Source organism: Polymorphospora sp. NPDC051019 (genome assembly GCF_040683055.1).
GTDB lineage: Bacteria > Actinomycetota > Actinomycetes > Mycobacteriales > Micromonosporaceae > Polymorphospora > Polymorphospora lycopeni.
In genome coordinates, this window is record NZ_JBFBCH010000010.1 from 1 (window position 1) to 56,269 (window position 56,269).

A 56,269-nucleotide genomic window follows, 5' to 3' on the forward strand; every position below is an offset into this window, starting at 1 on the left:
CGGCGTCTTTTACCGATCTCCGTCGTCAACGCAAGCAACACTACCCAACCCGACCGACAATGTCTAGCCGCCGGAGACCAGATTTTCTCGGCGGAGCAGCCGAGGCTCCCTCAGGAGCGCATCGACGGCCGGACGGTGCAGCGGCGGTGGTGGGGGCGGACGTCGATGCGCACCCGGCGCGGCGAGTTCAGGCGGCGGCCGGTAGCTCGACGGTGGCGGTGACGCCGTCACCGCGCTGGTCGATCAGCAACGCTCCGGTCAGCTGGCGGGCCAGGTAGAGGCCGCGGCCTCCGGGCCGGTCGTTTGGCGGCGGCCCGGCGGGCAGGCCGCTCACACCGGAACCGTGGTCGCTGATCGAGCAGATCAGGGTGCGGTCCTGCAGGCTCAGTTCGAGCCGGCCGTGGCCACCGCCGTGGTGGAGTACCGCGTTGGTGACCAGTTCGTGTACGGCCACGACGAAATCGAACGCGGCGTCACGGTCAACCCGGCTGCGGCCAGACGGGCGGTCAAAGCGTGGCGCAGGGGGACGACGGTGGCCGCGGTGACGGTTGCCGCAGCAGCAGCCGGCCGGGCAGGCGCACCCAGCCCACCTGCACCTGATCGTCTCCCCCAACCTCCGGCGGTTCGGGCGGCACCTGCGGGGCGGGAACGGGCCTCGGCTTCGGGCGACGGGGCTCGGCAGGGTCGGCGCCCACATCAGCGCGGAAACCGTCACCGCTCACCGGCTCACCGGCTCACCGGCCAGCGCCGCACACCGCACGCACCGGAACGCGGGACCGGGGCTTGCTCGACGATCGTGGCACGTATCCCGTGCTCGTGTAGCCAGTAGGCGAGTGCGGGTCCGGCGATGCCAGCGCCAGAAATGAGGACCTCACGCACGGCGGTCATTGGTTGTCCCTTCTTCGCGGACACCAGTTGGAGAGTCGCAGGCGCCGGCGCTGAGCACGAGATCTCCACGTGTCAGGTGTTGCGCTTGTAGGCACGGACGGACAGCGGCGCGAAGACGATGACGATGGCCATGGCGGCGAGGATCGACAGTACGAAGTCGGTGCCGATCACGCCGGTGTTGAGGAGTTCTCGGGCGGCGCTGACGAGGTAGGTGAGGGGATTGAGGTGGGCGGCTGTCTGGAGCCAGTCGGGCATGGTGTCGATGGGCACGAAGGCGCCAGACAGGAGGGTGAGGGGGTAGAGGACGAAGGTGGCGATGCCCTGAAGGGCTTCGGGGGTGCGCGAGATGATGCCGAGGAAGGCGAATACCCAGCTCAGCGCCCAGGCGCATCCGATCACCAGGAGGGCTGCACCGACCATCGCACTGAGACCGCCGTCGGGCCGGTAACCGAGGGCGAGTCCGGCCAGGAAGGTGGTGATTGCGGTGATGGTGTAGCGCAGCGTGTCGATGAGTAGTGCTCCGGCGAGCGGAGCGATGCGTGCGATGGGAAGTGTGTGGAAGCGGTCGAACACGCCGGAGTTCATGTCCTCGCGCAGACCGGCGCCGGTGGCCACGGCGGCGGTGATGATGCTCTGGACGAGGATGCCGGGGATCAGGAAGGTCAGGTAGCTGGTGGTGTCGCCGGCGATGGCTCCGCCGAACAGGAACGTGAACAGGATGGTGAACAGGATCGGTTGGGCGACGACGTCGAGGAACTGCTCTGGGGTGCGTTTGATGGTGAGCAGCCCGCGGTAGGCCATAGTTAGGGTGTTCCGGAGAGTCTGTGCGGGGCTGGGGGTTCGCCGCAGACCCGGGGTGATGGTGGTGGTCATGGGGTGCTGTCCTGTGTCGTGGTGTGCGCGGTCCGGTCGTGGGGTTCGGCGGCGTGGCCGGTCAGGGTGAGGAAGACCTCGTCGAGGGTTGGCTTCTGCACGCTCAGCTCGGATAGTCGTAGCCCGTTGCGGCGCAGGTCGTTGAGCAGGTCGGTGACGGTGCCGGGGTCGGCCAAGGGCACGCTGACTCGTCCTGCTTCGGGTGAGATGGTGGCCCGAGTGCCGAGCAGGGCCTCGGCTCGCTGGCGGACGCCGTCGAGGGCGGCACGGTCCTGGGGCCGCAGGATGAGGACCGAGCGTCCGACGGAGGCTTTGAGCTGGTCGGGGGTGTCGTCGGCGATGGCTCGGCCCTGTTCGATGACCATGATGCGGTCGGCGAGCTGGTCGGCCTCCTCGAGGTATTGGGTGGTGAGCAGGACGGTGGAGCCCTGCTCGACGAGTCGGCGGATGATCGCCCACATCCGGGTGCGGTTGCGAGGATCGAGGCCGGTGGTGGGCTCGTCGAGGAAGATCAGCGGCGGGCGGACGATGAGGCTGGCGGCCAGGTCGAGGCGGCGGCGCATCCCGCCGGAGAACGTGCTCAGCGCACGCCCGGCGGCCTCGGTCAGGTCGAACTCCTCCAGCAGTTCCGCGGCGCGACGGCGCGCGGCGGCGCGGGTGAGTCCGAGCAGCCGGGCGAAGATGACGAGGTTCTCGGTGGCGCTGAGCCTCTCGTCGACCGAGGCGTACTGTCCGGTCACGGCGATGAGCTGGCGGACCAGATGCGCGTCGGCGACCACGTCGTGGCCGAAGATCCGGGCGCTGCCGCTGTCGGGTGCCGACAGCGTCGCGAGCATCCGGACGGTGGTGGTCTTGCCCGATCCGTTGGGTCCGAGCAGTCCGTAGATGGAGCCGGCGCGGATGTCCAGGTCGAGTCCGTCGACGGCGCGATGGTCGCCGAAGGTCTTGGTCAGCTGGTGTGCTTGCACCGCCCACTCAGTGCGGGAGGTAGGTGGTGCAGGCGCGAGTGCGTCAGTCACGAGGTTCCTCTTTCGGATCAGGCGCGTCTGACGCGGTCGAGAAGGTCACCACGGTCGACGCCGGCCAGGGCGAGAGCGCGTGGCACCGTTCCGAGATCGGCGGTTAGGATGCCGAGTAGCAGTTCGGTCTCGGCTGGTCGGCGGCGACCGTCTTGGCCGCCGGTTGCCCGACCGCGGTGGATCGCCTCCTTCGTGGACGTGCCCCAGGTGGGCCGGTTCTGCCGCGGTGTCGCCGCGAACAGCTCCTCGTCCAAAGGGCCGATCCCGATCGCGGACAGGCTCTCGGCTCGCTCGCGGTCGAGCGCGGCCGCCACGCTCTCGCGATCCAGACCTGTCTCGATCAGCACCCGACTCGCCGCGAGGGTCTCGTCCGACGCCAAGGCGAGGAGCAGGTGCTCGGCCTCGACCGCCGGCGCGCGGCGGGCGCTCGCCTCACCGATCGCGCGCTCGAGCACGCGGCTCAGCGACTTGTTCAGCTTCTGCTCAGCCATATCTCCTCCTCAACTGGATGCCCGCGGCGGCCAGGCGCCGTAGGTGCTTCTTGTTCACGGCCTGCCTGGTCACGCCCAGCGCTTCGGCGACCTGCCCCCAGGACCATCCCTGTCTCATCGCTCGCTCCACCGCCGCGTCCTCTAGTCGGTCGGCGAGCTCGCGCAGGGCCAGCACGGCGGCCAGCTCGTCTGCTACTCCCCCGGTCGGGGATGTCTGCTGTACAGCCATATAAGAAACCTAGGTTGCTTCTCGACGGTTGTCAACTCACGTTTCTTATGGGCGGGCGTCCCTCCCAAGTTCGGCATGGCACCTTGCACCAGTCGACCCAGCCAGTCCCCGCTGGGTTCGGTTTCGCGTCGGCCAACGCGAGCCGCTGCGCGTCGGGTGGCATAGTCGCGAGCCGGGCGGCCACAACGCCTGCGGTGGTCCCGACGAGCACCGCTCGCGGCCGTCGGATGGGCGCGGCGGCGGGTTGCGTCCAGGGACGTGGTGTACGACATGCCTGGTCACGGGCGTGTCGGAGGCGACGGCGCCGGCCGCCGCGTGGTGATCGTGTCGGGCGACATAGGCGCCGGGCACGACGCCGCTGCCGCCGAACTCGCGGGACGATTGACGGCGCAAGGCGTCCCCGTCGACCGGCTGAACTTCCTGGCGATGCTTTCCAGACCGGTGCACGGCGCGGTGCGGGAGGCCTACCGGACGATGCTGCGGTGGGCGTCCTGGAGTTACCAGGCACTGTTCGCCGCGACCGGCCGGTCGGCGTCGTCGGTCAGGTTGATCCGCACCGCGCTGCGACCGGCGTGGCCACGGGTCCGGTTACCGGACGACACCGGGGTCGTCGTGACGACCTTCCCGCTGGTGAACCAACTGTTCGGCCCGCTGCGCCTGCAAGAAAGCATCGCCGCGCCGGTGGTCACCTACGTGACGGACTTCGTGGCCCACCCGACCTGGCGTTGCCCGGGCGTGGATACCTACTGCGTCGTCAACGACCAGGTCCTCAGCCACTACAGCGCGGCCGGGATCGACGACGTCCGGATCGTACGTCCACTCATCTCCCAACGGTTCGGCGCACCGTCGCACCTCAGCCGCGAGCGTGCCCGACAACGGTTCGGGCTACCGGAACACGGCCGGCTCGCGTTGATCGTCGCCGGCGCCTGGGGCGTCGGCGACGTACGACGTACCGACGCGGACATAATTGCCACCGGCTGCGCGCTGCCGGTCGTGCTGTGCGACCGCAACGAATCCCTCCACCGCCGCCCGCTCGGCTTCCCCGGGCATGTCCTCGGCTGGGTCGACGACATGCCCACGTTGATGCGCGCGGTGGACATCGTCATCGAAAACGCCGACGGACTGACCTGCCTGGAGTCGATCGCGGCCGGCCTGCCCACCGTCACCTACCGGCCGCTGCCCGGCCACGGCAGAGCGAACGCGGCAGCACTACGCAAGTCCGGGCTCACCACGTACGTCGACCCGGCGAAGCGCCTCGGACCTGTGTTGACGGCGATCTTCGAGCACGGTGCTGCCGCCACCCAAGAGGTACGGATGCCCGACACCGACATGACCGCAGTGATCGCGGAAGCGATCCGGTCCGGTAGAGGCGTATCAACCCGAAAACGGTGACGATGTCGGATGGGAACCCGCCTAGGTTCCATCTCGCGGATCTTCGGTTTGGCGCGTTGGACCCGGCACTGCGATGGGTGCGACCTGACGAATCATGAGCGGGCCACACAGCCCGTGCGGGATGAACCGCTGTGAGATCACCGGCAGATCGTCAACGGGATCTGCTGGGCCAAGCCCGGTTCCCGCTGGCATGCTCTGCCCAGCACGACCAGCATCTTCCAGACATCCGGCAGGCTCTCCGGGTGGGCGTGGGAGAACCACGGGGGTGAGGACGCGCTGGCGATGGCGAGGCCGACCCGGACGCCACCGGCGTGCAGTCCGTCCACGATCCGGTCAAGCTTGTCAAAGGCGTAACCGGCCAAGCGCGGGTTCCGGCCAGGCTCAGCCGAAGACGGCGACGGTGACGGTGACCGGGTTGACCCCGGCCTCGCGCATCAGCGTCACGTCCTGCGCCCAGACCTACTCGGGGTTGTAGTCCCGCCGTAGCTCAGACCATCGACCCAGGGCACGAGCCGTCCCATGCCTCCGCGCACATCGTCGCACTAATCCGAAGATTCGTAGATCGGCGGAGGTGGGGAGCGAGGGAAGGCCCGTGCCTGCGGGCGACGTACGGTCCTCCGGCATCGTGGTCAACCGGCTACGGGCGCCGGTGGCCGGCCCTGGATGTGCCCGGAAAGGAAGCGGAACGCGTACTCGCCGACCCGGGCGCCGAGCGCGGCGCCCTCGGTCACGGCATCCTGGAAGTGCACCCCACCCCAGACCCGGCTCAGCCCACAATCCCGTGCCCACTGGGTCCAGGTGGGCCACGGGCCAAGGGTGGTGTCGGAACGCGGGGTGACGTCGGGCTCCACAACGGACGCGCCGCTCGCGACGGTGACCGACTGGCCGAGCGCGTCCGTGCCCGTGAACCTCCGGCTGGCCTCTGCATGGGCCGCACAGAACGCGGCCGATCCGGACGGGTACTCCGGATGGTCGGCGGTGTCGAGGTAACTGCGCCATTCGGCGCCGCGGATGTCATTGACGGTACCCCGTCCCGGCCCACCCCACGCTCTCACGTACCGGTCGCCGTAGAGGTAGTGGATCGCACTGAACGGCCGGACCGCGTCGTAGCGGCGCTTGAAGTGCCAGACGACGATCCCCGCGTCGAAGGCGGCGAGATTCGTCAGGAACTCGTGGAAGATAAATTCGTCCAATGTGTACTGCCGGGTCTCGGCCAGATGGATCACGGTGGTGGGCAGCGACTGGAGCTTGTTGTTGAAGTGCTCGGCGGAGAGCTTCTGCACGTCGGTGAGATTGGCCGACGCCCGCAGCACCTCCTCAGCCTGGCGCCGGTAGCCGCTGGGATTCCGGGCCGCGTCGCTGTTGCGGGGCGCAGGCACGTGGAACTGCGACGGGCTACGGAAGGAGTACGGCCGTGTGACGCCGTACTGCGGGGTGACGAACTTCTGAGCCCGGAAGACCCCGTTGCCGCTGGTGACGAGGTCCGGCTGCCAGCGCGACGGGTCGCGCAGCACCTCGGCGGTGTTGACGGGCCGGTAGCCGAGATAATCCGCGTACGGCTGCCGATGGTACCGCCGGCCGCCCTCGTCGCCGAGTTGGTTCATCCCGTCGTGGATCCGGCTGGCGATGACCGCCTCCGCCGCCCTGGTGCCGATCCCGACCGGGCTGGCCAGATCCCGGTTGCGGTCGTCCGGGTCCAGGCCCGCCGACCGGAGCATGGCCCGCCACTCCTCCCGAAACTGCGGCAGCAGGTTCATGAACATGTGGAAGCTCGCGTAGAGGATCGCGATGTTGCGTTGCCGGTTCGTCGCGCGTTCGGCGGCCGGCCGGCGGCCGAGTCGCGACGAGACACCGACCGCCATCGGGTGGTAGGGGGCGATCGCATCGAACCACGCGTTGTTGGTCAGTGTCGTGATCCGCAGGATGAGGGACGCGTCGCCCGGGTTCAGCGTCGAGAGCAACGGGCCGGTCGCCGCCGGAATGACTATCTCGATGGCCGCGTTCCCGTTGTCAAGATCGAATGCACTGGTCTGCGGTTCTCGCGCCGCGCCGGACGTCGGAAGCAAGAACAGGATGGTTACGGCGGCGAGGACCCGGGTGGTGGCACTTCGTACACTCATGTCTTTTCCTTCCTCGCGACTGGCGGCTTCTCCGGGCGCGCCGCTGGCGCTTCGCCCTGGTGATCGCCCGGATCCAGCAGGGTCTCTGCGTTGTCGTGGGCGATGCCGCGACTCTGGTCGCGGGTAAGCAACCCGGAGGTGGCGAACCCGTCGACGACGTCAGCGACGACGCGTTCGGGCGCGAACGGGAAGTCGCTGCCGAAGACGATCCGTCGGTGGTCGACAAGGGCCAGCAACGGGGACAGAGCCTGGTCGTTGCCGCTCAACGCGACATCGAAGTAGAGGCTGCGTAGCTGGCTGACGACCGCATCTGGGGTGATCGTCCCGGACCGTCCTGGCATCGGCAGGTCAGCGGCGAACCTCGCAATCCGCCAGGAAAGGGCGGGCAGCGCCGCTCCGGCGTGTGGCACCACGATCCGTAGGCGTGGATGGCGTAGCAACACCCCGGCATAGATCATGTCGACGACCGTGCGGGTCGTGTCCAACGGGAACTCGATGACGGGAGACGGCCGGCCGAGCCGCGTACGGTCGGCGGCGACCGGTGAGGTGGGGTGGAGCAGGACCAGGACGTCCCGCTCGTTCAGGACGGCCAGCAGCGGCTCGAAGAACGGATCACCAAGGTAGCGGCCGGCGTAGTTGGTGAAGAGGGTGACGCCGACGAAGCCAAGCACATCAACGGCGTGCTGGACCTCCTCTACCGCGGCACGCAGATCGGGCAGGGGAAGCGCCGCGACGGCGCGGAACCGGCCCGGCCGAGTCGCGACGAGACCGGCGACCGCCTCGTTGACCCGGCGGGCGAGGCGAGCCGCGCCACGGGTTCCGACCAGCAGGTGAACCGGTGGGGACGACACCGACAGCACCTGCACGGCGATGTTCCGCCTGTCCATGAACTCCACGGCGAGGCCCAGATTCCAGCGCGGAATCGGCATTCCCCCGTCGAAGGTTCTCATTCCGGCCCGCCCGGCGGCCCGTAGGTACTCCGCCGGTAGGCAGTGCCCGTGCATGTCGATCAATCGCGGGTCGCGCAAGGCTGCTCCTCCTTACCGGTCCTTCCGGCGGTTCGGGTCCTCACCGCGCCGCAGGTCCTCTCCCGACCGCACCGGATGCGGCTACGACGGCGCGCTCCCGCAGACCACGATCGCCGAATTGTTGCCGCCCATCCCGACGCTGGTGGAGATCGCCGCGGACACCAGGGTCCGCTCGCCCACCCCGATGACGTGGTGCAGCACGCAGTCCGGATCCACATCGCGCAAGCCGTGACTGGGCGGGACCTCGTCGCGACAGCTCGCGAGCAGCGCGGTGATCAGCTCCACCGCCCCGGACCCGCCGAGCATGTGGCCGGTGCTGCCCTTGATGCCGCTGACCCGCACCTGGTCGACATGGGTACCGAACACCTTCCGCAGCGCGGTGGCCTCAGCCGGGTCGTTCCCCCTGGTCGCCGTCCCATGGACGTTGACATAGCCGATGTCGGTGGGCGCGACGCCGGCATCCGCGAGGGCCTCGATCAGACAGGCGCTCATCCCGGGGGCGTCGCCGGGCGGGATGTCGCTCATGTCGAAGGCGTCCCCCCGCTGGCCGTGGCCGAGCACCTCTCCGTAGACCCGCGCACCCCGGCGGATCGCGTGGTCCCGCTCCTCAAGGATCAGCACGCCGGCGCCCTCGCCCAGGACTGTCCCGTCCCGGTTGCGGTCGAACGGCCGGCATGTCCCGGTGCGCGAGCCGGTGCGGTTCTGGGCGAATCCGGCGACCACCAACTCCGTGACCGGGGACTCCGCTCCCCCGGCCAGCATCACCAGCGCCCGGCCGTACCGGATCCGCTCGTACGCCATGATGATGGACTCCGCTCCCGAGGCGGACGCGCCGCTGACCGTCATCAACGGACCGCGCAGCCCGTGCCGGATGGAGAGCAGGGAGGTCGCCGAATTCGGCAGGGTCATGTTGAACAGTCGGGGGGACACGCCCCGGGACCCCTGCTCGGCCAGGCCGCGGAACTGTTGCTCCAGCACCTCGGCGCTGGAGAACGCGACCCCGATGCCGGCTCCAAACTGCTCGAACCGGCGGCCGGACTTCCGCCGCGAGACGATCTCGTTCCTGGGTAGATCGAGCGACGCGTCCCGTACCGCCATCTCGGCGGCGGCCAGGACGTACCGCTGGTACCGGTCCAGCACCCGGATGTCACGCGTCGAGATCCCGTACGCCTGCGGGTCGAAGTCGGTGATCTCCGCCGACGTCTTCACCGGGCAGCGCGAGGTGTCGAACCGCGTGGTCGGCCCGACCCCGCTGCGGCCGGCCATCAGATTGGCCCAGAAATCGTCAACGGTGCTTCCCACCGGGGTCACCAAACCTAGTCCGGTCACCACCACGCGCCTGCGAACCATCTGCCACTCTTTTCCGTCCCCGGCGGCGGACACGGCCTTCCGGCGTCAGGTCCTGTCGCCTGCCGCGTGGCCCATGTCCGGGCCAACTATTCGAAAAGATCGATAGTCAGAGTAGGAAAAGCAGGCGTCCAGCGGAATGTGGCGTTCCGTCCCACGGAACGACAGGAATTCGGTCGGCCGTCCGGCGCCTAGGCTCGAGAGCCAGGTATTCCTCGAGGAGTTGGGCCATGACGGAGACGGAAAACGAAGATGTGGCCTTCATCATCGATGAGGCGCTCGGTTACGTGTACCCGGCCGCGTTACGCACGGCCGCCCTCGTCGGGGTCGCCGACCACCTGCGCGACGGCCCGCGGTCGGTCGACGAACTCGCGTCCCTGACACGAACTCCGCCAGACCGCCTTCACCGTGTGCTCCGACTGCTGGCCACAAAGGGCGTATTCGCCGAGGACGAGGCGGGCCTGTTCAAATTGACCGGCCGGGCCTCTGCACTATGTGTATCGGCGCCGAACTCGGTACGCGCGGCAGTCCTCATGTTGACCGATCCGGCGTTGTGGCGGTCCGTCGGGGAATTGACTGAAAGCGTACGCTCGGGCACCTCCTCGTTCGACCGCATCTTCGGTATGCCGTTGTTCGAGTACTACGCTCGTGACCCTGATGCCATCGCCGGATTCCATGTGGGCATGGCCGCCTTCTCCGCTGTCGAAGAGCGTCCGGCCGCGCTCGCCTGTGCCGTTCCACCGCACGCCACCGTCGTGGACGTGGCAGGTGGCCACGGCGGCTTACTGAGGGAGGTCCTGCGCGCCAACCCGAGCACACGAGGCGTGCTCTTCGACCAGGAACACGTCCTCGCCGGCCACCGTCTGGGCGAGGACGAAACCCTCGCCGGCCGCTGGCGGCTCGCTGCCGGAGACTTTCTCGATGAGGTCCCGAGCGGCGACGTGCACCTGCTCAAACGGATCATCCACGACTGGGACGACACGACCTGTGTACGGATCCTGACGAACTGCCGCCGGGCGATGACCACCGGAGGCCGGATCCTGATCATCGATTCAGTCGTACCGGCGGGAAATCAGCCCCACCAGGCGAAGGCGCTGGACCTGGTGATGATGGCCGCACTGCCTGGCCGCGAACGCACGGAAGAACAGTTCGCGGAGTTGCTGGAGACGGCCGGCCTGCACCTCTCCGGCATCGTCGACGTGCCGGGGATTCCTGTCTCCGTCGTCGAAGCGGCGGCCTCCGCCCGACGGTGAGCGCCAGCCCAACCGAGCAGCGGCCGGCCTTAGCTGGTTCTTGAACCTGCGCGTTGTTTACGGGCAGTGATGTTCAGGTTGCGGATGGCGGCGCCAAACGTCGTCAGCCCCTTCCGGGGGGTACGGCTTGTCCGGGCCGGAGACGCGTACCATCTGCTCCCCGTCCTGGCTCTTCTCGGCCTCCGTAATCCGCCGGGCGCTCGCCCGCAGAGGGATACGGCTGGTGCGGGCGGGACGGCGTCAGGTGGTACCACTCGGCCCGCGCCACCCGACCTCAGCCCTTCTCCTGCTGGAGGCGCTGCATAAGCATTTTCTTGCCCTGCTCGCCCGCCTTGCGGTTGTTGTCCTGGATCCGCCGGAACCAGTCGGCGAGTTCCGTGTCGCCGTCGCCGTCGGCGTCGGCGATGTACGTCTCGAGCTGCCAAATGTGCTGCAGTGACATCTGCAGTGCGTGGATCAAGTCGTAGTTCTTGTCCTTCACCGGGCTCGTCAGTTCCCGAACCATCGTGGCCACGGCACACCTCCCTGTCGCTGATCCGTCGAACCAGCGCTTACCCCTCGCCACCGCCTTCACGCCTCCCACCCACCGGGGCGGAGGGTAGGAGGCGCGCAGGCGCAACTGGCGGCGTTGCGAACCGTGGGGTACGGCGAACGTTCAGAGCTCGTCCCAGATGGTGAGGTGCGGACCTGGCTTGCCATCCGATCAGCCGTACCCGTGCACACCCTTCCGCCGATTCGGCCGCTGCGGCCCGCGTTGCGGCGCAAGGATGGGTAGCAAGCGGTCGTCCCAGCGCGATCGGCGTTGCAGTACGGGTAGCGGAGGTGAACGTGCAGGGCGGCACTGTCGCATCGATGGACCTTGAAACGGTGACGCCGGGCCTGGCGGAGCGGGTGTGGATCAATGCCGTGGAGGCTCCGTCAGCCGTGCAGTTCGTACGGCCCGCCCCGGTGTCGCGGGCGTGGCCGGCGCGGCAGCAGGTACGGGACGGCGGCGACCTGTCGGTGACGTGCGAGCAGTTCCGCGACGACGTCCTCAGCATCGCTCGCGGGTTCCTAGCCGCGGGGGTGCGGCACGGTGACCGGGTCGCACTGCTGAGCCGCACCCGGTACGAGTGGACCCTGGTCGACTACGCCCTGTGGGCGATCGGGGCGGTGACCGTACCGATCTACGACACCGCCAGTTCTGATCAGGTGGCGTGGATCCTCTCGGACTCCGCGGCTGTGGGCTGCGTCGTGGAGACACCCGCGCACGCCGAGGTGGTCGCAGGGCTGCGGCCGGACCTACCAGCCCTGCGTGAGGTGTGGCAGATCGAATCGGGTGACCTGATCGCCCTGGCCAGGCAGGGTCGTACGGTCGACGATGCGCAGGTCGACGACCGTCGTGCGCGGGTGACCGGCGGTGACGTGGCCACGATCGTGTACACCAGCGGCACGACCGGCCGCCCCAAGGGTTGCGTGCTGACCCACCGCAACATCCACTGCGACGTGACCAGCGCCGTCGCGGTGCTGCCGGAGCTGCTGCACCCGCGGGCGTCGACGGTGCTGTTCCTACCGCTGGCGCATGCGTTCGCCCGGCTGATCCAGGTAGGGATCGTGCAGACCCGGGCCACGATGGTGCACAGCGCCGACACGTCCGGGGTGATGGAGCAACTACGCAAGTACCGGCCCACCTTCATCCTGGCGGTGCCGCGGGTCTTCGAGAAGCTGCACGCCCAGGCCCGCCAGAAGGCCAACGACAGCCGCCGCGGGCGGCTGTTCGCCGCCGCCGACCGGGTGGCGGTGCGCTACAGCCGCGCCCTCGACAAGCCGGGCGGGCCGGGCGGACCGGGCGGGCTGCTGCGGCTCGCCCGGGCCGGATGCGACCTGCTGGCGTACCGGAAGCTGCGGGCGGCACTGGGTGGGCGGTGCCGCATGGCGATCGTCGGCGGAGCGCCGCTCGGCGAGCGGCTGGGACACTTCTTCCGCGGCGCCGGGATCGTGGTGCTGGAGGGGTACGGCCTGACCGAGACCTCGCCCGCGTTGACGGCGAACCTTCCCTCAGCGCAGCGGATCGGCACGGTCGGCCGCCCCCTGCCCGGGGTGGACATCCGCATCGCCGACGACGGCGAGATCCTCGCCCACGGCGACGTCATCTTCCCCGGCTACTGGAACAACCCGGACGCCAACCAGGCAACCTTCACTACGGACGGGTGGCTGCACACCGGTGATCTCGGCGATCTCGACCGCGACGGGTTCCTGCGGCTCACCGGCCGGAAGAAGGAGATCATCGTCACCGCGGCCGGCAAGAACATCGCCCCCGCGCCGATCGAGGACGCCGTCCGCGCTCATCCGCTGATCAGCCAGTGCATGCTCGTCGGCACCGGCCGCCCCCACGTGGCCGCACTGGTCACCATCGACCCACACGCATGGCTACGCTGGCGCTCCGCGCACGGCCGACCGGACGCCTCCGTCGCCACGATGCGCGACGATCCACGGCTGCGCAGCGAAGTCCAGTCCGCCATCGACCAAGCCAACGAAACGCTATCGAGGGCGGAGCAGGTCAAGACCTTCCGGACCCTGCCCCGGGACTTCACCGAGACCGACGGGGAGATCACCGCCACCCTGAAGATCAAACGTGATGTGATCGAAGCGCACCACAGCACCGACATCGACGCCCTCTACCACGGCCACTGACCGTCGGTGGGGTGACCGAGAGGAGACACGGGTGATCAGGTTTGTTCCTGCCCGGTCATCGCCGGCTACGTACCGATATTTCGCGGGTCCCGGGACACGCTCCGGTGGCGCCGGGTCGGCACACCTTCCGGGGCGGATAAGCACCGCTCCCGGTTCATGATGCGCATTGAGCATCGATTCCTCAATGGCCGAGGGCGGATCCCAGACACCGGCCGGAGGACTGCTGGCATACCGTGTCCGGGACCGGCGAGGGTGGCGCCGGCTGATCGGTGCCGGGTTGTTCGATCGGTCCCCGGCGTGGTTTGAGGATGGGATCGGCCGAGCCGCGCGAATCGCCGGGCAGTCCGCACCATGAGATGTCCGCTCATGAGGTTGTGCTCCTGCTGGAGACGGATCCGGATCGTGGACTGAGCGGCGCGGAGGCCGCCCGCAGGCTCAAGCGGTTCGGCCCAAATGTCTTGCCGGCCGCTGCCCGAACCGGTTTCCTGCGGCGGGTCCTGCGCCAGTTCCATCATCCGTTGATCTACGTGTTGATCGCCGCTGGCGTCGTCACCGCGATCCTGGGCGAGTACGTCGATTCCGTGGTGATCTTCGCTGTCGTTCTCGTCAACGCGGCAATTGGTTTCGTGCAGGAATCGAAGGCCGAGGCCGCGCTGGAGAGCCTTCGGTCGATGGTGCGTACTCGGGCGCGGGTGAGGCGCGATGGTCGGGAGCGGTTCGTGCCCTCGGCGGAACTCGTGCCCGGTGATCTGATCCTGCTCGAAGCGGGTGACAAGGTCGCGGCCGACGTACGGCTGGTCTGGGTGGCCGGGTTGCGGGTGGACGAGTCGGCGCTGACGGGTGAGTCCGTCCCTGTCGCCAAGGATCAGGTGGCGTTGCCGGCGGCGCTACCCGTGGCGGACCGGCGCAACATGGCGTATTCGGGGACGCTGGCAACGGCTGGCAGCGGAGCCGGTATCACAGTGGCAACAGGCGCCGAAACCGAGCTTGGACAGATCCATCGGCTGGTCGGGGCCGCCGGGACGCTGGCGACGCCGTTGACCCGGAAGCTTGCCCGGTTCAGCAAGTTGCTGACGGTGGTCATCCTTGCCCTCGCGGCGATGACCTTCGGTGTCGGGCTAGGGCGCGGGCAGGAGCCGGTCGAGACGTTTACCGCGGCGGTTGCCCTCGCGGTGGGGGCGATTCCGGAAGGGTTGCCGGCGGCGGTCTCGATTACCTTGGCGATCGGGGTGAGGCGGATGGCGCGGCGGCGGGCGGTGATCCGCCGGCTACCCGCGATCGAGACGTTGGGAAGCACGACGGTCGTCTGCTCGGACAAGACCGGTACGTTGACCGAGAATCAGATGACGGTGCGGGTGGTGTGGACGGTCGAGGGTGAATACGCCGTCACCGGTTCTGGTTACGGCGCGGAGGGGAAGCTCAGCGACCGTCACGGTGCCGTTGTGACTGAGGCTGCGAGCCGTGCGTTGCGGTGGTGCCTCCTCGCGGGGGTCGGATGCAACGATGCCCGACTCCGCCAGGAACGAAACGAGTGGGTTCTGGTTGGTGATCCCACCGAGGCAGCGATGCTGGCCGTCGCGGGCAAGGGAGGCCTCGGCCGCGATGAGGTTGAGGCGGCGTATCCCCGTGTTGTCACGATTCCCTTCAGCTCGGAGCGCCAGTACATGGCCACTCTCCATCAGCAGCGTGACAGCGGCGGCACGGTGGTGTTGGTCAAGGGCGGTACCGAGCGGGTCGTCTCCATGTGCCGTGCCGAGATGGGCGCTGACGGGGCTGTCCGGCCGCTGGACAGGAACGTGGTCCTGAGTGCTGCCGCGAACCTGGCCGACAGGGGGTTGCGAGTCCTGGCCACCGCCATGCGCCCCGAAGGAAGGCCGGAGGAGTTCGGCGAGCAGGAACTGGGCGGCAGCCTGGTGCTGACCGGGTTGCAGGCGATGCTCGATCCGCCGCGTTCTGCCGCCGCTCCTGCGGTACGCGCGTGCCGTACCGCGGGTATCGCCGTCAAGATGATCACCGGCGACCATGCCGCGACGGCTCGGGCCATCGCCAGGCAACTCGCAGTCCTCGGCGACGACCGCGACGGGCAGGTGCTGTCCGGCGCGGACCTGGACGCGTTGCCGGCCGACCGGTTCGCGGAGGCCGTCGAGCGGGCACAGGTGTTCGCCCGGGTCTCCCCCGAGCAGAAGCTTCGGCTGGTCGAGACGCTTCAGGATCGCGGCCACGTGGTGGCCGTGACCGGAGACGGCGTCAACGACGCGCCGGCCCTGCGACAGGCCGACATCGGTGTCGCGATGGCCCGCAGCGGAACCGAGGTCGCTAAGGAGGCGGCCGACATGGTGCTCACCGACGACAACTTCGCCACCATCGAAGCGGCTGTCGAGGAGGGCCGCGGTGTCTTCGACAACCTCACCAAGTTCATCGTCTGGACCCTGCCGACCAACCTCGCCGAAGGACTGGTCGTGCTGGTTGCCATCCTGCTCGGTACCACATTGCCTCTCCTGCCCACCCAGATCCTGTGGATCAACATGACCAGCGCGGTCCTGCTCGGCCTCATGCTCGCCTTCGAACCCAAAGAGGCCGACATCATGCGGCGGCCACCCCGCGCTCCGGCCCGGCCACTGCTCACAGCCGCCCTCGCGGTGCGGATCCTGCTGGTGGCCGCCCTGCTCGTCGGCGGCACCTGGTGGCTGTTCCAGTGGGAACTGGCGGGCGGCGCCAGCACCGCCGAGGCACGGACAGCGGCTCTGAACCTGTTCGTCGTCGTCGAGGCGTTCTACCTGTTCAGCTGTCGATCGATCACCCGATCCGCCTGGCGCATCGGCTTCTTCTCCAACCGGTGGATCCTGGTCGGCGTGGCCGTGCAGGCCCTCGGCCAGCTCGCCATCACCTACGTACCCGCCATGAACATCGTCTTCGGGACCGCCCCCGTCGGCGTCGACGTGTGGCTACGCATCCTGGTCATGGGCGTCGCGGCCTCGGCCGTGGTCGCCGTCGACAAGCGATTCCGTAAGCGGCTCCTGTGACCCCGGACGGTCCCGAGCAGATGGCGTCCGTACGACAGAGCGGACGCTGTCGGCTGTGCGCCGTACCCTCCGACGACGAATGGCTGCTCGGCTACGTGGGCTTCGACCCCACCGAGGAGGGAACCCGTGAGGCGCTGTTGACCCTGGGCAACGGCTACCTGATGACCCGCGGCGCCGCCGCCGAGGCCACCGCCGACGGCGTGCACTACCCCGCAACCTACGTGGCCGGGGTTTACAACCGCCTCGTTTCACTCGTCGGCGGACACAGCCGTGCCGACGAGAGCATCGTCAACCTGCCGAACTGGTTGCCCATGACGTTCCGGCCGGAGGACGGGCCCTGGTTCGCCCCTGGGGCATACGACGTCGTCCACCACCACGTCATGATCAACCTCCGTCAGGGCCTGTATCAGCGGGAACTCGTGGTGCTGGACCCGCGGCAACGCCGTACCCACATCACCCAGGAACGTCTGATCTCGATGGACCGTCCGCACCTGGCCTGCCAGCGTACGACCATCACCCCGCAGGACTGGTCGGGAGCCATCCAGGTCCGCAGTCTGATCGACGGACGCGTCACGAACGGCAACGTCGCCGCGCACGGCCCACTGAACAGGCAGCACCTGGTCCCGCCCGTAACCGGTCACCACAGCGACACCCACTGGCTCACCACCCAGACGAGCCAGTCCGGCATCCGCATCGCCGTGGCCGCGCGTACGACACTTCATCACGACGGCGGCCCGGTTGTCGCCGACCGACTCGTGGTGGGCGGGGGCGGGCGTGTGGGCCACATCTTCCGACTGGCGGCGCAGGCCGGCACCCCGGTCACAATCGACAAGACCGTCGCCATCTACACCTCCGATGACCGCGCCATCTCCGAACCACTCGACGCCGCTCGCGCCGAGATCGCAGACGCCCCCGGGTTCGCAGCTTTGCGCGATGCTCACACCCTCGCCTGGGAACACATCTGGCGACGCTTCCACCTGTCCATAGACGGCCGCGAAATGACCGACGAACGCCGAGCCGTCAACGCGCACCTCTTCCACGTCGCACAGACCCTGTCACGACACACCGCAGACCTCGACACAGGTGTCCCCGCGCGGGGCCTACACGGCGAGGGCTACCGTGGCCACATCTTCTGGGACGAACTGTTCGTCTTCCCGCTACTCAACCTCCGCACTCCCGAACTGACCCGGGCACTGCTGCTGTACCGGTACCGACGCCTGCCACAGGCGCGCCGACTCGCGCGAAGCATAGGAGCCTCCGGCGCTCTCTTCCCCTGGCAAAGCGGCAGCGACGGCCGCGAAGAGACGCCCGAGAGGTTCCACAACCCGCTCTCGCAGCGGTGGATGGTCGACAATTCAGAACGTCAGTACCATGTCAACCTCGCCATCGGCTACAACATCTGGCAGTACTACCAGGTCACCGCAGACGTTGATTTCCTGACTGCCTACGGCGCCGAACTCCTGATCGACATCGCCCGCTTCTGGGCCTCCCTCGTCGCACACGACTCGGTGCGCGACCGCTACCACATCCGCGGGGTAATGGGACCTGACGAGTTCCACGATGGCTATCCCGATCATCCCGGCACCGGCCTGAACGACAACGCCTACGTCAACGTCATGACCGCCTGGACACTCAGCAGAACACGTGACGTGTGCGAGATCCTCGGCGGGCACCATACCGACGAACTCTGGGAGCGGCTGGGGGTCACCGACGACGAACTCGACCGGTGGGACCACATCAGCCGACGACTACACGTCCCGTTCCTGCCCAACGGGCTGCTCAGCCAGTTCGACGGCTACGCTGCCCTCGAGGAACTGGATCAGGATGCCTACCGCGCCCGTTATGGCGACATAGGTCGGATCGACCTGATCCTCGAAGCCGAGGGCGACACCGCCAACCGGTATCAGGTGTCCAAACAGGCCGACGTGCTCATGCTGTTCTACCTGCTCAGTGCCGAGGAGATCACCGCCGTCCTACACCGGCTCGGCTACCCCTTCGACCCGGCAACCATTCCCCCGACCGTGCACCACTACCTCGCCCGAACCACCCACGGATCGACGCTGAGCCGGGTCGTCCACTCCTGGCTCCTCGCCCGCACCAACCGACACGCCTCATGGCACCTACTACGCGAAGCGCTCGACGCCGACCTGTCCGACACCCAGTCCGGCACCACCCGCCAAGGCATCCATCTCGGAGCCATGGCCGGCACGGTAGACATCCTCCAACGGTGCTACACCGGCCTCGAAACCCGCGGCGACGCCCTCCGACTCCACCCACGACTCCCGCAAAGCCTCACCCACCTCGACTTCGACCTGCGCTACCGCGGTCACTGGCTCCGCTTCCACTGCCGCCAAGACCACACATCCGTACACGCGCTCCCCAGCGCAGCACCCCCAGTCACGGTAATCATCGACAAACAGACGTACACGCTGTCCGGCGGTACCGGCATAGACGTGCCGCTCACCACAGACACCCGACGCCAACCTCCAACCACCGGCACCGGCCACGGCCGACTCCGGCCTTGACTGGGACTACCGACCTGCTGCTGAGAGAAGAACGTGTGACAGCCTCCATGAGTTGATCTGCGCACCAGACCGGTACACAGCGCCGGGCCCCGGAGGATCATTGCCGCGCTCACGTTGTCGCTCGCACCGCGTCGAGTGGCCGGATCCGGTTGGCACCTCGCGGTCGAGATCAACCCTCGCTTCGCCCCGCGACTCGCTGTACTCACCCCGCTGTCGACGTCGCGGTCGCGGACGCCGTCGCCCTCCGCGAGGTGCTCGCCCAACGGGGCGTCGACCGGGTCGATGTCGTGGTCAGTGCCTCCCGTGGGCGGCTTTCGACGAGAACTGCAACCGGAAAGCCCGGGGAGGCCACAAGTCGTGGTACGAGATCGGCGCATGGCCGGTTTGAGAACACCGTCTCGGTAGACACGTCCGGCAGCCAAACGGCCCGGTGAAGGTCAGCGGCCTACTCCCGCGCGTACCCCAGACGGAGGCGTCCTGGCTACGGCGACGGTATGAGAACGCTGCTGCCACCGCGGCTGTCTGGAGCGCATCGCCGGGAGGTTCAGCCGGTCGATGGAGACACCTTGCGCCGTCAATCGTCCCACGAGTTCGGCGGCAGCGGCGTCATACTCCGACGGTCATAATCTACCTCTTGGTGTTCAGGTCTATCTGGGCGACCTCGTCCCAGGTGTACGCGCTTTCTCGCCGCTCCATCAATACCAGTTCTACGGTCTCTATGGAAACGCTGACACGGTGCAACTTATTCACTGCCTCAGCGGCAGCAATCGCTCGAACTGCGGAAACGTGCGCATTACTGTAGGCAATCGTAACGTGCGGATTGAAGCTGAGCCTCTTCACGGGAGCGTCAGGTAACACTGAGAGCGTGGCCTCTCGGAGTGCGTTCCTCAGTTGCCGTAGCGGTTCAACAGGATGCATGCTGAATCCGATAGCGCCCGGCGTGCCTCCTATTGATCCCAGATTCAACTCGAAGGCCGGCACCGCACGACAGGCGTGCCTCGCGGCCGCCTCAACCTCGGTCAGTTCCCTGTCGTCAACGTAGCCCTCGTAGGCGATCCGATCGATCGTCAGGTGCAAGTCATGGTTTTCAACGAGATCATAGAAAGGGAAGTTGATGAGGACCTGACAGCGCGCAACGAAAGCCTGCAATTGAGGAGATCGACGAAAAGTCAAGTACCAGTAGTAGGAGCGAGGCCCCCGAGGTCGATCCCAATGATTGGCCAGCATGAGCATTCGCTGAAACCGGCGAAATTTTTTAGCGTCGACCGCCCTGCCGCACGCTCACCCAACTCGGTAGCCCTTCACGTAGTCGGCAAGAGCCTCATAGCGGGACGGCGCGACCCGCCGCCTGGATGTGCGACTCTCTCAGCGATGTAGGCAACCTACCGGGGATCCTGGAGAGGGATCCGGTGCAGCGTCGTCCACGCGTATCGCCGTCCCTCGCGGCGCAACTCGACGAGATCGATCGTGTCGATCAGCGTGGTCACCGCAGGCTCGGACCGCAGGCCACGTACCTGCAGCGGATCCTGTGTCACACCTACGGACGAGGCAAGGATCAGACCATCATGATCCCGGGCTGGCCGTACTCAATGGTCGTGGCCCTGGAATCGGGCCGAAGCTCGTGGACAGCGCCCCTGGACGCGGTGCGGCTGGCTGCTGATGCGGCCACGGTCACCGCCGGGCAACCTGCGCGGCTCCGTCCTCGGCTTCCGCAACCTCACCCACTACATCGCCCGATCACTCCTGGAAGCCGGAGGCTTCAGGCCCCGACTACACCCGCGAATGTGATGAGCCGGATACCCGTGGTCGGGCGACACTGGCCCAGTGGGTCGGCTGGGCGTGCCAGTCGACCCCCGGGTCTGGCAATGGCCTGAAGGCAGTCCCGCATACGGGAGTCCTGCCGTGTATCGGGCGGGCCAGTTGAATCCGAAGGCCGATGTGTGCTGGTCGGCGAGGGTCAGCCGCGATCCGTTACCGCAGGATGATCGCTGCTACGGAGACGAGGGCTGCCGCAGTCAGGAGAGCAAGCACGATGTGTTCGTAGCGCGCGTGCCCGAAACGGTGGAACGCCTGTGTGCCGAGGTGCTGTCCTAGTAGCGCGGCGACGATGAGTACGGGCCAGTACGCGTAGGTCTCCCAGACGCCCGCGACAAGGAGTGAGATGACGCTCAGCGGGAGTCGGACCAGGGAGAGAGTGACCAGGGTGTCGCGCATCGTGTGGGGTTTCAAGCCGCGGTGGACGAGGTAGTAGACGGTAGGCGGGCCACCCAGGGATGTGGAGGTGCTGAATGCGCCCGACAGGAGTCCCGCCGGGATCGCCCACCGCCCGCTGACGATGCCCTGACGCGCTCGTGCGCGGAGGCGCAGCACCACCGCGGCGATCACCGTGGCCGCGACGAAGACCTGGAGGCCGACCGCGGGCAGCGCCGCCAGGAGCCATGCTCCGGCGAGCATTCCCGGAGCTGACCAGCCGGCGAGTGTCAGGACTTCCCTGGTGTCGGGGCGGGGCACGCTGCGACGCATCGCGAGGATGGCGATGTCGCAGGCTGTTCCGGTGATCAGGATGGTGGAGATCGCCTGGGGGCCGCCAATTGTCGCGGCCAGCAATGGTGCGCTGAGCAGTGCGAAGCCGAACCCCGACAGCGATTGGACGATGCCGCTGACCAGGATCAGTGCGAACAGGGCGACCAGGAGTTGGCTTCCGTCGAGGTCAGCCAAGGTTGCCCCGGCTGTAGCCGGACGAGGTGAGGACATCGCCGGCAATGCTCTCGTAGACCGTGATCATTGCCGGGGCAAGCTCCTTTCGGTACCGGCCGACCGATCCCACCGTCAAGCGTGCTTTGGTTTGCTCGGCAGGATGTGGCCAGGAAACCTGGTGCAGTGAGTGGTCGATCTCGTGGTGGCGGATCATCTCGGGAGCCCACGATAGGCGCCGTCGGCCATGACCGGCCGTCCGGCCAACTTCTGGTCGATGCCGCTGGTCTGGTAGACGATGGTGCGGTTGCGGTTGCGGTTGCGGTTGCGGTTGCGGTTGCGGGTTGCGGATCGCCGAGAGCGACGACGAGGCGGGTGTGAGCGTCGATGGCGACCCGCAGGTTGGTGCTGTAGCGGTAGTTCTTGCTCGGCGCGGCCAGCCGATGGTCGCGGGTCGGGATGAGGGTGCCGTCGACGATGGCGATCTGGTCGACCCAGCGTCGGCGTACCGGGGCCAGGGCGAGAGGGTGTCGATGACCCGGTGCGCGGCGGAATGCGACACCCCGAACAGTGGCCCGGCCGACCGTCGGCGATCGCGTCCCCGCCCCGCTCGGCGACCAGCCGGACCAGCCCGCGGAACTGGGCGGGCCGCAGCCCGGCGAACGGGAAGATCCACTCCGGGCGAGCCGCCGAGATCACCTGCACCAGAAGACGTAGTTGGAGATCATGCCCAGGAACTGGGTGGCTGCGAGGTCCACGTCCTCGACCCGCACCGTCCCCGCCTCGTGCTCAGCCAGGAGGTAGCTGGGCGCCGTTGCGTTGTCGGATCGGTTGGCGTGTTGAACCCCGTGTCGGGGCTGCGGTCAGATTGCTTGCGCGAGTTCGGTGAACGCCGCAGCGACCCGCCGTGCGGGCGGGGCACCGACGGCGAGTTCGTAAGGTCCGCGGCGGAGGTTCTGGACGAAGGCATGTCCGGCGATGATCGTCTGTGCGGTGCGGTCGTTGCGTAAGCCGCGCATCGGTTTGAGCCGGTGTTTGAGCTGGCTGTGGTCGGCCTCGATCGGATTGTTCGCATACCGCTCGACGTGATGCCACGCCGACGGGACCAGTTCGTCGAGCACACCGGCGTACACGGGAGCGGCGTCGGTGACCACCTCGACCGGTGTCACCTTCAACGTCGACAGCACCCGGCGGAAGAACCGGCGGGCCGCGGCGGGTTCGGCTCGCTCGACGACGCCCGCACCTTCTGCGACCGCTTCTTCGCCCACTACAACCACGAACACCGCCACAGCGGCATCGGCCTGCACACCCCCGCCTCGGTCCACCACGGCACCGCCGGCCAGATCCACACCAAGCGTGCCGAGGTCCTCGCCGCCGCCCACGCCCGCCACCCACAACGATTCCCGCGACCACCCCAGCCACCCAGACTCCCCGCCACGGTCTGGATCAACCGACCCGCACTACAAGCCGAACAACAGAAGAACTAAAACGATCTTGCCTCACTGATCTTGACAGGTTCCGGTCCGGTGACAGCAGGCCCTCCCGCGAGCCACAGTCGACAGATCGGACCGAAGGCATCGACTGAGCCGGTTGCGTTGCGGGTCAGACCACGGCCCACGGAAGCACGGCTCCTACGATCTCAGAACCGCACCATCACACTCACAGTTGCGTTGAGCATGCGGACCGCCTATGGAGGGCCACGATTTCTTCTTGATCGCGCCTGGCAACGATTCGTGCGCGCCTGGCAGCGGTGGGTCAGACGGCGGCCAGCAGCGCGTCGAGCGGCCGGGGCAGGGCGTCCCGTCCGACCGCCGCCTCGACGAGCAGCCGGGCATAGCGCAGCTTGCGGTGCGCGCCGCTGCCCAGGAACCGCCGCATCTGTGCCTCCGGCGGCCGGCCGCGCCAGGCGGGCTGGCTCTGCAACGAGCGGAACGACCCGAGGTCGCCGTGGGCGGCGAAGAGCGCTTCGACGTCCGCGACGCCCACCGCGCGGATCAGCTCGTCCTCAAGATCGTCGACACAGACGTAGAAGCCGAGGTTTTCCATGTCGGTGCGGGTCGCGGCCGGGCCGATCCGGGCGGCGATGCCGCGCCGGAACAGTTCCTCCTCCCGCAGGTCGCACAGACCGGCGACGCGTAGCCGGTCGGCCGGCGGGCCCAGTCTCGTCAGGACGCGGCGGATCGCGTGTGCGCCGCCGATCGGCACGACCACGACCCGCTCCGCTTCGAGGTCGCGGCCACGGCACACGGCGGCCGTCTCCAGCGCGATCTGGTCGCTGATGCCCTCGACGAGCACCACCGCCACGGCGTCGTCGACCTTCGCCAGGGCGCGGGCCGTCGCCAGGACCGGGGCGTCGGGGCCGCTGAGGTATCCGTCGGGCGGCCGGCGGCCAGGATCCCGACGATCGGTGACATCCATGGTGGTGGCAATCATCGGCGATACACGTGCCCGCCGGCCAGGGATTTACCGACGTGCGTCGACGTCCGCCGGGTCACTGAGCGCCGACGTGAGTTCGGCGGCGTCCCGGAGCGCCGGGGCCGCCCGTTCCGACTCGTCGGCGTCCAGCACGACGTGTTCGACCCGGGCCAGCATCTCGGCCGCGGTGTCGGGGTCGCGCAGCACCATCGCGAGTTCGGCGCGGTAGACGAGGACCTCGATCCGGGCGACGGGATCGTCTCCGGGCCGGGTACGGGCCAGCGCGCTGTCGAGGATCCGGACGGCCTGCCGGACATCGCCCCTGGAGTCGGCCTGCACGACGGCGTCCGCCAGGGCCTTGGCCAGCCGCCCCACCGGCCCGGACTCGGCGACGGCGGCCGGCTGGGCGACGCGGATCCAGTTGCCGCCGGGGTCGATGACGCTGAACCCGGTCATCCCGTCGGCGTTCTTCCGCGCCCGCGGCCGGGTCATCCGCGGCGTCCCGGACACCAGGACCTTCCCGTACGCGGCGCGCATGCCCGCGGCGAACGCCCGGTGCAGTCCCTCGATGTCCGACGTGAGGACGAGGCAGGAGCCGTACGACTGCTCCGGGTCGAAGCCCGCCATCTCGAAGAAGTGCAGGTGCAGGTCCTCACGCCGCATCGCCACGTACGGGTGGGGCCGGCGCTGCCGGTATGTCGTGTCGAAGCCGAGGACCTCGTAGAAGTTGACCATGTCGTCGATGGAGGCGCAGGGCAGGAGCGGAACGGTCACCTCGTTGGCCATGCCTCCCTTCCTAGGGAATCAGGGATGCCCACCGCACATGGAAATAGCCGTTCGTCGCTGCCCACCAGCCGATCGGGCGAGGCGCGGAAGCGACGCCTGGCCCTGCCCGGATGGGCGGCGGTACGGTTCGGGCGTGTCCGGCACCGCCAACCGCCCCTTGATCTTTCTCGACGTGGACGGGCCGCTGATCCCGTTCAGGTCCCGGCCGGTGGGTCGCGGGCGTTCGGCTGCCGGCATCCCCGCACGGCCGCCGGACGGTCCCGGCAACCCGCTGCTGGACCGGCTCGACCCGGATGACGGCCGCCGCCTGCTGGCGCTGGGCTGCCGGTTGGTCTGGGCGACGACCTGGATGGCAGAGGCGAACGAGGTCGTCTCGCCCCGGCTCGGGCTGCCGGACCTGCCCGTCGTCGAATGGCCGGACGATGACGAGGACCCGGGGCCCGGTCTGCACTGGAAGACGGCGTTCCTCACCCGCTGGGCGGCCGGATGCCCATTCGTCTGGCTCGACGACGAGACGACCGACGCCGACCGGGAGTGGGTCGTCGCCCACCACCCGGGGCGGGCGCTGCTGCACCGTGTCGATCCACACGTCGGCCTGACCGACGCGGACTTCGCGACGGTCCGTCAATGGCTCGGGCCGGGTGCTGGCAGCCGGGGATGACGCACCGCGCGGGGCGGGGTCAGGTGCGGCGGATGGACGTACGGGGTGCCTGCTCGCGCAGCCGGCCACGGGCGAACGCGTCCACCCGCCCCCACCGCCCCGGCAGGTCGAACAGTTCGATGCGCCCCATCCCCTCCGGCAGCGCCGGTTCGACGACCAGGTGCTCGCCGTACGGCTCCAGGCCCAGCATGGTGCGCAGCAGCAGCAACGGGGTCCCGGCCGACCAGGCCTGCGGGCTGCACGCGGTCGGGTACTCGACCGGATACTTCGTCAGGCTGCGGTGATAGCCGGCGAACGCCTCCGGCAACCGGCCCTCGAAGTACTGCGACGCGTCGATCATGGCCAGGGCGATCCGTCCCGCCTCCTCGCGGAAGCCGTAGCGGGCCAGCCCCGCCGCGATCAGGGAGTTGTCGAACGGCCAGACCGTGCCGACGTGATAGCCGACGGGGTTGTAGGCGCCCTGGTCCTCGGCCAGGGTCCGCACTCCCCAGCCGGAGAACATCCGGGGACCGATCAGGTGGGCGGCGAGGTGCGGGGCGCGGTCCGGTTCGACGATGCCGCTCCACAGCAGGTGGCCGATGTTCGACGACAGCGAGTCGACGCGCCGGCCGTCCTGGTCCAGGGCCAGCGCGTAGTATTCGCCGTCCTCGACCCAGAAGTCCCGGTTGAAGCGCCGCCGTAGCGCCCCCGCCTCGGTTTCGAGCTGGTCGGCGTAGCCGGGATCGTTCCAGAACTCGCGGGCCAGCCGCGCCCCGCGCATCTTCGCGTCGTACGCGTATCCCTGCAGTTCGCAGGTGGCGCGGGGGAAGCCGGGCAGGGTGCCGTCGCGGAAGGTGATGGCGTCCCAGGAGTCCTTCCAGCACTGGTTCTCCAGGCCGTTGACGTTGTTGCGCCGCTTGTAGGAGATGTAGCCGTTGCCCATCAGGTCGCCGTACTCGTCGATCCAGCGCAGTGCCGCGCGGGTGTCGTCCTCGAGTTCGCGGACGAGTTCGGCGTCGCCGGTCCAGCGTTCGTACTCGTCGAGCAGCACCACGAACAGCGGGGTGGCGTCGGCGGTGCCGTAGTACGGCGAGTGCGGCTGCTCCTCGAACGCGGCGGACTCGCCGAACCGGTTCTCGTGCAGGATCTTGCCCGGTTCCTCGTCCCGGAAGTCGTCGAGCTTGGCGCCGCGCAGCAGTGCCAGGATGCGCAGGGTCGTGTTGGCCAGCTCCGGGGTGAACGGTAGGGCCTGGTAGCTGGTGATGATGCTGTCGCGGCCGAACAGCGCCATGAACCACGGCAGGCCGGCGGCCGGCACCGCGACGCCGGGGGTCGTCAGGATCGGGAAGCGCAGCGCCGCCAGGTCGACCATGGTGCGGCCGTACGCCATGTCCAACTGCTCGGAGTCGCACCGCAGGATCGGTGCCCGGCTCAGCCAGCGTTCGACCTCGGCCTCCATGCCCTGCTGGATCTCGCCGGGCATGTGGTGCACGTTCGGGCGTACGTCCTTCGCGCCGCCGGACCGGGCGATGGTCTCCACGTGTACCTCGGCGACCCAGTCGCCGTGCGGCTCGACGTGTGCGGTGAGGGTCAGCCCGCCCTCGTCGAACTGGGCCGGCCGGTCGACGCTGATCACGGTCTCCCGGCGGAAGGTCTGCCGTTCGTAGATCAGTCGCAGCCGGTCCTCGTTGACGATGGTGGTGATGTGTCCCTTCTTGTGTTGGACGTCCTTGATCTCGAAGATGTCGGCGAAGTCGCAGCCGGCGTCGATGCGGATGGTGAGGTCGACCGGCTCCTCCTGGTGGTTGAGCACGGTCAGCCGCTCGTCGAAGCTGCCGCCGATGGTCCGCTGCCGGATGACCGAGATCTTGGCGTCGACGTAGTGCGTCGGCTCGCCGGGCACCAGGAAGAACCGCGCCTCGAAGTAGTGCAGGTCGTCGACGGAGAGCGCGTGCAGGCGCTGTCCGTCGACACTGAGCCGCCACAGCGACAGGAAGCGGGTGTCGAGGGAGAACAGCCCGGTCGGCACCGACGGTGAGGGGTCGACGTCGCCCCGCCGGTCGCTGACGATGAAGTTGTTGCCGTCCAGGATCTTCACGATGTCTTCGTTCATCGGTTCGGCCTTCCGGCGGCGGCCGTCCGCAGCTCCGCGACCGCGGGCGGGCGCAGCTCGCGGACCCTGGGCGGGCGCGGGTCGTGGCTGCCGGGCGGGCCGGGCAGCAGCCGTTGGAAATAGAGGAACAGGGTGAGCTGCCCGGTGAAAACGATCTCGTTGCGGAGTACGGCGCCCGCGGCGTTGATCCGCCCGGTGGTCATCCCCTCGAAGGTCCCCCGGTCGGTGATCACCACGCAGTCCGGCTCGCCGCAGATGTGGCGCGAGACGAAAACGATGCCGCGCTTGAACGTGACGTTCCAGGCATCCACCTCTTCGTCGTGGTGCAGGTCGAACCGGATCGTGCCGGTGACGTACGACGGCACCTCCCCGGTTTCCCGCTGGCCGAGTTCCTCGAAGAACGCCTCGGTCGCCCCCAACAGTCCGCCTCCCGTACGCTCCGGCGCCACCGACGGCCGCCCACTGCCTACCCGCCGCAGTGTCGCCGCCGCTGCGGTGGCCCGGCATCACCCCGGCCGGGTGAACCGCCGCCGGCGACAGGCCGTACCGGGGCGGCCCGGAGTCAGGTGAGCCAGCCGGGCCGGACCAGCCCCGCCTCGTACGCGAACACGACCAGCTGCGCCCGGTCCCGCGCACCGAGCTTGATCATCGCCCGGCTGACGTGCGTCTTCGCCGTCGCCGGGCTGACCATCAACCGGCCGGCGATGCCGTCGTTCGACAGCCCCTCGCCGACCAGGGCGACGACCTCCCGCTCCCGGTCGGTGAGCTGGTCGAGGGCGGGCGACGGGACGGCCGGTCGTCGCTGCCGGCCGGCGAACTCGGCGATCACCCGCCGGGTCACCCGCGGCGAGAGCAGCCCGTCGCCGGCCGCGACCGCCCGTACGCCGCGCAGCAGTTCGACCGGCTCGGTGTCCTTGACCAGGAAGCCGGACGCCCCGACCCGCAGCGCCTCGAACAGGTACTCGTCCAGCTCGAACGTGGTGAGGATGACGATGCGGGTGGCGCCGAGGCCGGGGTCGGCCACGATCCGGCCGGTCGCCTCCAGCCCGTCGACGCCCGGCATCCGGATGTCCATCAGCACCACGTCGGGCCGGGTCTGCGCGGCGAGCCGGACCGCCTCCGCGCCGTCGGCGGCCTCGCCCACGACGGTGATGTCCGGCTCGGCGTCGAGCAACGCCCGGAATCCGGCCCGGACCAAAGCCTGGTCGTCGGCGAGCAACACCTTGATCACGACATCCACCTACTCACGACTCGTCGCCCGTCGGCAGCCGGGCGTCGACCCGGAACCCGCCCCCGTCCAGCGGCCCGGCGGTCAGCGTGCCGCCCAGGGCCGCCGCCCGGGCCCACATCCCGGCGATGCCGTTGCCGGCCTCGTCGACCGGTGCCGCGGCGCCCCGGCCGTCGTCGTCGACCCGTACGGCGAGGGCGTCGTCGTCGTACCCGATGGTCACGAGGGCGGTCGCGGCCGGGCCGGCATGCCGGCGCACGTTGGTCAGTGCCTCCTGCACGATCCGGTAGCCGGCCCGGTCCACCTCGGCGGGCAGCGGCCGGGCGATGCCCCGGACCCGGGTCCGTACGGGGATGCCGGCGTCGGCGGTCAGTTCGGCGAGCCGGTCGAGGGTCGGCGCCGGTGCCCGGGGCGCCGCCTCCTGCTCCGGCCGCAGCACGCCGAGGACGCCGCGTACCTCGCGAAGGGCCTCGGCGCTGGCGGTCCGGATCGCGGTGAGCGCCTCGCGGGCCTGCTCGGGCCGGCTGTCCATCAGGTGCAGACCGACCCCGGCCTGCACGTTGATCAGTGACAGGTGGTGGCCGAGCACGTCGTGCAGTTCCCGGGCAATCCGCAGCCGCTCCTCGCTGGCCTGCCGGCGTTCCTGCTCGGCCCGGGCGCGGGCCTGCTCGACGCGGGTCCGGGTGATCTCGGCGTAGTGCTGGCCCCGGATGCGGGCCGCCTCGGCGAGCACGAACACCACCAGGATCCACAGTGCGACCACGACCGCTTCGTGCACCTCCGGGCGGGCGCTCGCCGGCAGTCCGAGCCGGTTCGCGCAGAACCATCCGATGCCTAGATAGGCGAGGTAGGCGACCTGCACCAGCACCCAGGCGGCGGTGCGGCGGCCGGCCACCACGGCGGTGAACAGGGCGACGGTCGCGGCGAGGAAGAACGGTGCCCGGGGATAGCCGGCCAGTGGGTAGGCGACCGCCACCGCCAGGTTGACGGCGAGTACGGCGGCCGGGAAGCGGTGCCGGGCGATCAGGGCGGCCGGCCCGGCGACCAGCAGCAGGACCCCGGCGACGTCGAGCGGGCGGGCGGCGGGCGGCTCGGCCTTGGCGGCGACGGCGCCGATGACCTGGATCGCCGCGAGCACGCCGGCGAGCATCACGTGCCGGCGCCAGCGCCCGGGAGCAGGCTTCCACGGCGCCTCCTCCACCAGCCAGGGCAGCCACCCGGCGCCGTCGTCCCGCACCTGTCGACGGTATGCCACCGGGGCCGGCACCGGCGTCGGCGCCCCGGCGCGGCGGACGTACGACGCCGGGCGTAGGCCCGCCGCCGGCTACCCCGGCGGGCGTACGCGACACGCGCAGCAGCGGTGCCGCCGGTCGCCGCACGCCGGCGGCGGAGCGGCGGCGGCCGCGGGTCCACCCGACCTGAGCTGCCGCTGCCCCGGGCCGGCCGGGTCGCGCCGACCCGGCACCACATCCTTTGAATCCATTGTAGACGGACAGGTGTTTGAACGGTGATCTCGTGTTTGACACAGTGGGGCGCTCGCAGACCAACCCTGGGGAGGGTGCACGACCATGATGGGGCCATCGCACGCGCTTTCGGGCGCCACCGTCTGGCTGGCGGGTTCCTGGGCCCTGCACCAGTTCGCCGACTACGAACAGTCACCGCTGGCCATCGCCGTCGGTACCGCGGTCTGCGCCGGTGCGGCACTCTTCCCCGACCTCGACCTGTCCGGCAAGGTCACCCGCAACCAGGGCGGCGCGACCGTGGCCAAGACCTTCGGGGTGGTCTCGCTCTTCATCGCCGAGGTGGTCGAGAAGATCTCGCTCGGCGTCTACCACGCCACCAAGCTCAGCAAGGACCCGCACCGCAACAACGGCCACCGGACCCTGACCCACACGATCCCGTTCACCGTGCTGGTCGGTTGGGGAACGACGGCGCTGTGCGCCGCGTACGGCAAGTGGGCCGTCATCGGCATCCTCTTCTTCATGATCGGTCTGGCGCTGCGCGGTCTGTTCGACGAGTGGGCCAAGCGCGCCGGCTGGGTCATCGTCACCCTCGTGTCGGCCGCCGCCGCCTACTTCACCTTCCTCAACCTGCCCGGCGACCGCGGCTATCCGATGATCGGCCTGGCCGTCGGGGTGGGCTGTTTCGTCCACATCCTCGGTGACATGATCACCCGCAGCGGGGTGCCGATCCTGTGGCCGATCCCGATCAAGCGGCGGATGTGGCGGATGATCAGCCTCCCCGACAAGATCGCCATCAAGGCCGGCAGCAAGGTCGAGACCGTGGTGCTGCGCGGCGTCTTCACCGTCATCTCCCTGCTCGCCGCCGCCGGCCTGATCGCCCCGGCCGTGCTACGCAGATTCGACATCGAGATCTGACGATCGGACGGCCGGGGGGCCGGGCCGCGCACACGCGACCCGGCCCCCCGGCGTCAGTCCCCCTCGCGCTGGGCCGGCACCGTCAACCCCCACGCCTCGACCAGTTCCGGCGAGTCGACCCGCGCCCCGTCGGCGATCCCGTCACAGGAGATCTCGACGATGTCGTCCTTGTGCGCCAGCAGGTAGGCCCGCGCGCCGACGTCCGCGTTGGTCAGCGACGCGATGCCCGGCCAGTGCCGCCGCCCGAACAGCATCGGATAGCTGCGCAGGCCCTCGTACGTGGCACAGACCAGCACGTCCGGGTACGGCAGCGCCGCCACCCGCCGTACCGCGTCGGCGGTGACGCCCGGCATGTCCACCGGCACCACCACGACCGCCTCGACGTCGTCGTCGGCCAGCGCGTCCAGCCCCGCCCGCATCGACGAGCCGACCCCGGTCCCCCACTTGCGGTTCACGACCACCTTGGCGCCGGTCAGCCCGGCGGTCTTGCGTACCCGGTGCGCCGCCGCGCCGAGCACCACGACCACCGGCGCACACCCGCCGTCACGTACGGTCTCCAACATCTGGTCCACCAGCGACTTGTCGCCCTGGTGCAACAACGCCTCCGGGCCGCCGATCCGGCGCCCCCCGCCCGCGGCGATTATCAGTCCTGCGGTGCGATTCAGCTACGTCACCTCCACCATCGGTGACCGACCACCCCGCCCGGGACAGCCGGCCGCGCCCGGGAGGTGTATCTGTTCGATCGGGACCGGCTCCGCCGGTCCGGGGACGGCCTCGGCGCTCCACGCCGGGCGACCACCCCCGTGGAACGCACAACGGACCAACGATCCGCCGCGCCCACGGTGTCGCCGCCCGGGCGTGCCGACTTCCGGGCGTACGCGGCGTCGCTATTTCGCGTCGGCGTAGCACTCCACGACGGACAGGTCGAGCGGGAACCGGACCGGGGTGTCGCCGAAGAGCAGCCGGGTGGCCCGGACCCCGGCCGCCCGGACCAGCCCGGCGACCCGGTCGGCGTCCCCCGCCGGGCAGTGCACCAGCACCTCGTCGTGCTGGAAGAACACCAGCCGGGCCGGGGTCGCGGCCAACTCGCCGCGCAGCGTGGCCAGCATCGTCAGCGCCCACTCGGCGGCCGTCGCCTGGATGACGAAGTTGCGGGTGAACCGGCCCCGGGCCCGGTCCGCCGACCGGGGCCGGACCGGGTCGGCCGGTGCGTCGAACGCGTCGAACCCGTCCTCGTCGCGGATCACCACCGACGCCGGCGGGCAGGTACGCCCCAGCCACGACCGGACCAGCCCGCCGGCCTCCCCGGTCCGGGCCGCCGACTCGACGTGGTCGTAGGCCAGCGGATAACTGCGCCGCAGTACGGCGAGCGCCGGAGCCGCCATGCCGCCGGTCTGGCCGTACATGGCGCCGAGCAGGGCCAGCTTCGCCTTCGCCCGGTCACCGCCGAACGAGTCGTGGGCCAGGGCCGCGTAGAGGTCGGCGGCCTGCCCGGCGGCGGCCAGCCGGGCGTCGCCGGAGACCGCGGCGAGCACCCTCGGCTCCAACTGGCCGGCGTCGGCGACCACGAGGCGCCAGCCGGGATCGGCGCGCACGGCCCGCCGGACCACCTTCGGGATCTGCAGGGCACCGCCGCCCCGGGTGGCCCAGCGGCCGGAGACGACCCCGCCCGGCACGTATTCGGGGCGGAACCGGCTGTCGCGCACCCAGGTGTCGCACCACGCCCAGCCGTGCGCGGTCCAGATCCGGTACAGCTCCTTGAACTCCAGCAGCAGCGGCACGGCCGGGTGGTCGACGCCGCGCAGCACCCAGGCCCGGGTGTTCGGCACGTCGATGCCGGCGCGGGCGAAGGCGCGCAGCACCTCGGCCGGCGACTCGGCGTGCAACCGCCGTACGCCGAACGCCTCTGCGATCCGCGCGTTCAGCTCGACCAGCCGGCGGGGCGGCCCACCGACCCGCGACGGCTCGCCGAGCAGTTCGACCAGCAGTTCGTCGTGTACGTCGGCCCGCCACGGCAGGCCGTCGGCGCCCATCTCGGCGGCGATCAGGGCACCGGCCGACTCGGCGGCGACCAGCAGCCGGAACCGGCCGGGCGAGTCGGTGCCGGCGATCCGGCGCCGCTGGTCGGCGTACACGTCGGTCAGGGTCCGGAGCCGGTCGGAGCCGGGCGTGGCCGGCGGTGCGGCGGCGGTCTCGAACAGGGTGCCCTGCAGGTCGCCGGGCGGTGCGGCGGGCCGGGGCGGCGGGTCGGGCGGCACCGGCGCCCCGGTGAGCCGGGCCAGGGCGGCGGGCAGGGCGCGCGGCTCGCCCCAGCGGCCGGCGTGGCCGAGCAGCAGCGCCTCGGTCAGCTCGACGTCGTGGCAGCGGTCGACGCGGATGCCGGCGTGCAGCAGCGGTGGGTAGGCGGTCGCGGTCGACGGCCACAGCCACCGGGGCCGGTGCCGTTTCTCCAGGTCGGCGACTGCGGCGGCGAGGTCGGTGACGGTTTCCGGCGCCCCGTCGGGCCGCCCGGCGTCGTCGAGCCGGAGCAGCCGCCCAGCCCCGACGGCCCCGACGCCGGGTCCGGCGTCGGGGCCGTCGGGTACGACCGCCACCAGCATGGCCTCATTGTGCCGCCCACCTGCGACAACTCTCGCCACCCCGGGCTCTCGCGATCTTGCGGTTATCTCCCCTGTTCGTCGGATTTGTCGGGCGACAAGTGCAAGATCGCGGGGAACTACTTGACGGCGCCGGCGGTGAGGCCGGACTGGATCTGGCGTTGGAAGATGGCGTAGATGATGATCATCGGCAGGATCGCCATGGTCAGCGCGGCGAACAGGCCGCCCCAGTCGGCGTTGAAACCGGCCGAGGTGTTGATGTTGGCGATGCCCTGGGTCAGCACCCACTTGTCCTCGACATCGGTGCCGGGAATGATCGCCAGCGGCAGGATGTACTGGTTCCACTGCCCGATGATGTTGAAGATGGTGATGCTGATCAGGCCCGGCTTCGCCATCGGCATCATCACCCGGAAGAACAGCCGGGTGTGCGAGCAGCCGTCGATCATCGCCGCCTCGGCCACCGAGTTCGGCAACGTCTTGAAGAACGCCGCCAGGAAGAACACCGTGAACGGCAGCGAATACGAGATGTAGACCAGGATCAGCCCGGTGTGGGTGTTGAACAGACCCAGGTTGCGGACCACGAAGAACAGCGGCACCAGGGCCAGGAACACCGGGAACGCCAACCCCGAGACGAACAGGTAGTAGATCGCCCGGTTGCCGAAGAACTTGTAACGGGCCAGGACGTACGCGGCCATCGAACCGAGCAGCATCGTGCCGAAGGTGCTCACCCCGACGACGAAGACGCTGTTCAGGAAGTACTGGCCGACGTGCGCCTCTTCCCAGGCACGGGCCCAGTTCTCGAACCGCAGCGCACCCGGCAGCGACCAGGCGTTGCCGAAGATCTCTTCGTTGTTCTTGAACGACGCGAGGAAGGTCCACAGCAGCGGCAGGATCACCAGTGCCGCCCACACCACCAGGAAGATGTGTCCGACCGAGGACAGCAGGCCGACCTCGCGTTTGGTGCCCTCCCGGCCGTGCCGCCGCGCCCCCCGGGACGGAGGCGGGGCGGGCTGGACCGGGGCGGGTTTGTCAGTACCGATGGTCATCGTCCGACCTCCCTCACATCTCGACGGATTCGCGCCGGCTGACCCGCAGGCTCAGCGCGGCGAAGGTGAGCGTCAGGAAGAACAGCGCGACGCCCATCGCCGAGGCGTAGCCGTACTTCGAGAAGACGAACGCGTTCCGGTAGATCTCGGCGCCGAGCACCGTGGTCGACCCGTCCGGGCCGCCCTGGTCGACCGAGAGCGTCCAGACGATCGCGAACGCGTCGAACGCCATGATGCCCAGATAGACCCAGGCGACCTGGAGCGTGTCCCACAGCAGCGGGATGGTGACCCGGAAGAACAGGCCGACCCGGGAGGCGCCGTCGAGCATCGCCGCCTCGTAGATGTCCTTCGGGATCGACGCCATCCCGGCGGAGAACAGTACGACGTAGAAGCCGACGGCCTGCCAGACCAGCACCCCGATGATCGACCACAGGGCGATGTCGGGATTGATCAGGAAGCCGAGCGGTTCCATGCCGAGGCCGCCGAGCAGACCGTTGATCAGACCCGACTCGTCGGCGCGGTACACCGCCTGGAACAGCACACCGAGGATGGCCACGGCCAGGACCTGGGGGAGGAAGAACACCACCCGGTAGAACTTCGACCCCCGGACCCCGACCATGACCCCCTGCTTCGCCCCGCCGCCGACGTTCAGCATGAACGCCAGGAACAGGGCGATCGCGATCGTGAGCAGCGGCAGGGCAAGCAGCAGAACGCCGTGGTGCTGCAACGCCTTCCAGAAAACGTCGTCCTGGAACAGACGCTCGAAGTTTTCGAACCCGACGAACTGTCCCGGCGACAGGCCGCGCCAGTTGGTCGCCGCCATGTAGAACGCCTGCGCGTACGGCGCGATGACGAAAACGACGTACAGCGTCACGGGTGCCAGAAGGAACCCTATGACGAACGGGTACTTGCCGTGCCGCATGACCCCGGTACTCCGATCAGCGCGAGAACTTCGTGATGGACGAGTCGGACTTGATGGCGTCCGCCTTCTTCTGCATCCGCTCGACGAACTGCGTGGCGTTCTCCCGCCCGAACATCAGGGCGTTGGTCGCGGTACGCAGCTCGGTGTCCAGCTCCTTGTACCAGTCCGGGAACCGGTAGTTGAAGGCGTCCTGCGCGGACGCGGACAGCGCGGCGCTGGCGCTGGTCAGGCCGGGCGTCAGCGGGATGCCGTCGGACGAGCCCGCGACCGCGGTCAGCGACTTGTTGAGCTCGATGAAGCCCTTGGTGCCGGCCTTCGACAGCATCTGGCGCATGTACTCCATGCCGCCGCGCGGGTTCTTGCCCTTGGCGGCGACGAAGTAGCCCTCACCGGGGGCCGCGTACACCGCGGTCCCCGGCAGCTTGTCCGCCGAGGTCGCCGACGGGATCGGCATCACCGCGTAGTTGAAGCCGTCCGGCGTCGACTGGGTCTGCTCGGCCTCCAGCCACGAACCGCTGGGGTAGAACGCCACCTTGCCCTGGTTCTGCTGGAGCTGCACCTCGGTGTGGATCAGACCCTCGTGGCTCTTGTCCATGTACTTGGCGCCGATCTCGGCCCACAGTTCGGCGGCCTGCTTGACCGGCTCGGCCGTCCACGCGCCGTCCTGCAGGTTGTCGATGTTCTTCAGGACGTCCGGTCCACCGATCTTCGCGGCCGTCGACAGGATCACCAGGTACTGGTAGTACGGGGCGTTCTTGCCGGCGTACGAGTACGGCGTGATGCCGGCGGCCTTGATGGTGTCCAGCAGCGCGGTGAACTCCGCCCAGGTCTTCGGCGGCGCCCAGCCCTTCTCCTTGAACAGCTTGTCGGAGTACCACAGGCCGTACACGGTGAAGACGTAGAAGAGCACGAACGGCTTGCCGTTGTAGACGCCCTGCTCGACGGTGCCGGCGATCAGGGTGTCGCGGACCTTCTTGGCCGGGTCGTCGACCGACGGGGCGTCGAACAGTTCGGTCAGGTCCTGCATCTGGCCGTCCTGCACCAGCGCGCCGAAGTCCATGAACTTGGTGCCGGAGTTGTTCACGAAGTCCGGCGGGTTGCCGCCGGCGAACCGCGGCTGGAGCGTGGTCGCGATCTCCTGCGTCGCCGAGTGCTTGATCTCGGCCTCGGGGAACTTCGTCTTGTACAGCGGCTGGTGCACGTCGGTGGCGTACTTCTCGCCGTAGCCACCGTTGAAGATCACGATCTCCAGCGGCGCCTTCGGGTCGACACCGAGCGGGTTCTCGGCGGTCTTCTCGCCCTCCGCCTGCTCCTGGGGCTCGTCGCCACCGCTGCCGACACAGGCGCTGAGCAGGCCGGCGGCCGGCGTGGCGAGCAGGCCGACCGTGGCGGCCCGGCGCAGGACCGTGCGCCGGGTGAGGTCCGACGTGTTGTCGGGGGTTGCGGACATGTCTCGCTCCTCGGATCGGTTACGTCGCGTCGAATTCGAGTTATCGGATGGCACGGGTCAGGCGGTGCGCCGGATACGTCCGGCGTACCGCGACTCGAGCGCGGTGTTGTGTTCGTCCCCGCCGGGGACGTTCGCGGAGAGGTAGATCGGGGGTACCTCACCGGCTACTTGGAACCGTCGTACGACCTCTGCGGTCAGCAGCTGCGCCAGCAGCGCCGCGGTGACCGAGGAGACCGCACAGACCGCGCCGCCGCTGGTCAGCGGCAGCAGTGCGTCGCCGTACGGCGCGCCGTTGTCCAGCACGACGTCGGCGATGTCGGCGAGCCGCTGGCCGGACGGGTGCCGTGGTGCGACCCGCGCGGTGTGCTCGACGGAGGTGACCGCGACCAGGTGGTGGCCGCGGGCCTTGACCAGCGTCGCCAGCTCGACGACCGAGCCGTTGATGCCGGACTGGGACGCCACCACGAACACGTCACGCGGCTGTGGCGCCGCGAGCGCGTAGATCTGGTGGGCGATTGCGGGGTCGCGTTCGAGCTTGGGGTCGCCGAGCACGTCCCGGGAGGCGTCGCCGTGCAACACCAGGTCGCGTAGCGACAGCTGGTTGGTGGGCACCAGCCCGCCGGCCCGGGCGACGAGTTCGGCGGCGAACGCCTCGGAGTGGCCGGCGCCGAACGCCTGGAGCACACCGCCTTCGCGCAGGCTCCCGGCGATCAGGTCGGCGGCCCGGGCGATGCCGGCGGCCTCGGAGTCGAGCAGCCGGTCGAGAACCGGCCGTACGGCGTCCGCGTACCCCTGCATGCTGACCACGTGGCCCCTCTCGCTGCGCTCGTCAAGCCCGGTCACGCCGCACCCCCGTCCTTGGCGGCCTTGTGACCGTCGACGGCCTGGGCGGTGCGCTGGAACGCCGCGTGCGCCACGTCGTGGGTACGCTGCGCCACCGCGATGTAGAGCAGGTCGAGCACCACCAGTTGCGGGTGCCGGGCGGAGAGCGCGTCGGGCCGGAAGGTGGTCGCCTGGGTGGCGGTCACCAGCACGATGTCGGCCAGCTCGGCCAGCGGCGAGCGCGGGAAGCTGGTCAGCGCGACCGTGGTGGCGCCGTGGCTGCCGGCCTCGGCGAGCATCTCGATCGTCTCCCGGGTCTGTCCACTGTGGGAGATCCCGACGGCGACGTCACCGGCCCGCTGGAGGGCGGCGCTGGCCAGTCCGTTGTGCACGTCGGTCCAGGCCCAGGCCGCCACACCGATGCGGTGCAGGCTGAACTGCAGTTCCTCGCCGACCAGCGCGCTACCGCTGGCGCCGAAGATGTTGACCCGCTGCGCGCCGGCGATGGCGTCGGCGGCGCGCTCGACCTCGGCCAGGTCGAGCAGCGCGGCGGTGTCGTGCATGGCCCGGGTGTCGGCCGCCATGATCTGGTCGAGCACCCGGTCGAGCGGGTCGCCGGGCTGGATCTCCCGGCCGATGTCGATGCTCCAGCCGGCGGAGCGGGCCCGGCCGGTCTCGGCGGCGATGCCGAGCCGCAGTTCGGCGTACCCCTCGTAGCCCAGCGCGCGGCAGAAGCGGGTGACCGTGGCGGGCGAGGTGCCGCTGCGTTCGGCCAGTTCGACGATGGTCGCCCGGGCGGCGGCGTCGGGGTCGCTGAGCACCTGGTCGGCGACCCGCAGCAGGGCGCCGGTGAACTCGGGCAACCGCGCCCGTACGCGCAGCAGGGCACCGTCGTCGGCGACCGACAGCGACGGGGGCGCGGCGGGCCGGCGGCTGCCCGCGGAGGAGTCGACCACGGCGGTCACCGCGGCGACGTCCACCTCGCGTTCAGCCATGCCTTCGCCTTTCGGAAAGGAGTGTTAACTGTTAGTGGTAAAAGTTCTTACTAAAGGCCCCTCCCTGTCAAGGCCATGGGTGAAGTTTTCAAACTGTTACCTCGGCCCGGCACTGATTGCCGGACCCCGGGGTTGCCCGCGACCGCCGCGCCGCGCAGCATGGACGCCGGCAGATCCGACGGCTCCATCGACTTCATCGGCAGAGGCGGCCAGGGTTCATGAGCGAATCCCTCGTGGTGGGGCTCGACATCGGCGGCACCTCCACCCGCGCGCTGGTCGCGACCACCACCGGCACCGTCCTCGGCCGGGGCCGCGCCGGCGGCGGCAACCCCACCACACACGGCGCCGACGCCGCCGCCGGCGAACTGCGGCTCGCCCTCACCGCCGCCCTCGCCCCGGTCGACCCCGGCCGGGTCAGCGCCGCCGCCATGGGGCTCGCCGGCGCCGGCCGGCTGCTCGCCGACCCGGTCGCCCGCGCCGCCTTCGACCGGGTCTGGGACCAGGTCGGCCTGCGCTGCGGGTACGACGTCACCGGCGACGCCCTCGCCGCCTACGCCTCCGGCACCCCGCACCCCGACGGCAGCATCGTCATCGCCGGCACCGGGGCCATCGCCGGCGAGATCCGCGACCTCACCCTGCACCGGGTCGCCGACGGCCACGGCTGGCTGCTCGGCGACGCCGGCTCCGGATTCTGGCTCGGCCGGGAAGCCGTACGGCGCACCCTCGCGGCGATCGAAACCGGTCAGCCACGGTCTGGCCTACCCGACCTGGTGATGACCGAACTGCTCGGCGACCCGGCCACCGGCGGCGGTCCCCCCACCGGACCGGCCCGGCGCACCGTCGACGCCCTCGTCCAGGCCGTCACCGCCCGCCCACCGATCGCCCTGGCCGCCCTCGCCCCGCTCGTCGTCCGCGCCGCGCGCGCCGACGACCCCGTCGCCGCCGACGTCATCGCCACGGCCGCCCGCCTGCTGGCCGGCAGCGTCGGCCGGATCCGCGGCGACGGCGACCGCGGCCCCATCGTGCTCGGCGGCGGGCTGCTGACCGGGGACACGCCGCTCTCGGCCGCGCTCGGCGACGCGCTGCGCGAACGGTGGCCGGCCGCTCCCCTGGTGACCGCCGGGGACGGCGCGGCCGGCGCGGCGTGGCTGGCCGCCCGGACCCTGCCCGACGTCACCGACCCGGCCGCCCTGCACCACCGCCTGCTCGGAGCTGGCGTTCTGCCGTGATCGTCTGCTGTTCCGCCGTTGCCCGCACGGCGTGTCGACCGCCTGATCAGCAGACGATCACGACGACGCGGATCACTTCAGCTGGCCGGCCGTCAGTCCGCTCTGGATCTGGCGCTGGAAGGCGATGTAGACGACCAGGACCGGCAGCATCGCGAGGGTGAGGCCGGCGAACAGGCCGCTGTAGTCGCCCTCGTAACCCTGGTTGATCGCGAGCGCCGCCAGCCCCTGCGCCAGCACCCACTTCGACTCGTCGCCCTGCATCAGCACCTGGGGCAGGATGAACTGGTTCCAGTGACTGAGGAAGTTGAAGATCGCGATGCTGATCAGCCCCGGTCGCGCCATCGGCAGCATCACCCGGAAGAACAGCCGGAAGTGGCCGCAGCCGTCGATCAGCGCGGCCTCGGCGACCGAGGTCGGCAGCGTACGGAAGAACGCGGTCAGGAAGAAGACGGTGAACGGCAGCGAGTACGCGGCGTACACCAGGACCAGGCCGGTCCAGGTGCCGAACAGCCCGGCGTTGCGGACGACGAAGAACAACGGCACCAGGGCCAGGAACACCGGGAACATCATCCCGCCGACGAACAGGTAGTAGGCGAGCTGCCGGCCGCGGAACTCGTAGCGGGCGAAGACGTACGCGGCGGTGGCGCCGAAGAACATCGTCAGGGTCAGCGAGCCGGCGACGACGATCGCGCTGTTGAGGAAGTACTGGCCGATGTTCGCCTCGGTCCAGGCCCGGGCCCAGTTCTCCAGGCGCAGCGCGGAGGGCAGCCCCCACGGGTCGCCGAGGATCTCCGCGTCGCTCTTGAACGAGCTGACCAGCACCCACAGCAGCGGGAACGCGGTCAGCAGCCCCCACAGCAGCAGGAAGCCGTGCGAGAAGGCGTTGGCGACGCCGGTCTCGCGGCGCGGGGCCGGATCGCTCTCGCGGACCTTCGCCACATCGGAGGTAGACCGATCAAGAACGGTCACGACGTCGCCTCGCAACGCTCGCTCATGAGTATTCGATCCGATCACGCCGGGCGGCGCGCAGGGCCAGCACCGCCACCGAGAGGGTCAGGAAGAACATGACGACACCGATCGCGGAGGCGTACCCGAACTTGGTCTCGCTGCCGAAGGCGGTGTCGTACATCCGCAGGCCGATCACGTCGGACGAGAAGTTCGGTCCGCCGTTGGTCATCAACTGCACGAGGATGAACCCGTCGAGGGCGGCGATGGCCAGGTAGATCCAGGCGACCTGGACGGTGTCCCACAGCAACGGGATGGTGACCTTGAACAGGGTCACGAACCGCGACGCCCCGTCGAGCATGACCGCCTCGTAGATGTCGCGCGGGATGGCCTGCATGGCGGCACCGAACAGCACCACGTAGAAGCCGACGTTGCTCCAGATCAGCACGGCGAGCACGCACCAGAACGCGAAGCGCGGGTCGCCGAGCCAGGTCGGCCCGGTTATGCCGAAGGTCCCGAGGGTGGCGTTCAGCAGGCCGTTGTTGGGGTGGTAGACCTCCCGCCAGATGATCGCGATGATCACCACGGACAGCACCTGTGGGAAGAAGTAGACCAGTCGGTAGGCGGCGGTGCCGGTCACCCCGACCACGCCGGCCCGGCCGCGCCGGCCACCCATGTTGAGCATGGTGGCGAAGAACAGGCCCAGCCCGATCGTCACCAGCGGCAGTACCAGGAGCAGGACCGCGTTGTTCTTGATCGCGTTCCAGACGTAGCCGTCGCGCAGCAGCGTGGCGAAGTTCTCCAGCCCGACGAAGTCGGCCTCCGCGGAGTAGCCGAGCCAGTTGGTGGTGGAGATCTGGAACGCCTGCAGGTACGGCGACAGCACGAAGATGCCGTAGAGCAGCAGCGGCGGCACCAGGAAGGTGACGATCAGCGGATACTTGCCATGTCTCACGGAGATTCTTCCTGCCCACGGAGGCCGACGCGGGACCGGCGGGCGGTCCCGCGTCGGCGTGGCTGCTAGGCCCGCTTGTACTTGGTGATCGAACTGTCGGCGGCGATCTCGTCCGCGCCCTTCTGGCACTGGTCGAGGAACTCGGCCGGTCCGATCCGTCCACTGAAGAACTCGCCGCAGGCGGCGTCGACGAGGTTGCGCTCCAGCTTGCGGTAGTACGAGGGGTAGACCCAGTTGAAGCCGTTGGTCCCGGACGCGTCGAGCGCCTTGACGACGCTGGTCAGCCCGGGCGGCAGCTCGACGCCCTCGGTGCTGCCGGCCACCACGGTCAGGCTGGAGACCTTGCGGGTGAAGTCCTGGGCACCCTTCATCGACAGCATGACCCGCAGGTATTCCAGGCCGCCGGCGACGTTCTTGCCCTTGGCCGGCACCACGAACGGCTCGCCGGCGGTGCCGCGGATCGCCTCGTACGGCAGCTTGTCCCCGGCGCCGAGGCTCGGCGTCGGGGCGACGGCCATGTCGAAGCCTTCCGGGGTGACCTTCTTCTGCTCGCTCTCCAGCCAGGAGCCGCAGGAGATGAAGGCGGCCTGCCCCTGGCACCAGGCGGTCTGCGACTGCACGTGGTCCAGGCCGGGTGAGCCGGCGAGGATGTAGCCGTCCTTGACGATCTGGTGCCAGGCGTCGGCGGCGGTCCGCATCGCGTCGGACTTCCACGCGTTGGGTTCGAGGTTGTCGATCGCGGTGGCGACCTGGGGTCCGCCGAACTTGATGGCCGTGGAGATCACCGGCCAGCTCATGTAGCGGGGGTGCTTGCCGGCGTACGTCCACGGGGCGATGCCGGCGGCCTTGATCTGCCGGCAGAGCGCGATGTGGTCGTCCCAGGTCTTCGCGTCGGTCCAGCCCCGGTCGGCGAACAGCTTGGCGGAGTGCCAGATGCCGTACACGGTGTAGGTGTAGTTCATGACCAGGAACCGGCCGTCGTAGGAGCCGACCTCGACGGCGCCGGGCAGCAGGGTGTCGCGGACGGTCTTGCCCGGGATGTCGAGGCTGGGCGCGTCGAGCACCTCGCCGAGGTCGGCGAGCGCGTCCTGCGAGACCAGACCGTTGAAGTCGATCTGGCCGGCGCCGGAGTTGTTCACCACGTCCGGCGGGGTGCCGTCGACGAAGCGGGGTTGCAGGGTCTTGCTGATCTCCGGGGTGGCGGAGTGGGTGATCTTCGCCTGGGGGTGCTTCTCGTTGTACATCGCCTGGTGGGCCTTGGCGTACTCCTCGCCGAAGCCGCCGTTGAAGATGACGACCTCGAGCGGGGCGTCCGTCTTGACGCCGAGCGGGTTGTCGGCCGTCTTCTCGGCCCGGTTGGCGTCGCCGCCGTCACCGTCGTCACCGCCGCCGCCGAGGGCGCAGCCGCCGAGCAGGGCGGCGGCGGGGGTGGCGAGTACGCCGGCGGCGGCGACGCGACCCAGAATGTCACGCCTTTTCATGGTCTCTCCTCGGATCACGGAGGGGCGTTGCAGACCTTCGACCGTTGCTGTTGCATCACTGGTGCTTGTCTTCAGTTAACCACCAATTACTGAAGGATTCTTACGACATCAACGCTCGGACGGCAAGCCCTCGGCCCCGAACCGTTACGATCCTCGACCATCCCGCCCTGGCGTTCCCCCACAGCCGACGGTCCCGAAGGCGGACCGGGCGGGAGGACGCGACCCGTCGCCGGTTGACCGACGTCGATACGCTGCCGGACACCGCTGTCGGACACCGCGCCCACCGGGGAGGACGAATGGCCGCCGGACCGTACAGGACGGAAACCACCACCGCTGACTGGCTCAACGAGCTGCGTACCCGGGGCGACGATCTCACCCGGGCCCGCGACTGGGCGGGCATCCACGCCTACCGCGGCGAACTTCGTCGCGATGTCGTTTTCTGGACCCACATGTGGGGGCCGTGGTGCGCCGTCGCCGCACACCGGATCGGCGACCCGGGCGCGTACGCCCTGCTCGACGAGGTGATCGACGGCGGCTTCCGGCAACCGGAGGTGCTTTCCGGCGAGCTCGAAGCCGCGTTCGGCGGCGACCCCGACTGGCCCCGGCTGCTGGAAAGGCTCACCGCCCCCGCGCCGCCACCGTCGCTGGAACTGCTCACCTGGCCCGTCCTGCCGACGGCCCCGCCGCCGGCACTGTTCCGGTTGCCGCCGGAGCGCGAGCCCACCCTGCGGGCGCGGATTCCCGCCCCGGCGACCGACGCGTGGGAGACGGCCACCGGCCTGGCCGAGTGGGTCGGCCGGCGGTGGGCGCACGCGAACGGCCACCTGGACGTCGACGACGCGGTGACCTGCCTGGAACGGGTGGACGCCGGCGAGCGGTTCGCCTGCGTCGAATACGCGCTCGTGCTGACCCAGGCGCTCAACGCGGTCGGGATTCCGGCCCGCCGCCTCGACCTGCGGCAGCCGGACCATCACGTCGGCCTGTCCCGGGGGCACATGGCGACCGAGGCGTGGATCGACGGCCTCGACCGGTGGATCGTCCTCGACGGACAGAACCGGTGCCACTGGGTCGACTCCGACGGCATCCCGCTGGGCGCGGCACAGCTTCAGGCGGCGGTCCGGGCGGGCCTGCCGGTACGGGCGGTCCGCCGCGGCGCCGGTCTCTCCGCCGGGGAGACCGACGTCTGGCGGTCGCATTTCGCGGCGGTGGCGACGACCGGCGGCACCTGGGCGGCCGGCGCGTTCGTGCCCGTACACCAGGAACGTGGCCTGGTGTGCACGCCACGGCTGGAGCACGACCCGGCCGTGCTCTACCCCGACCTGTCCGGTGTCGGGATCGGCCTCGACCTGGTCGACGGGTGGGCCGCGATACGTCCCGTCACGAACCACCCGTTCGCCGACGGGTTCCGGGTCGAGACGGACACCGACACCGAGACGCTGCCGGTCGGCGGGGCGTGGGTGCTGGCCACCGATCCGGGTGAGCACCGGGCGACCGTGGCGGTGCGGACCCGCTACGGCAGCCTGACGCCGCACGAGCTGATTTACCGGGCGCGGTGAGAGCGGCCCGGCCGACAACCCTTCGCCCCGTGGTCACCCGACGGCCACCACCGATCACCTAAATTGATTGCCATCTATCAGTTTGGTGATTGGGGCGTACATGATCGACAGTGGCCGGACCATCCGGCGATCGACGGCAGCCGCCCTGGTGCTGGCGCTGGCCGCGGTCACGCTCACCGTGGCCGCGCCGGCCCGGGCCGCGGTCAGCCGGGCCGACCTGGCGCTGCGCTGGGCACCGATCCACTACCAGGACGTCGACGTGACCGGCAGCCACGCACTGGCCGGCCGGTCCGACTACATCACCCGCGTCGACTTCGACGGCGACCTCGCCGGGCGCAACAACTGGGACCGGGCCGCCGCCCCGGACGTGTCGTTCGCCGCCCACGTCTACTACTCGGTGCTGGAGACGGCCAGCCACTGGTACCTCACCTACTTCTTCTTCCATCCCCGCGACTGGACCGACCATCCGTTCTTCGAGACCGAGCACGAGAACGACGGTGAGGGCGTGCTGTTCGTCGTGGAACGCGACGGCTCCACGTACGGCACCCTGCGGGCGGCGGTGACCGTGGCGCACGGCGACTTCTTCTCGTACACGCCGGCCGGCAGCACCTGGACCGGTGGCCGGGAGACCGTGGACGGCACGGTGCGGTTCCAGTCCTCGCCGCACGACCCGCACCAGCACCCGGTGACCGCCCAGGAGGCGAAGGGGCACGGTCTCAAGGCCCACCCGCAGTACGACATCGTCGGCGACGGCATCGTCTACTACCCGTCGACGGTGGCCGAGACTCCGAGCCACGCCGACGACCGCGACGTCCGCTACCGGCTCGTCGACATCTTCGCCCCCGGTGGCCTGTGGGCGCAGCGCGCCAACCCGGACCTGTTCGCACACCTCGGCACCTTCGCCGGCGACGCGTCCGGCGGCTGCGGCACCGGCACCTGGGCCTGCTCGGTCAACTCGGCGAACGCCCCTTGGGGCTGGGACGACGGCGACGACCTCCCGGCCCGCGGCGAGATCGCCACCGATCCGGCGAAACTGTCCACCGAGTATTTCGCCGTTCCCGGCGGCCTGTCCCGCACCTACACCTACAACCCGTACGCCAGCGAGGCGGCGGCCCTGGCCGAGGCGGCCCGGACCGCGCCACCGGTCGTCGACTGACGAGCCCGGCGCCGGGGTGGACCAGACCGCTCCCCCGCCCCGGCGCCCCGGGCCCGCTCCCGAGCCCTGCCGTCGCATGTCGGTGTCCACGGTCGCCGCCAGGTACGGCACGACCGGTGTCGTACGGTGCCGACGTCCGGCCAACAACGCCGGCCGGGGTCGACGACGTGGAGGACCGCATGCCCGAGGAGATCACATTCGACCGGATCGCTCCCGTCGTGCCCGTGCGTGACCTGGACGCCGCGCTCGACCGCTACCGGCGGCTCGGCTTCACCGTGCGGCCGTACGCGGGTGCCGACCGGTACGGATTCGTCGACCGCGACCGGATATCCCTGCACCTCACCGAGTGGGCCGAGCACGACCCCGCCCGGACGGCGGCGACGGTCTACCTCTACGTCTCCGACGCCGACGCCGTGCACGCCGCCTGGGCCGGGTCAGGTGTCGAGGGCCGGTTGGGTGAGCCGGCCGACACCCCGTACGGGCTGCGGGAGTTCGCTTTCGTCGACCCGGACGGGACGCTGCACCGGGTGGGTTCCCCGATCCCGCCCGGGTAGCGCCCGGTCAGCTCGGGTCGGCGTGCCCCTGCCGCCAGTAGCCCATGAAGGCGACGGAGCCACGGTCCATCCCCCGGGTCGACACCAGGTGCCGGCGTAGCTGCCGGATGACGCCGGCCTCACCGGCCAGCCACACGTAGCTCGGGCCGGCCGGGACGTCCCAGAGGATCTCCTCCGGGTCGCCGTCCCCGGCCACGACGGCGGCCGGGCGGCTGGCCGGGAACAGTCGTTCGGCCGCCGCCCGGACCGCCGGTTCCAGCCGGCTGCCGTGCGGTGCGCCGGACCGGGGCAGCCAGGTGACGGTCACCCCGGCGGGTGCCGGACAGTCGAGGACGTCCTCCGGCAGCGGCACCTCCATGAGGATCTCCCCCCGGCTGTCGGCCGGCAGCCGCTCGGCGATGGCGCAGATTGCCGGCACCGCGGTCTCGTCACCGGCGAGCAGCATCGGGCGGTCCGCCTGCGCCGGCACGAACTCCCGGCCGCCGTGGTCCCCGTGGTAGGCGTTGTCCGGTCCCATGACGACGATCCGGTCGCCGGGGCGGGCCGTGGCGGCCCAGCGGGCGGCGGGGCCGTGCGGACCTCCGTCGTGCAGGACCAGGTCGACGTCGATCTCGCGGTCCGCGCACCGTACGGCCCGGACCGTGTACGTGCGGAACGGGTTGCGCTGGTCGGCGGGGAGCGACCGCCAGCGCCGGTACCAGTCCGGTCCCTCGGGCAGCGTCCGGAAGCCGTGTTCGGCGAGCGGGAAGACGAGCTTGATCCGCAGGTCGTAGCCGAGGTCGGCGAACCGGTCGAGGTCGGTGCCGGTGAACGTGGCCCGCAGGAACGACGGGCTGAGGCGCCGCAACCGGGCGGTCTCGGTGTGGAAGTGCCGCCACGGTGCGACGGATTCCGGGGCGGGGCGGAGGTCGGTCATCGGGGCCTGCCTTGGTCGTGGGTGCGGGATGGCCGGTTGCCGGGGCGGGTCATCCGGTCGCCGCCCGGTCGGTCCGGGAGCGCCAGAGCAGCCAGACGAAGTACGGCGTGCCGATCAGGGCGGTGACCAGGCCGGCCGGGATCTGCGCAGGGGCGATGACGGTCCGGCCGAGGGTGTCGGCGAGGCTGACCAGGACCGCCCCGAGCAGGGCGGCGACGGGCAGCACCCGGGCGTGCCGGCCGCCGACGAGGGCCCGCGCGAGGTGCGGGGCGACGAGGCCGACGAACCCGATCACGCCGACCGCGGAGACGGCGGTGGAGGTGAGCAGCGCCGCTCCGGCCAGCGCGACCAGCCGGGTGCGTTCGAGCCGTACGCCGAGCACCCGTGGCGTGTCGTCGTCGAGGGAGAGCAGGTCCAGGTGCCGGCGGGCGAGGACGACGACCGGGGTGAGCACCAGCAGGGCGATCGCGACCGGCAGGAGTTGCGGGGCGGTACGGCCGTACGTCGACCCGGAGAGCCAGGTCAGCGCCTTGGCGGTGTTCCACGGGTCGGAGCGCACGACGATGAAGGTGATCATCGCCAGGCCGGCGGCGGACACGCCGACACCGATCAGGACGAGCCGGTCGGAGCTGAGTCCGCCCCGCCAGGCCAGGCCGTAGACCAGGGCGAAGGTCAGCAGGGCGGCGCCGCCGGCCACCGTCGACATCGCCCAGACGCCGGCCATCGGGACGAAGGTGAGCAGGGAGACCGCGCCGACCCCGGCACCGGCGGTGATGCCGAGGATTCCCGGCTCGGCCAGCGGGTTGCGGCAGACCGCCTGGACGGTGGTGCCGGCGATGGCGAGGGCGGCGCCGGCGAGCAGTGCCGCGCCGACGCGTGGATACCGCTGGTCGAGGACGAACGTGTACGCGAGGCCGCTGTTTCCGCGTAGCCAGTTGACGACGTCGCCGGTGAGCAGCCAGGTGTCCCCGGCGAGCATGCCGAGGACGAGGGCGCCGACGGCCGCGCCGGCGCAGATGCCCAGGACGACGCCGAGCCGGGTCCGGGACCGGGCGGCGTTCGGCCGGGCGGCGGGCGGTTGCCGGGTCGGCCCGGAGTCGCGGTGCCGGCGGGCCAGCCAGACCAGGATCACGGCGCCGAAAATGGTGGTGGCCACGCCGGTGGGGATGTCGACGCCGGCCTGACCGCCGAGGGTCGCGCGCAGGACGACGTCGGAGGCCAGGACGAGGAAGGCCCCGGCGAGGCCGGACAGGGGCAGCAGGACCCGGTGCCGCTGGAGCCCGGGCACCCAGCGGGAGAGGAGGCGGCTGACCACCGGTGCGCAGAGTCCGACGAAGCCGACCGGGCCGGCCAGGGTCACCGCCGCCGCGGCGAGCCCGACGGCGAGCAGGGTCACCACCAGCCGGGTACGGCGGACGTCGAGGCCGAGCACGCTGGCGGTGTCGTCGCCGAGGGCGAGGATGTCCAGCCGCCCGCCGATCAGCAGGCAGCCGGCGACGCCCAGGGCCACGACCGGGGCGAGTTGCGCCACGGCGCTCAGGTCGCCCTGCACCAGCGAGCCGTTGCCCCAGGCGAAGAGTCCCATGGTCGACTCCTCGAAGAGGAGCATCAGCAGTGTGGTCAGGGCGCTGAGTGCCAGCGCGGTCGCCGATCCGGCCAGGATGAGCCGGGTCGGTCCGGAGGCGCCGCCGGCCGACAGGACCAGCACCAGGCCGGCGGCGGCCAGACCGCCGGCGAAGGCGGCCAGCCCGGCCGGCAGGGCGGGCAGGTTGATGCCGACGGCGGCCACGGCGACCACGGCGAGGTGGGCACCGGCGTTGACGGCGAGGGTGTCGGGCGAGGCCAGCGGGTTGCGGGCCAGCGACTGGAGGACGGCGCCGGCGAAGCCGAGGGCGACACCGACGGTCAGTCCGGCGAGGAGCCGGGGCAGTCGGGAGCCGACCAGCACCTCGGCCGCGCCGGGGTCGCCGCCACCCACGGCCAGCCGCAGCAGGTCGACGGCGTCGACCGAGGACGTGCCCTGGGTGAGGTGGACGAGGGCGACCGCCACGGTCAGGGCCACCGCCACCGTGAACGCGACCGTGAGGCGGCCGACGGCCGGCGCGGGTGACGCCGGTGGCGTCACCCGCGGCAGGGTGCTGACCTGGCTCAAGATGTGTAGGCCGCGACGAGCTGCTCGGCGTACTGGATCCCGGACAGCGGGCCGCCGAAGGTCCAGATGCCGTCCGGCATCCGGTGCAGCTTCTTCTGCTGCACGAAACCGAGGGACTGCCAGATCGGGTTGCCGGACAGGCCGCCGGCGAAGACGTCGTCGCCGTCGGAGGCGTTGTAGAAGAAGCGTACGTCCGCGTCCTTGATGGCGGTCAGCCCTTCGACGTCGGTCTGGTCCAGGGCCCACATCGGGTCGCCGGCGCCTGGCCACGCGTTCTTCAGGCCGAGCGCGATGCCGATCTGGGAGACGAAGGCGCCCTGTCCGAACATCCGGATCGAGACGCTGCCGCCCTGCTGGTAGCCGTCGGCGATGGCGAACTGCTGGCCGGCGGCGCCGGCGGCGGCGATCTTCTGCTTTCCGTCGGCGATCGCGGCGTCGAAGTCGGCGAGCACCTTCGTCGCCTGCTCGGTGCGGCCGACCGCGGTCGCGATGGTCTGGAACTCGTCGCGCATCCGGCCCAGGTTGTCGTCGGTGTCGCTGCCGGCGGTGACCAGCACCGGCACGTACTTCTCGAGCTGGGCGACGAGTTCGGCGCCGCGGTTGGAGCGGGCGAGGACGAGGTCGGGTTGCAGGGCGACGATGGAGTCCACGCTCGGTTCGGCGCGGGTGCCGACGTCCGTCACGGACGCGTCGAGCTTGGCCGCGGTCACCCAGGTGCCGTAGCCCTTGACGTCGGCGACCCCGACCGGCATGACGCCGAGGGTGACCAGTTGCTCGACCTCCGCCCATTCGAGGGCCACGACCTTGGTGGCCGGGGCGTCGAGGGTGATCTCCTTGTCCCGGCTGTCGGTGAAGGTGACGGGCCCGGTGCTGGGGGCGGCGCCGGCATCGTTCCCGGTCGGGGTCGGCTCGGTGGTGCCGCAGGCGCCGAGCAGGAGTACGCCGGACAGTGCGGTGACGAGGAGGGTGCGTCGGTTCATGATTCTCTCTTTGACGACAGGCAGGATGGACCGGCCCGCCGGGTCCCGGCGGGCGGCTGGTTGGTGGTCGGGGCGGGTCAGGCCGCGGCGGTGCTCCGGTGGGTGTGCCGGCCGATCGGCCGGGTGTTGAGGTGGCCGGTGACGGGGTCGGTGGTCACCTCGATCGGGATGCCGTAGGTCCCGGTGAGGATCTCCTCGGTGAGGACGTCGGCCGGTGGTCCGGCGGCCCGGACCCGGCCGCCGTGCAGCAGCACGATCCGGTCGGCGATCGCGGCGGCCTGGTTGAGGTCGTGCAGGACGAGGCCGACGGCGACGCCGTGGGTGTCGGCGAGGTCGCGGACCAGGTCGAGGATCTCCACCTGGTAGCGCAGGTCGAGGAAGGTGGTCGGTTCGTCGAGCAGGATGATCCGGGTGTCCTGGGCGAGGCAGGTGGCGAGCCAGACCCGTTGCAGTTCACCGCCGGACAGTTCGTCGACGCCCCGGCCGGACATGGTGTCCACGCCGGTGACCTCCATGGCCCAGGCGATGACGCGCGGCCCGTCGGGGTCGGTGGAGCGCCAGCCGCCCCGGTACGGGTGGCGGCCGTAGCCGACGACGTCGCGGACGGTGACTCCACTGGGGACCGGGCGGCTCTGGGTGAGCAGGGTCACCCGCTGGGCGAACTGCCGGGCGGTGAGATCGGCCGCCGAGGATCCGTCCGCGAGGGTGATGCTGCCCTCGGTCACCCGGTGCAGCCGGGCCAACGCGCGCAGCAGCGTGGACTTGCCGCTGCCGTTCGGCCCGAGCAGCACGGTGACGGCGCCCTCGGTGAGGTCGACCCCCGCGTCGCGCAGGACGGGGTGTCCCTGGTAGCCCAGCGAGAGGTTCGCCGCCCGCAGCCCGTCGCGTTGCCGCGGCCGGGCGCTTCCCGGCTGAAGCACATCCACCATGTCACTCAGGTTAGCCTAACCTTTGATCTTGTCAAACAGGTCCCGACGCCCTGACCGGCACGAACGCGCGGCGGTCAGCGCCGGGCGTCCCGCGGCGGCCGGCGCAGCACCAGGATCCGGTCACCCCGGGTACGCACCGAGGCCGTACCGTCGCGGCGCCGACGGACCCGCAGGTCGAACATCGCCCCGCCGACCCGTACCCCCTCGATCTCCAGATCGGGCAGCCACGCCGGCAGGTGCGGATCGACCAGCAGGGTCCGCAGCGGACCGACCGGCCGGGCCACGAGCAGCGCCTGCACGATCGCCACCACCGTGCTCGCCGACCACGCCTGCGGCGAGCACGAGTCCGGATAGACCCCCGGGTACGGCGTCTCGGACCGCGACAGCCCGCTCAGCACCTCCGGCAGCCGGTGCCCCTCGAACATCCCGGCCGCCGCGAACAGGCCCTCCGCCACCGCGTGCAGGTGCGGCCAGCAGCCGTACCGGGCCAGCCCCAGCGCCACCGTGCCCGCCTCGACCGGCCAGACGCTGCCCCGGTGGTAGCTGAACGGGTTGTAGGCCGGATGGTCCGCCGACAGCGTCCGGACCCCGAAGCCGCTGAACATGTCCGGACGCATCAGCCGGTCGGCCACCACCCGGGCGACCCGGCGCGACACGATCCCGGCCGCCAGCAGGTGCCCGTCGTTCGAGTTGGCCGACACCACCGGCCGGCCGTCCGGCCCCAACGCCATCGCGTGGAACCCGTGCTCCGGCAGCCAGAACGCCCGCTGGAACCGCCGGCGCAGCGCCGCCGCCCGGCCGACCAGCCGGACCGCGTACGCCCGCTCGCCGGTCGCGGCGAACGCCAGCGCCCCGTGCCGCAGGGCGGCGTACCAGTACGCCTGGAGTTCACTGGTCGCGATCGGGTTGCCCACCACCTCGCCCCGCTCGTCGACGATCGCGGTATCGGAGTCCTTCCAGCCCTGGTTGCGCACCCCGGCCGCCGACCGGCACCGGTACTCCAGGAACCCGTCACCGTCGAGGTCGCCGTACCGGTCCAGCCACGCCACGATCCGCCGGGCCGCCGGCATCAGCTCGCGTACGGTGTCGAGGTCACCGGTCCAGGCCAGGTACTGGCCGAGGCCGAACAGGAAGTCCGGACCGGTGGCGTAGTCGCCGTGGTAGCGCGCGAAGGCGTCCAGCCCGAGCACCGACACCGGCCCCCGCCGGGCCTGGTGCAGCGGCTTGCCCGGCTCCTCGTCCCGCCAGTCGTCGAACCGCCGGCCCAGGTAGCCGGCGTTGAGGCGCAGGCTGTCGCGCAGCATCGTCGGCCCGGCCAGCAGCGCCTGCCAGGAGGTCGCGAGCGTGTCCCGGCCGAAGATCTGCTGGTACGCCGGCAGTCCGGCGAACGGCGCCGTCGGGCCGGCCGGCTCGCCGAGCGGCAGCGCGGCGAGATCCCGTACGGCGGTCGCCCAGGCCATGGCGACGCCCTGATTCGTCGACCGCAGCCCGGACAGTTCCCGCCGCAGCTCCGCCCGCGCCTCCGCCGCCACCGTGTCCCGCTCCCCCGTCCCCGCCCCCCGCTCCCCCGTCCCCGCGTCCCGCTCCCCCGTCCCCGCGATCTTGCGGTTGTCTCCTCCATTCGCCGGATTCGCCGGGCGAGAAGTGCAAGATCGCGGCTCGGCGGGCGGGTCGGTGAACAGCGGGGGTGGGGCGTACCGGCGCACGCCGTCGAAGACCGGCTCGACCAGCACCTCCACCGACGCCTCACCACGCGGCGGCACGTTCAGGTCGACGGTGAACGCGCCGTCGGCGTACCCGAACCCGTCGGTGCCGTGCACCCCGATCGCCACCGCCCGGTCGAGCCCCGGCCGCCCGTACGTCAACAGCAGCTCGCGACCGTCCCACGACCGGGCCACCGGCGCCTCCTGCCGGCGCCGCCCCGACTCCGCCTCGACGGTGTCGGCGAAGTCCGCGTCGACCTCCACCCCGAGCCGCAGCGACAGCGGGGCCGCGGCATAGCTGAGCACCCGCAGCCGGGTCCGCAGCCCGGCACCGACGAACCTCTCCACCACCAGGTACGCCGCGACCGACGGCAACACCTCCGCCTCGGCCAACGCCGCGTACGACATCTGCGCGTGCGCGGCGACGTCGGCCGTGCTGAACACGGTCGGCGTCCGCCCGTCGACGGTGATCCGTTCCCGGCTCAGCACCCGGGTGTTGTCGGCGAAGAAGCCCTGCGGATCGGTGCCGCCGACCCGCCCCCGTACGTCGGTGACCAGCGTGCTCCAGCCGCTGGCCACGTAGAGCAGTTCGGGACGTACCCGCACGTCACGCACCGGCGGTGAGGCCACGCGGGTCCATACCCGTACCGCCGGCCTTCACGCCCGGCGGCTAGACCTCGGCCGGCCAAACCCGCAGGAGATAGCGCTCGACACCGATGAGCCGCCGCCACACGGCGTCGGACTCGGTCGCCGTGAGGCGGAAGGTCTCCTCCTGGATCCGGTAGATCTCCGTTCGCGCCTCGAACACCGCCGGAACCATGTCCCACACCTCGACCCGGATCAGGGGCCGGCTCTACTGATGGGCGCAGCGGATGAGCAGGATCCGCCGCTGCTGCCGAACAGCTTCGCGCCACCGCGCGTGCCCGGTGGCCCGGCCGAGTCGGCGAAGGCCCCGCCAATCGCGGCCGAGACGGCCTCGTAGTCCAGATCCTCGACGAGGACGATGCCGTCGCCGGAGCTGAGCGTCGCCTCGTGCAACGACACCATCCGTCGCCTCCCCGCCCGGCGGTCCCGGGCCGGCCGGCGCGAAACCGGTGGGTACCCTAGCGCCCCCCGACAGCCGTACGGCGTCGGACCCGCGCCGGCCGGCTTGCCGCGTTCGCGGTCGCGGTGGCCGGGCCGGCGCATAGCGTCGGGGCATGCCCCGACCGCTGGCCGGCCTGCGTCAGCTCGCCGCGCGCACCCCGGCGAGCCGGGACCGCTACGTCGACTCGCTGCGGGCCCTCGCGATCACGCTGGTGGTCCTCGGGCACTGGCTGGTCACCGTCATCACGCACACCCCGCACGGACGGCTCACCGGGCACTCCGCGCTGCCCGACCTGCGCTGGGCCTGGCCGCTGACCTGGCTGGTCCAGGTGCTGCCGGTGTTCTTCCTCGTCGGCGGGTATGCCAACGCCGCCTCGCTGACCGCGCACCGCGACCGCGGCGGCAGCACCGTCACCTGGCTGCTCGACCGGGGCCGCCGGCTGCTGCTACCGACCACGGTCCTGCTCGTGACGCTCGCCCTCGCCGCGCTCGTCGCCCGGGTCGCCGGCGCCGACCCGAAACTGGTCCGCGACGCGGTCTGGTTCGCGGCGATCCCGCTGTGGTTCCTGTCGCCGTACCTGCTGGTGGTGCTGCTGACCCGGCCCATGTACGCCCTGCACCGCCGGTACGGCGTCGCGGTGCCGCTGGTACTCGCCGGCCTCGTCGCACTAGGGGATCTCGCCCGGCTGGCCGGGCACGGCGGGCTGGCGGTCGGCGGTTTCCTGTTCGGGTGGCTCGCCATCCATCAGGTCGGCTTCGCCTGGCGGGACGCGTGCGCGGGCCGGCCGGGCTGGCCGACCCGGCCCCGGGTGCTGGTGCCGCTGCTGGTCGGCGGGTTCACCGCCACGGTCCTGCTGACCTGGCTCGGGCCGTATCCGGTCAGCATGATCAACATTCCGGGTGAGCGACTGCACAACATGTCACCGCCGAGCCTCGCCCTGCTCACCCTGGCCACCACCCAGATCGCCCTGATCCTGCTGCTGCGCCGGCTCGGCTCCCGGCTTCCCGCGATCTTGCACTTGTCTCCCCCTTCTGCCCGCAATGGGAGGCGACAACCGCAAGATCGTGGGGAAGGGCGGGGTGGCGGGGCTACGGCGGGGTGGACGCTTGTCGTGGCGATCAACGCGTTCGTGCTCACGGTCTTCCTCTGGCACGTCAGCGCCGTACTCCTGCTCGCCGGGCTGCTCGACGCCCTCGGCGTGCTGCCCACCCCGCCGGTCGGCACGCTCGACTGGTGGCTCTGGCGGGTGCCCTGGCTGCTCATGCTGATCGTGCTGCTCGCCGGCCTGGTCGCGGTCTTCGGCCGGGTCGAGACCCGCGCCGCCCACCGGCTGCGGGACGCCGTACCCGACCAGCGGGGCGGCCGGGCCACGACCCGGTCGGCGCTGACCGTGGCCGGCTTCGCGGCGGCCACCGCGGGCCTGGTCGGCATCAACGCCGCACCACGGGCGGGCGAGCAGCTGCTCGGGATGCCCGGCTGGGCACTGGCATCGTTCCTCGTCGGCGTCGCCGCCCTCGAACTCGCCCGCGCCACCACCGCCCGCGCCCGCCCACCCCAACCCGACGGCCAGGTCAGAAGATGAGCGAGCGGCCGGTGGGCGCCAGGCGCAGTACCCGGGGCGCTGCTGTCTGCGCCCGCTCGATGCCCGGCAGGATCTCGTCCCGTACGACGGGGTGATC

At 70.4% G+C, this 56,269-nt stretch carries 52 protein-coding genes and 4 pseudogenes (1 of these 56 cut by a window edge); 14 read left to right on the forward strand and 42 right to left on the reverse strand.

Annotated elements, in window-relative coordinates; all coding sequences use genetic code 11:
- Positions 1-187 precede the first annotated feature (187 nt).
- The 6 genes and pseudogenes from AB0M79_RS18845 to AB0M79_RS18870 form a co-directional block, all read right to left on the reverse strand.
- Positions 188-697, reverse strand: a complete 510-nt coding sequence (locus AB0M79_RS18845) for an ATP-binding protein (protein ID WP_364215579.1) — start codon at positions 695-697, stop codon at positions 188-190.
- A gap of 65 nt (positions 698-762) precedes the next feature.
- Positions 763-888, reverse strand: a pseudogene (locus AB0M79_RS18850) (FAD-dependent monooxygenase); the annotation flags it as partial.
- Between the two features lie 72 nt (positions 889-960).
- On the reverse strand, positions 961-1,761 hold the full coding sequence (locus AB0M79_RS18855; RefSeq protein WP_364214986.1) for an ABC transporter permease: 801 nt from the start codon (positions 1,759-1,761) through the stop codon (positions 961-963).
- Complete coding sequence (locus AB0M79_RS18860; RefSeq protein WP_364214989.1) at positions 1,758-2,729, reverse strand: ATP-binding cassette domain-containing protein; 972 nt, start codon at positions 2,727-2,729, stop codon at positions 1,758-1,760. Before AB0M79_RS18860 ends, AB0M79_RS18855 begins: the two co-directional genes overlap by 4 nt.
- Before the next feature lie 68 nt (positions 2,730-2,797).
- Positions 2,798-3,271, reverse strand: a complete 474-nt coding sequence (locus AB0M79_RS18865; protein WP_364214993.1) for a Clp protease N-terminal domain-containing protein — start codon at positions 3,269-3,271, stop codon at positions 2,798-2,800.
- Entirely contained in the window at positions 3,264-3,500 is a 237-nt protein-coding gene (locus tag AB0M79_RS18870) for a hypothetical protein (RefSeq protein WP_364214996.1), read from the reverse strand. Before AB0M79_RS18870 ends, AB0M79_RS18865 begins: the two co-directional genes overlap by 8 nt.
- A 324-nt stretch (positions 3,501-3,824) precedes the next feature.
- On the opposite strand from AB0M79_RS18870, the gene AB0M79_RS18875 reads away from it, so the two are divergent.
- The gene (locus tag AB0M79_RS18875; RefSeq protein ID WP_364214999.1) at positions 3,825-4,892 is read left to right on the forward strand and encodes a UDP-N-acetylglucosamine--LPS N-acetylglucosamine transferase; all 1,068 of its coding nucleotides are present in this window, start codon (positions 3,825-3,827) and stop codon (positions 4,890-4,892) included.
- Positions 4,893-5,029: 137 nt separating this feature from the next.
- Here AB0M79_RS18875 and AB0M79_RS18880 read toward each other — a convergent pair whose 3' ends face one another.
- The 4 genes from AB0M79_RS18880 to AB0M79_RS18895 form a co-directional block, all read right to left on the reverse strand.
- On the reverse strand, positions 5,030-5,218 hold the full coding sequence (locus tag AB0M79_RS18880) for a beta-galactosidase (RefSeq protein ID WP_364215002.1): 189 nt from the start codon (positions 5,216-5,218) through the stop codon (positions 5,030-5,032).
- 303 nt (positions 5,219-5,521) lie between these two features.
- Positions 5,522-7,012, reverse strand: a complete 1,491-nt coding sequence (locus tag AB0M79_RS18885; protein ID WP_364215005.1) for a DUF6851 domain-containing protein — start codon at positions 7,010-7,012, stop codon at positions 5,522-5,524.
- Positions 7,009-8,040 (reverse strand): amidohydrolase family protein, encoded by a 1,032-nt coding sequence (locus tag AB0M79_RS18890; RefSeq protein ID WP_364215008.1) that lies wholly within the window; start codon positions 8,038-8,040, stop codon positions 7,009-7,011. Before AB0M79_RS18890 ends, AB0M79_RS18885 begins: the two co-directional genes overlap by 4 nt.
- Before the next feature lie 81 nt (positions 8,041-8,121).
- Positions 8,122-9,390: a beta-ketoacyl-[acyl-carrier-protein] synthase family protein gene (locus tag AB0M79_RS18895; RefSeq protein WP_364215011.1), complete on the reverse strand. Its 1,269-nt coding sequence runs from the start codon at positions 9,388-9,390 to the stop codon at positions 8,122-8,124.
- A gap of 227 nt (positions 9,391-9,617) precedes the next feature.
- On the opposite strand from AB0M79_RS18895, the gene AB0M79_RS18900 reads away from it, so the two are divergent.
- Positions 9,618-10,640, forward strand: a complete 1,023-nt coding sequence (locus AB0M79_RS18900) for a methyltransferase (protein ID WP_364215014.1) — start codon at positions 9,618-9,620, stop codon at positions 10,638-10,640.
- A 274-nt stretch (positions 10,641-10,914) separates the two neighbouring features.
- Here AB0M79_RS18900 and AB0M79_RS18905 read toward each other — a convergent pair whose 3' ends face one another.
- Positions 10,915-11,145 (reverse strand): hypothetical protein, encoded by a 231-nt coding sequence (locus AB0M79_RS18905; protein WP_364215582.1) that lies wholly within the window; start codon positions 11,143-11,145, stop codon positions 10,915-10,917.
- Positions 11,146-11,468: 323 nt separating this feature from the next.
- Between AB0M79_RS18905 and AB0M79_RS18910 the strand changes: the two genes are divergently transcribed.
- The 3 genes from AB0M79_RS18910 to AB0M79_RS18920 all read left to right on the forward strand — a co-directional run bounded on the left by AB0M79_RS18910 (position 11,469) and on the right by AB0M79_RS18920 (position 18,861).
- Complete coding sequence (locus AB0M79_RS18910; RefSeq protein ID WP_364215017.1) at positions 11,469-13,313, forward strand: long-chain fatty acid--CoA ligase; 1,845 nt, start codon at positions 11,469-11,471, stop codon at positions 13,311-13,313.
- A gap of 308 nt (positions 13,314-13,621) precedes the next feature.
- A complete protein-coding gene (locus AB0M79_RS18915) occupies positions 13,622-16,336 on the forward strand; it encodes an HAD-IC family P-type ATPase (protein WP_364215020.1) in 2,715 nt (904 codons plus the stop codon).
- A 20-nt stretch (positions 16,337-16,356) separates the two neighbouring features.
- Entirely contained in the window at positions 16,357-18,861 is a 2,505-nt protein-coding gene (locus tag AB0M79_RS18920; RefSeq protein ID WP_364215023.1) for a glycosyl hydrolase family 65 protein, read from the forward strand.
- A 627-nt stretch (positions 18,862-19,488) separates the two neighbouring features.
- Here the strand turns inward: AB0M79_RS18920 and AB0M79_RS18925 are convergent.
- Both AB0M79_RS18925 and AB0M79_RS18930 read right to left on the reverse strand, forming a co-directional pair.
- Complete coding sequence (locus tag AB0M79_RS18925) at positions 19,489-20,094, reverse strand: 2'-5' RNA ligase family protein (protein WP_364215026.1); 606 nt, start codon at positions 20,092-20,094, stop codon at positions 19,489-19,491.
- 149 nt (positions 20,095-20,243) lie between these two features.
- Positions 20,244-20,396 (reverse strand): hypothetical protein, encoded by a 153-nt coding sequence (locus AB0M79_RS18930; RefSeq protein ID WP_364215029.1) that lies wholly within the window; start codon positions 20,394-20,396, stop codon positions 20,244-20,246.
- Here AB0M79_RS18930 and AB0M79_RS18935 point away from each other — a divergent pair.
- Positions 20,379-20,546 (forward strand): annotated as a pseudogene (locus AB0M79_RS18935) (transposase); the annotation flags it as partial. The gene AB0M79_RS18930 and the pseudogene AB0M79_RS18935 overlap by 18 nt on opposite strands.
- Positions 20,547-20,832: 286 nt before the next feature.
- Here AB0M79_RS18935 and AB0M79_RS18940 read toward each other — a convergent pair.
- From AB0M79_RS18940 to AB0M79_RS18960, 5 genes and pseudogenes are all read right to left on the reverse strand, one after another.
- The gene (locus AB0M79_RS18940; RefSeq protein WP_364215032.1) at positions 20,833-21,579 is read right to left on the reverse strand and encodes a TSUP family transporter; all 747 of its coding nucleotides are present in this window, start codon (positions 21,577-21,579) and stop codon (positions 20,833-20,835) included.
- Positions 21,572-21,772: a hypothetical protein gene (locus AB0M79_RS18945; protein WP_364215035.1), complete on the reverse strand. Its 201-nt coding sequence runs from the start codon at positions 21,770-21,772 to the stop codon at positions 21,572-21,574. The genes AB0M79_RS18940 and AB0M79_RS18945 overlap by 8 nt, the downstream gene beginning before the upstream one ends.
- Before the next feature lie 8 nt (positions 21,773-21,780).
- Positions 21,781-22,260 (reverse strand): annotated as a pseudogene (locus tag AB0M79_RS18950) (IS5/IS1182 family transposase); the annotation flags it as partial.
- The gene (locus AB0M79_RS18955) at positions 22,251-22,328 is read right to left on the reverse strand and encodes a TetR/AcrR family transcriptional regulator C-terminal domain-containing protein (protein WP_357544136.1); all 78 of its coding nucleotides are present in this window, start codon (positions 22,326-22,328) and stop codon (positions 22,251-22,253) included. The gene AB0M79_RS18955 and the pseudogene AB0M79_RS18950, both read right to left, overlap by 10 nt.
- Before the next feature lie 90 nt (positions 22,329-22,418).
- Positions 22,419-22,823, reverse strand: a complete 405-nt coding sequence (locus tag AB0M79_RS18960; protein ID WP_364215586.1) for a DDE-type integrase/transposase/recombinase — start codon at positions 22,821-22,823, stop codon at positions 22,419-22,421.
- On the opposite strand from AB0M79_RS18960, the pseudogene AB0M79_RS18965 reads away from it, so the two are divergent.
- Positions 22,773-22,886, forward strand: a pseudogene (locus AB0M79_RS18965) (integrase core domain-containing protein); the annotation flags it as partial. The gene AB0M79_RS18960 and the pseudogene AB0M79_RS18965 overlap by 51 nt on opposite strands.
- A 424-nt stretch (positions 22,887-23,310) precedes the next feature.
- On the opposite strand, the gene AB0M79_RS18970 reads toward AB0M79_RS18965, so the two are convergent.
- On the reverse strand, positions 23,311-23,973 hold the full coding sequence (locus tag AB0M79_RS18970) for a TOPRIM nucleotidyl transferase/hydrolase domain-containing protein (RefSeq protein ID WP_364215038.1): 663 nt from the start codon (positions 23,971-23,973) through the stop codon (positions 23,311-23,313).
- Between the two features lie 45 nt (positions 23,974-24,018).
- Positions 24,019-24,756, reverse strand: coding sequence for a VOC family protein (locus AB0M79_RS18975; protein WP_364215041.1), 738 nt, complete (start codon positions 24,754-24,756; stop codon positions 24,019-24,021).
- A gap of 133 nt (positions 24,757-24,889) precedes the next feature.
- Between AB0M79_RS18975 and AB0M79_RS18980 the strand changes: the two genes are divergently transcribed.
- The gene (locus AB0M79_RS18980; protein WP_364215044.1) at positions 24,890-25,417 is read left to right on the forward strand and encodes an HAD domain-containing protein; all 528 of its coding nucleotides are present in this window, start codon (positions 24,890-24,892) and stop codon (positions 25,415-25,417) included.
- 19 nt (positions 25,418-25,436) lie between these two features.
- Here the strand turns inward: AB0M79_RS18980 and AB0M79_RS18985 are convergent, their stop codons facing one another.
- The 4 genes from AB0M79_RS18985 to AB0M79_RS19000 all read right to left on the reverse strand — a co-directional run bounded on the left by AB0M79_RS18985 (position 25,437) and on the right by AB0M79_RS19000 (position 29,974).
- Positions 25,437-27,509, reverse strand: coding sequence for a glycogen debranching N-terminal domain-containing protein (locus tag AB0M79_RS18985; protein ID WP_364215047.1), 2,073 nt, complete (start codon positions 27,507-27,509; stop codon positions 25,437-25,439).
- Entirely contained in the window at positions 27,506-27,928 is a 423-nt protein-coding gene (locus tag AB0M79_RS18990; protein ID WP_364215050.1) for an SCP2 sterol-binding domain-containing protein, read from the reverse strand. The genes AB0M79_RS18985 and AB0M79_RS18990 overlap by 4 nt, the downstream gene beginning before the upstream one ends.
- Positions 27,929-28,071: 143 nt before the next feature.
- Positions 28,072-28,740 carry a response regulator transcription factor gene (locus tag AB0M79_RS18995; protein WP_357539463.1) on the reverse strand — a complete coding sequence of 223 codons (669 nt, stop codon included), beginning with the start codon at positions 28,738-28,740 and terminating at the stop codon, positions 28,072-28,074.
- Positions 28,741-28,753: 13 nt separating this feature from the next.
- Positions 28,754-29,974, reverse strand: a complete 1,221-nt coding sequence (locus AB0M79_RS19000) for a sensor histidine kinase (protein ID WP_364215054.1) — start codon at positions 29,972-29,974, stop codon at positions 28,754-28,756.
- Between the two features lie 331 nt (positions 29,975-30,305).
- On the opposite strand from AB0M79_RS19000, the gene AB0M79_RS19005 reads away from it, so the two are divergent.
- Positions 30,306-31,115 carry a metal-dependent hydrolase gene (locus AB0M79_RS19005; protein ID WP_357539467.1) on the forward strand — a complete coding sequence of 270 codons (810 nt, stop codon included), beginning with the start codon at positions 30,306-30,308 and terminating at the stop codon, positions 31,113-31,115.
- 53 nt (positions 31,116-31,168) lie between these two features.
- Here AB0M79_RS19005 and AB0M79_RS19010 read toward each other — a convergent pair whose 3' ends face one another.
- From AB0M79_RS19010 to AB0M79_RS19040, 7 genes are all read right to left on the reverse strand, one after another.
- Positions 31,169-31,762 carry an NTP transferase domain-containing protein gene (locus AB0M79_RS19010; protein ID WP_357539678.1) on the reverse strand — a complete coding sequence of 198 codons (594 nt, stop codon included), beginning with the start codon at positions 31,760-31,762 and terminating at the stop codon, positions 31,169-31,171.
- A 240-nt stretch (positions 31,763-32,002) separates the two neighbouring features.
- Positions 32,003-33,715, reverse strand: a complete 1,713-nt coding sequence (locus tag AB0M79_RS19015; protein WP_364215058.1) for a bifunctional 3'-5' exonuclease/DNA polymerase — start codon at positions 33,713-33,715, stop codon at positions 32,003-32,005.
- A gap of 116 nt (positions 33,716-33,831) precedes the next feature.
- Positions 33,832-34,758, reverse strand: a complete 927-nt coding sequence (locus AB0M79_RS19020; RefSeq protein ID WP_364215061.1) for a carbohydrate ABC transporter permease — start codon at positions 34,756-34,758, stop codon at positions 33,832-33,834.
- Between the two features lie 13 nt (positions 34,759-34,771).
- Positions 34,772-35,680, reverse strand: a complete 909-nt coding sequence (locus AB0M79_RS19025) for a sugar ABC transporter permease (RefSeq protein WP_357539473.1) — start codon at positions 35,678-35,680, stop codon at positions 34,772-34,774.
- 16 nt (positions 35,681-35,696) lie between these two features.
- Positions 35,697-37,130, reverse strand: a complete 1,434-nt coding sequence (ngcE, locus tag AB0M79_RS19030) for an N-acetylglucosamine/diacetylchitobiose ABC transporter substrate-binding protein (RefSeq protein WP_364215065.1) — start codon at positions 37,128-37,130, stop codon at positions 35,697-35,699.
- A 57-nt stretch (positions 37,131-37,187) separates the two neighbouring features.
- The gene (locus AB0M79_RS19035; RefSeq protein WP_364215589.1) at positions 37,188-37,937 is read right to left on the reverse strand and encodes an SIS domain-containing protein; all 750 of its coding nucleotides are present in this window, start codon (positions 37,935-37,937) and stop codon (positions 37,188-37,190) included.
- Positions 37,938-37,969: 32 nt separating this feature from the next.
- Positions 37,970-38,947, reverse strand: coding sequence for a MurR/RpiR family transcriptional regulator (locus tag AB0M79_RS19040; RefSeq protein WP_364215068.1), 978 nt, complete (start codon positions 38,945-38,947; stop codon positions 37,970-37,972).
- A gap of 218 nt (positions 38,948-39,165) precedes the next feature.
- Here AB0M79_RS19040 and AB0M79_RS19045 point away from each other — a divergent pair, with 218 nt between their 5' ends.
- A complete protein-coding gene (locus AB0M79_RS19045; protein ID WP_364215071.1) occupies positions 39,166-40,176 on the forward strand; it encodes a BadF/BadG/BcrA/BcrD ATPase family protein in 1,011 nt (336 codons plus the stop codon).
- Positions 40,177-40,248: 72 nt separating this feature from the next.
- Here the strand turns inward: AB0M79_RS19045 and AB0M79_RS19050 are convergent, their stop codons facing one another.
- The 3 genes from AB0M79_RS19050 to ngcE (AB0M79_RS19060) all read right to left on the reverse strand — a co-directional run bounded on the left by AB0M79_RS19050 (position 40,249) and on the right by ngcE (AB0M79_RS19060) (position 43,557).
- Positions 40,249-41,115, reverse strand: a complete 867-nt coding sequence (locus tag AB0M79_RS19050; RefSeq protein WP_364215592.1) for a carbohydrate ABC transporter permease — start codon at positions 41,113-41,115, stop codon at positions 40,249-40,251.
- Positions 41,116-41,167: 52 nt separating this feature from the next.
- Positions 41,168-42,076 (reverse strand): sugar ABC transporter permease, encoded by a 909-nt coding sequence (locus tag AB0M79_RS19055; protein WP_357539482.1) that lies wholly within the window; start codon positions 42,074-42,076, stop codon positions 41,168-41,170.
- 65 nt (positions 42,077-42,141) lie between these two features.
- Positions 42,142-43,557 (reverse strand): N-acetylglucosamine/diacetylchitobiose ABC transporter substrate-binding protein, encoded by a 1,416-nt coding sequence (gene ngcE / locus AB0M79_RS19060; RefSeq protein WP_364215075.1) that lies wholly within the window; start codon positions 43,555-43,557, stop codon positions 42,142-42,144.
- A 296-nt stretch (positions 43,558-43,853) separates the two neighbouring features.
- Here ngcE (AB0M79_RS19060) and AB0M79_RS19065 point away from each other — a divergent pair, with 296 nt between their 5' ends.
- The 3 genes from AB0M79_RS19065 (at position 43,854) to AB0M79_RS19075 (ending at position 46,823) form a co-directional block, all read left to right on the forward strand.
- Positions 43,854-45,113, forward strand: coding sequence for a transglutaminase domain-containing protein (locus AB0M79_RS19065; RefSeq protein ID WP_364215078.1), 1,260 nt, complete (start codon positions 43,854-43,856; stop codon positions 45,111-45,113).
- A 100-nt stretch (positions 45,114-45,213) separates the two neighbouring features.
- Positions 45,214-46,269 carry a hypothetical protein gene (locus AB0M79_RS19070; RefSeq protein WP_364215081.1) on the forward strand — a complete coding sequence of 352 codons (1,056 nt, stop codon included), beginning with the start codon at positions 45,214-45,216 and terminating at the stop codon, positions 46,267-46,269.
- Positions 46,270-46,385: 116 nt separating this feature from the next.
- On the forward strand, positions 46,386-46,823 hold the full coding sequence (locus AB0M79_RS19075; protein WP_364215084.1) for a VOC family protein: 438 nt from the start codon (positions 46,386-46,388) through the stop codon (positions 46,821-46,823).
- Positions 46,824-46,830: 7 nt separating this feature from the next.
- Here AB0M79_RS19075 and AB0M79_RS19080 read toward each other — a convergent pair whose 3' ends face one another.
- From AB0M79_RS19080 to AB0M79_RS19110, 7 genes are all read right to left on the reverse strand, one after another.
- Positions 46,831-47,739 (reverse strand): siderophore-interacting protein, encoded by a 909-nt coding sequence (locus AB0M79_RS19080; protein WP_364215087.1) that lies wholly within the window; start codon positions 47,737-47,739, stop codon positions 46,831-46,833.
- Positions 47,740-47,788: 49 nt separating this feature from the next.
- On the reverse strand, positions 47,789-49,864 hold the full coding sequence (locus AB0M79_RS19085) for an iron ABC transporter permease (protein WP_364215090.1): 2,076 nt from the start codon (positions 49,862-49,864) through the stop codon (positions 47,789-47,791).
- Between the two features lie 23 nt (positions 49,865-49,887).
- A complete protein-coding gene (locus tag AB0M79_RS19090; RefSeq protein ID WP_364215093.1) occupies positions 49,888-50,871 on the reverse strand; it encodes an iron-siderophore ABC transporter substrate-binding protein in 984 nt (327 codons plus the stop codon).
- A gap of 77 nt (positions 50,872-50,948) precedes the next feature.
- Positions 50,949-51,800: an ABC transporter ATP-binding protein gene (locus AB0M79_RS19095; protein ID WP_364215096.1), complete on the reverse strand. Its 852-nt coding sequence runs from the start codon at positions 51,798-51,800 to the stop codon at positions 50,949-50,951.
- A gap of 74 nt (positions 51,801-51,874) precedes the next feature.
- Positions 51,875-54,118 (reverse strand): glycogen debranching N-terminal domain-containing protein, encoded by a 2,244-nt coding sequence (locus AB0M79_RS19100; protein WP_364215099.1) that lies wholly within the window; start codon positions 54,116-54,118, stop codon positions 51,875-51,877.
- Between the two features lie 55 nt (positions 54,119-54,173).
- Positions 54,174-54,323, reverse strand: coding sequence for a hypothetical protein (locus AB0M79_RS19105; protein WP_364215102.1), 150 nt, complete (start codon positions 54,321-54,323; stop codon positions 54,174-54,176).
- Between the two features lie 20 nt (positions 54,324-54,343).
- Positions 54,344-54,550 (reverse strand): hypothetical protein, encoded by a 207-nt coding sequence (locus tag AB0M79_RS19110; RefSeq protein ID WP_364215105.1) that lies wholly within the window; start codon positions 54,548-54,550, stop codon positions 54,344-54,346.
- 164 nt (positions 54,551-54,714) lie between these two features.
- Here AB0M79_RS19110 and AB0M79_RS19115 point away from each other — a divergent pair, with 164 nt between their 5' ends.
- Positions 54,715-56,172, forward strand: coding sequence for an acyltransferase family protein (locus tag AB0M79_RS19115; protein ID WP_364215595.1), 1,458 nt, complete (start codon positions 54,715-54,717; stop codon positions 56,170-56,172).
- Here the strand turns inward: AB0M79_RS19115 and AB0M79_RS19120 are convergent.
- On the reverse strand, positions 56,162-56,269 hold the end of the coding sequence (locus tag AB0M79_RS19120) for an NIPSNAP family protein (protein WP_364215108.1). 633 nt of this gene lie beyond the right edge of the window; 108 of the gene's 741 nt are visible here — the last part of the coding sequence; the start codon falls outside the window, past its right edge — the gene reads right to left on this strand; its stop codon occupies positions 56,162-56,164. The two genes, AB0M79_RS19115 and AB0M79_RS19120, sit on opposite strands and share 11 nt — an antisense overlap.

What these genes read in the sequence shown, in the direction of transcription:
- AB0M79_RS18845 (WP_364215579.1), bottom strand. Translation starts at nt 697, where the DNA reads ATGTGGGCGCCGACCCTGCCGAGCCCCGTCGCCCGAAGCCGAGGCCCG.
- AB0M79_RS18855 (WP_364214986.1), bottom strand. Translation starts at nt 1,761, where the DNA reads ATGACCACCACCATCACCCCGGGTCTGCGGCGAACCCCCAGCCCCGCA.
- AB0M79_RS18865 (WP_364214993.1), bottom strand. Translation starts at nt 3,271, where the DNA reads ATGGCTGAGCAGAAGCTGAACAAGTCGCTGAGCCGCGTGCTCGAGCGC.
- AB0M79_RS18870 (WP_364214996.1), bottom strand. Translation starts at nt 3,500, where the DNA reads ATGGCTGTACAGCAGACATCCCCGACCGGGGGAGTAGCAGACGAGCTG.
- AB0M79_RS18885 (WP_364215005.1), bottom strand. Translation starts at nt 7,012, where the DNA reads ATGAGTGTACGAAGTGCCACCACCCGGGTCCTCGCCGCCGTAACCATC.
- AB0M79_RS18895 (WP_364215011.1), bottom strand. Translation starts at nt 9,390, where the DNA reads ATGGTTCGCAGGCGCGTGGTGGTGACCGGACTAGGTTTGGTGACCCCG.
- AB0M79_RS18900 (WP_364215014.1), top strand. Translation starts at nt 9,618, where the DNA reads ATGACGGAGACGGAAAACGAAGATGTGGCCTTCATCATCGATGAGGCG.
- AB0M79_RS18905 (WP_364215582.1), bottom strand. Translation starts at nt 11,145, where the DNA reads ATGGTTCGGGAACTGACGAGCCCGGTGAAGGACAAGAACTACGACTTG.
- AB0M79_RS18915 (WP_364215020.1), top strand. Translation starts at nt 13,622, where the DNA reads ATGGGATCGGCCGAGCCGCGCGAATCGCCGGGCAGTCCGCACCATGAG.
- AB0M79_RS18920 (WP_364215023.1), top strand. Translation starts at nt 16,357, where the DNA reads ATGGCGTCCGTACGACAGAGCGGACGCTGTCGGCTGTGCGCCGTACCC.
- AB0M79_RS18925 (WP_364215026.1), bottom strand. Translation starts at nt 20,094, where the DNA reads ATGCTCATGCTGGCCAATCATTGGGATCGACCTCGGGGGCCTCGCTCC.
- AB0M79_RS18945 (WP_364215035.1), bottom strand. Translation starts at nt 21,772, where the DNA reads ATGATCCGCCACCACGAGATCGACCACTCACTGCACCAGGTTTCCTGG.
- AB0M79_RS18970 (WP_364215038.1), bottom strand. Translation starts at nt 23,973, where the DNA reads ATGGATGTCACCGATCGTCGGGATCCTGGCCGCCGGCCGCCCGACGGA.
- AB0M79_RS18975 (WP_364215041.1), bottom strand. Translation starts at nt 24,756, where the DNA reads ATGGCCAACGAGGTGACCGTTCCGCTCCTGCCCTGCGCCTCCATCGAC.
- AB0M79_RS18985 (WP_364215047.1), bottom strand. Translation starts at nt 27,509, where the DNA reads ATGAACGAAGACATCGTGAAGATCCTGGACGGCAACAACTTCATCGTC.
- AB0M79_RS19005 (WP_357539467.1), top strand. Translation starts at nt 30,306, where the DNA reads ATGATGGGGCCATCGCACGCGCTTTCGGGCGCCACCGTCTGGCTGGCG.
- AB0M79_RS19015 (WP_364215058.1), bottom strand. Translation starts at nt 33,715, where the DNA reads ATGCTGGTGGCGGTCGTACCCGACGGCCCCGACGCCGGACCCGGCGTC.
- AB0M79_RS19020 (WP_364215061.1), bottom strand. Translation starts at nt 34,758, where the DNA reads ATGACCATCGGTACTGACAAACCCGCCCCGGTCCAGCCCGCCCCGCCT.
- AB0M79_RS19025 (WP_357539473.1), bottom strand. Translation starts at nt 35,680, where the DNA reads ATGCGGCACGGCAAGTACCCGTTCGTCATAGGGTTCCTTCTGGCACCC.
- ngcE (WP_364215065.1), bottom strand. Translation starts at nt 37,130, where the DNA reads ATGTCCGCAACCCCCGACAACACGTCGGACCTCACCCGGCGCACGGTC.
- AB0M79_RS19040 (WP_364215068.1), bottom strand. Translation starts at nt 38,947, where the DNA reads ATGGCTGAACGCGAGGTGGACGTCGCCGCGGTGACCGCCGTGGTCGAC.
- AB0M79_RS19045 (WP_364215071.1), top strand. Translation starts at nt 39,166, where the DNA reads ATGAGCGAATCCCTCGTGGTGGGGCTCGACATCGGCGGCACCTCCACC.
- ngcE (WP_364215075.1), bottom strand. Translation starts at nt 43,557, where the DNA reads ATGAAAAGGCGTGACATTCTGGGTCGCGTCGCCGCCGCCGGCGTACTC.
- AB0M79_RS19065 (WP_364215078.1), top strand. Translation starts at nt 43,854, where the DNA reads ATGGCCGCCGGACCGTACAGGACGGAAACCACCACCGCTGACTGGCTC.
- AB0M79_RS19070 (WP_364215081.1), top strand. Translation starts at nt 45,214, where the DNA reads ATGATCGACAGTGGCCGGACCATCCGGCGATCGACGGCAGCCGCCCTG.
- AB0M79_RS19080 (WP_364215087.1), bottom strand. Translation starts at nt 47,739, where the DNA reads ATGACCGACCTCCGCCCCGCCCCGGAATCCGTCGCACCGTGGCGGCAC.
- AB0M79_RS19090 (WP_364215093.1), bottom strand. Translation starts at nt 50,871, where the DNA reads ATGAACCGACGCACCCTCCTCGTCACCGCACTGTCCGGCGTACTCCTG.
- AB0M79_RS19095 (WP_364215096.1), bottom strand. Translation starts at nt 51,800, where the DNA reads ATGGTGGATGTGCTTCAGCCGGGAAGCGCCCGGCCGCGGCAACGCGAC.
- AB0M79_RS19105 (WP_364215102.1), bottom strand. Translation starts at nt 54,323, where the DNA reads ATGGTTCCGGCGGTGTTCGAGGCGCGAACGGAGATCTACCGGATCCAG.
- AB0M79_RS19110 (WP_364215105.1), bottom strand. Translation starts at nt 54,550, where the DNA reads ATGGTGTCGTTGCACGAGGCGACGCTCAGCTCCGGCGACGGCATCGTC.